Origin of the sequence: Streptomyces sp. IMTB 2501 (assembly GCF_001953885.1) — a bacterium.
GTDB lineage: Bacteria > Actinomycetota > Actinomycetes > Streptomycetales > Streptomycetaceae > Streptomyces.
Genome location: NZ_MQUS01000028.1, coordinates 56907 through 114577 on the forward strand (window position 1 = coordinate 56907; position 57671 = coordinate 114577).

Sequence of the window (57671 nt, forward strand, 5' to 3'; positions counted from 1 at the left end):
CAGGCCCGACTGGCCGCCCATCCGCTGGAAGATCTCCCGCGCCTTGGCATTGTCGCCGACGAGCCTGGCCGCGCCGTCCGTCATCCCGCCGTAGACGACTCCGGCGAGGAAGAAGCCGATCGACCAGCCGAGCACGCTGCCGCGCTGCAGCCGCCAGGCCAGCGCACCCGCCGTGCCGAGGCGCCCGGCCGCAGGTCCCGGCCGGGTCGGCAGGAAGCTCATACCGATGTCCCGTCGGCCGGCCAACTCGTAGGCCACGGCGGCCTGGACGAGAACAGCCGCCGCGAACAGCAGCAGGACCCACCAGCGTTCGGCGGCGAAGGCGCGCAGGTTCTCCAGCCAGCCCAGCGGGGACAGCCAGGTCAGGACCGACGAGCCGTCGTTCGTCGCCGAGTCGCCCGCCGTGCGCAGGACGAAGGCCGTGCCGAGGCCCGCCGCCGTGAGCCCCCGGGCCAGTCGGGCGCTCTCCGTCAGCTGGGCGACGATCGCCGCCAGCGTGGCGAAGACCATGCCCGCGCCCGCCACTCCGAGCCCGAAGGCCAGTGCGCCGGCCGCGCCCTGCCCCGCCAGTCCGGCGATTGTCACGACGCCCAGGGCCGCGTTCGCGACCGCCGCCGTCAGCAGGGAGGCCGTCAGCGGGGCCCGGCGTCCCACCATCCCGGAGGAGATCAGTTCCTGTCGGCCGCTCTCCTCCTCGTCCCGGGTGTGCCGGACGACGACGAGCAGGCTGGTCACCGCGGCGAGCGCGGCCGCGTACACCCCGACCCGCCACGCGGTCAGTGCGCCGAGGGAGTCGTCGAAGACCGGGCCGACCATGGCGCGCAGCGAGGTGTTGGTGGCCATCTGGTGCAGCAGATCGGCGCGTTGGGCAGGGGTGCCGTAGAGGGTCTTCAGGGTGTTCGGCATGGAGAGGACCATCAGCGCGTTCACCGCGACCCACACCGGGATCAGCAGCCGGTCGCGGCGCAGTGCGAACCTCAGCAGCGTTCCCGTGCCCGCCAGTTGGGAGGTCATACGGCCACCTCGTCCGCGTAGTGCCGTAGGAACAGCTCCTCCAGTGTCGGCGGTGTCGAGGTCAGCGAGCGAACCCCGGAGGCACTCAACGAGCGCAGTACTGCGTCCAGTTGGTCTGTGTCCACCTGCAGCCGGACCCGGTGGCCCTGCACATCGAGGTCGTGCACGCCCGGCAGGTGGGCCAATCCGTTGGGCGGGCCGACGAGTTCGGCGCTCACGCTCGTCCGCGTCAGATGCCGCAGGTCGGCCAGCGATCCGCTCTCCACCGTCCGCCCCTTGCGGATGATGCTGACCCGGTCGCAGAGCTCCTCGACCTCGCTCAGGATGTGCGAGGAGAGCAGGATCGTACGGCCCCGGTCCCGTTCCTCCTCCACGCAGGTCTGGAAGACCTCCTCCATCAGCGGGTCCAGGCCCGAGGTCGGCTCGTCCAGGATCAGCAGGTCCACGCCCGAGGCGAAGGCGGCGACCAGCGCGACCTTCTGCCGGTTGCCCTTGGAGTAGGTGCGGCCCTTCTTGGTCGGGTCCAGCTCGAACCGCTCGATCAGCTCGGCCCGGCGCCGGGCGTCGAGCCCTCCGCGCAGCCGGCCGTAGAGGTCGATGACCTCGCCGCCGGACAGGTTGCGCCACAGGGTCACGTCGCCGGGCACATAGGCGATCCTGCGATGCGCCTCCACCGCGTCCCGCCACGGGTCCTGGCCCAGCACCTGCGCGGCACCCGAGTCGGCGCGCAGCAGTCCGAGCAGCACCCTGATCGTGGTCGACTTGCCGGCGCCGTTGGGGCCGAGGAAGCCGTGCACCTCACCCGCCTCGACGTCCAGGTCGAGGCCGTCCAGCGCATGCGTACGGCCGAAGGACTTGTGGAGCCCGGCGACCGTGATTGCCTTCGTCATGGCTCCGAACGTACGCTTCTTTCAGAAATTTGTGAAGTTAAGGAAGCGCATGAATCTCGGATAGGGTGAACGGCATGACGGAGTCGAGGACAGGCAGGGACCCGGAGTCGGTCTCACGGTTCGTGGAGCACTTCGCGGCTCAGCTCGTCGAGGCGGGGATGGCGCGCATGCCCTCCCGGGTCTTCGCCGCCCTCCTCGCCTCCGACACCGGCGCCCTGACCTCGGCCGAGCTGAGCGAACAACTGCAGATCAGTCCCGCGGCCGTCTCCGGCGCCGTGCGCTACCTCGCGCAGGTCCACATGGTGTCGCGGGAGCGGGAGCCCGGTTCGCGCCGCGAGCGGTACCGCGTACACAGCGACCAGTGGTACGAGGCCCTCACCAACCGCGAGGCCATCATCAAGCGCTGGGAGGAGGCCTTGCGGGAGGGTGTGGCCGGCCTGGGCGCCGGCACACCGGCCGGGCGCAGACTGGCCGAGACCCTGGACTTCTTCGAGTTCATCGAGAAGGACGTGGCCGAGATGATGGAACGCTGGCGCACCTATCGGGAGCAGAAGTACAACCGGCCCTAGGGCCCGTCCGGCGATCCTGTCGCAGCCGCGGGGGCCGACACGCCCGTCTGTGGCGTTGTCGTCGGTTGCCGGCTCCTCCACGCTCGGCTTCTCCCCCACTCTCGACTTCGTTCGAGCGGGAGGGACCCCCACCGCGGGGGGACCCCCATCGTGTCGACGCCCTCCTCCGCCTTGCAGCCGGACGCACCAGCCCCCCCGCTCACCAGCGCCGATGAGGCGCCGGCGATGTCCTGCGACCTGATCCGCCGGACAGGCCCTGGGGGCGCGGGGCTCTGTCCGGCATGCGGCCGCCGTCGCGCGGGAAGCCGCAGCCGACCGGCGACACATGGCGGCACCCCCGGCGGAGTGTCACCGCTCCTTCGTCTCCTCCAGTACCGTCCGCCCCAGCAGCGCATACCGCTCGGGCGCCCACCGCTTGAGATACAGGGCGTAGCCCACCCCGGTCGCCGCGACCAGCGCCACCAGCCAGGGCGTCGCCTTGAGCAGGAGCGACCCGGACTCCGGCCCCGCCGCAGCGCTCATGTTGGACACCAGCAGCACGACCACGCCCAGCATCGCGATGCCCCCGACGAGCGGAGCGGCGAACGTACGGAACCAGTGGCGGCTCTCGGGGTGGTGAGAGCGGAAGTACACGAGCACCGCGAACGAGCACACCGCCTGGACCACCAGGATCGCCATCGTGCCGAGGATGGCCAGCAGGACGTAGAGCGCGTTGTACGGGTCCTTGCCCGCGATCCAGAACGCGGCGATCAGTACGGCGCTCACGACCGTCTGCACCAGCCCGGCGATGTGCGGGGAGCCGTGCCGCGCGTGGGTGCGGCCGATCGTGTTCTTCAGCGAGGGCAGGACACCCTCCCGCCCGAGGGCGTACAGATAGCGGGCGGCGCAGTTGTGGAAGGCCATGCCGCAGGCCAGCGAGCCGGTGATCATCAGCCACTGCATGACGTCGACGGCCCAGTGGCCGACATAGCGCTCGGTGGGGTTGAAGAACATCGCGAGCGGGTTCGCGGAGGAGGCCGCCTTCACGGCCTCGGCCTCGCCGTTGCCGATGATGGCCATCCAGGAGACGAAGACGTAGAAGACGCCCACACCCAGGACACTGATCATCGTGGCCTTGGGGATGATCCGCTTCGGGTCGCGGGACTCCTCGCCGTACATCGCGGTCGACTCGAAGCCGACCCAGGACCAGAAGGCGAAGAAGAGCCCGAGGCCGGCGGACGTGCCCTTGAAGGCGTTGACCGGGTCGACCGGCGCGAAGGAGAACCCGTGCGGGCCGCCGCCGTGGAAGGCGACGGACACCGCCATGGCCGCGAGCACGGTCACCTCGGTCGCCAGCAGCAGCACCAGGAGTTTCTCGGCGACGCTGATGCCGAACCAGGTGCCGGTCGCGTTGATCGCGAGCATCAGGATCGCGAAGGCCCACCAGGGCACGTGCACGCCCGTCTGGTCCTTCAGGGTGGTCGTGGCGAAGGTGGAGAAGATGCCGATCAGCGCCGGTTCGAAGACGACGTACGCGAAGGTCGCCAGCAGCCCGGAGGCGAGTCCGGCGGTGCGGCCGAGGCCGTACGAGATGAATCCGTAGAACGCGCCCGTGGACGTGATGTGCTTCGCCATCGATGTGAAACCCACGGAAAAGATTGCCAGGACGACCATTGCCACGAGATAGCTGGCGGGCGCCCCGATCCCGTTTCCGGACGACACCATGAAGGGCACATTGCCGGTCATCGCGGTGATCGGCGCGGCGGTGGCCACCGCCATGAAGACCACGCCGAGCAGGCCCACGGCGTTGGGCTTCAGCCGATGAACCGCTTCTCCGTCCGTACTGCCCGTCGCCGGGGCGACGCCCTCGTCCACTGCCATAGGGTGGCCCCCTCCGTGTCCGGTCCATGAGTCGTGATGGGTCTCCGGTGCGTCCTGCTGGAGCAGGATGGTGGACGACACGGGGGCACGGGAAGGGGTCGGCGCGGTTAAATATTTGTCACCAGACCTTTAGAGGTGCCGTGGGGGTCAGGAAGCAGTGGGCAGAGTGAGCCCCCAGGCCCCCTCCGCCACCCGCCACGTCCGCCGTCGCACCGGCCCCGCCACCGTCGCGTCCGCCCGGTACCGGAAGTCCGCGCCGGCCACCGTCACCGTCTGCCCGGACGCCTGGTACGGAGTCGCCTCCGCCCCCACCGACAGCGGCCGTACCTCCACCCGCGCCAGCCCGCCGGTGCCCGGTGTCACCGACACCGCCTGCACCGGCTGGCCCAGGTCCACGACCGTCTCCCCGTCGACCTCGACCCGCAGCCGGGAGGGTCCCGGCGCCGGTACGGCGGGCAGCCGGGGCCGGCCCGGGGCGAGGGTGCGGACCAGCGAGCGGTACCAGGGCCGGCCCGCGGCCACGGCCACCGGTTCGGCGGCTGCCGCCCGCACCGGCTCCGGCGGAATGCCCAGCCCGCCGAGGACCACCCCGTCACAGTCGTCGACCAGCAGATCCAGGCGCCGCTCGGCCCCGTCCAGCACGGCCCGCGCCGCCGCCACCGCGCCGCCCGGCACACCCAGCGACTCGGCGAGGGCGGTGTCCCCCACCGGGACCACCGACAGCGCACATCCGGCCAGCTCCCGCGTCCGGTGCAGCAGGGTCACGGCTCGCACCAGTGCCTGGTCGTCACCGACCACCACCGGCCTCCTGGACCCCCGTCGGCCCAGTGCGCGGGCGAATTCCTCCGGCCCCTCCGGCAGGCACACCTTGGCTGCCGCACCCGCGCTGAGCACGTCTTTCGCGATCCGTACGGACTCCCCGTCCGTCTGCCGTGCCGCCGGATCGATGATCACCAGCAGCTGTTCGGACATCGCGAAAGTCGCCACCTCGGTCCTGCCTCGCTTCCTCGGGTAGCATCTTTGTGCAAGAGCCCCTTGCGCTATTGCGCCAGGGGCTTCGTCTATTCCGGGGCATCCGGTCCGACGGTTGTGCGACCAACGGCGGTCGCTGTGGCACGCGGCGGTGAACCTTACGCCCACGCCCCCGACCTTGGACATGCCCCGCCCGGAAGGGGTGTACGCGCGTGCCCGCACTTGTGCTGCTCGGTGCTCAGTGGGGTGACGAAGGCAAGGGAAAGGCGACCGACCTGCTCGGTGGCTCGGTGGACTATGTAGTGCGATACCAGGGCGGCAACAACGCCGGCCACACGGTCGTCGTCGGCGACCAGAAGTACGCACTCCACCTGCTCCCTTCCGGAATCCTCTCGCCTACTTGTGTCCCGGTCATCGGCAACGGCGTCGTCGTCGACCCGTCGGTCCTGCTCTCCGAGCTGAGCGGTCTGAACGAGCGTGGCGTCGACACGTCCAAGCTCCTGATCAGCGGTAACGCGCACATCATCACGCCGTACAACGTGACCGTCGACAAGGTGACGGAACGCTTCCTCGGGAAGAGGAAGATCGGCACGACCGGGCGCGGTATCGGTCCCACCTACGCCGACAAGATCAACCGCGTCGGTATCCGGGTCCAGGACCTGTACGACGAGTCGATCCTGACCCAGAAGGTCGAGGCGGCCCTCGACGTCAAGAACCAGATCCTCACCAAGCTGTACAACCGGCGCGCGATCGCCGTGGACCAGGTGGTCGAGGAGCTGCTGGGCTACGCCGACCAGATCGAGCCGTACGTCGCCGACACCGTGCTGGTCCTGAACCAGGCGCTGGAGGACGACAAGGTCGTCCTGTTCGAGGGCGGTCAGGGCACCCTGCTCGACATCGACCACGGCACGTACCCCTTCGTGACCTCCTCGAACCCGACCGCCGGCGGTGCCTGCACCGGTGCCGGTGTGGGCCCGACGAAGATCAGCCGGGTCATCGGCATCCTCAAGGCCTACACCACCCGCGTCGGCGCCGGCCCGTTCCCGACGGAGCTGTTCGACGAGGACGGCGAGGCGCTGCGCCGCATCGGCGGTGAGCGGGGTGTGACCACCGGCCGTGACCGGCGCTGCGGCTGGTTCGACGCGGTGATCGCCCGCTACGCGACCCGCGTGAACGGCCTGACCGACTTCTTCCTCACCAAGCTGGACGTACTGACCGGCTGGGAGGAGATCCCGGTCTGTGTGGCGTACGAGATCGACGGCAGGCGCGTCGAGGAACTGCCGTACTCCCAGACCGACTTCCACCACGCGAAGCCGGTCTACGAGACCCTGCCCGGCTGGTCCGAGGACATCACCAAGGCGAAGTCCTTCGCCGACCTGCCGAAGAACGCCCAGAACTACGTCAAGGCGCTGGAGGAGATGTCCGGCGCCCCGATCTCCGCGATCGGCGTGGGCCCGGGCCGGGACGAGACGATCGAGATCAACTCGTTCCTGTAGGCACGGTCTGTCCGGACAGCGTGCGGGAGCGCCCGCCGGTCCGCCTTCGGGCGTGATCGGCGGGCGTTTCGCCGTGGTGGGCGCCTGGTGCGCGACAATCGGAATATGAGCCTCCGCCGGCAGGTGCTGTGCCGGGGACCGTACGGCGGTGAAGGCGGCGACGCCGACGGTACGGACTGCTCCGACCCTGCGCTTTTCGAGGTCGCCCGGTATCAGCTGCCTCCGCTCCGTGTGTGCCCCGTGCATCTCGGCCCCGCCCTGCTGATGGCGAGCAGGGTGCTGTGGCCGCCGGAGATCAGGCTTATCGGCCAACTCTGATACCGGCCGTTTCCCCAGAGTTCGCACGGGACGCGCACTGACCCATACTTGACCCGGACATGACCTTTTCCTGGTTTCCGGCAATCGTGGGCGCTAGCAGCATCTACGCGGGTAGCCTCCGCACAGCACCGCCGCTGCTCGTCGCCAATCTCCAGCCGAAACAGGAGCCTCGAATGCCCCTCAGTCCCATGAACCGCCGGGAGTTCGTGAAGAAGACGGCCGTCACCGGTGCGGCCGTCGCCGCCGCGGGAACCGCCGCGGCGGCCCCCGCGCAGGCGGCCGAGCAGCAGCGGGACTGTCACCCCCGCACCTGGTCGTTCTCCATCCTCGGTACGACCGACCTGCACAGCCACGTCTTCGACTGGGACTACTACAAGGACGCCGCCTACACCGACAAGGCCGGCAACTCGGTGGGCGTGGCGCGTGTGGCCACCCTCATCAAGCAGCAGCGCGAGGCGAAGGGCGAGCACCGCGTCCTGCTCGTCGACGCCGGCGACATCATCCAGGGCACCTCGCTCGCCTACTACTTCGCGCGCATCGACCCGATCACCGGCACCGGCGGCAAGAAGGGTCCCAGGCACCCGATGGCCGTGGCCATGAACCACATGCGCTACGACGCCGCCGCCCTCGGCAACCACGAGTTCAACTACGGCATCGAGGTGCTGCGCAAGTTCGAGAGCCAGTGCCACTTCCCGCTGCTCGGCGCGAACGCCCTGGACGCGAAGACCCTGCGCCCCGCCTTCCACCCGTACACCGTCAAGCGGATCCGGGTCCCCGGCGCGCCCGACATCAAGGTCGGCATCCTCGGCCTCACCAACCCCGGTATCGCGCTGTGGGACAAGGACAACGTCAGCGGGAAGATGGTGTTCCCGGGCCTGGTGGAGCAGGCGAAGAAGTACGTCCCGCGCCTGCGTGCCCTCGGCTGCGACGTCGTCTTCCTGACCGACCACTCGGGCCTGGACGGCTCGTCCTCCTACGGCGATGAACTCCCGTACGTGGAGAACGCGTCGAACCTGGTCGCCGAGCAGGTGCCGGGCATCGACGCGATCCTGGTGGGCCACACGCACGTCGAGGTCCCGTCCTACACGGTGAAGAACGCGGAGACCGGCGAAGAGGTCCTCCTCTCCGAGCCGTACTGCTGGGGCTACCGCCTCAGCGTCTTCGACTTCGAGCTCGAACTGCACCACGGGCAGTGGAAGGTGACGAGCAAGAAGGCGCAGACCCTCAACCCCAACTCGGTGGACGAGGACCCGGAGATCAAGCAGCTCCTGCAGGCCGACCACGAGCTGGTCGTGAAGTACGTGAACACGGCGGTCGGCACCTGCACGGCGGACCTCTCGGCGGCGGAGTCCTGCTGGAAGGACGTGCCGATCATGGACTTCATCCACAAGGTGCAGATGGAGAACGTGAAGGCGGGCCTGTCCACGGCCGACGCGGCGCTCCCGCTGATCTCGATGGCGGCGCCCTTCTCCCGCACGGCGGACATCCCCCAGGGCAACGTCACCATCAAGGACATCGCCGGCCTCTACATCTACGACAACACCCTGTACGGCAAGAAGCTCACGGGCGCCCAGCTCAAGGACTACCTGGAGTACGCGGCGAAGTACTACCACCAGGTGCCGGCCGGCACGAAGGTCGACACGGCGACCCTCACCAACGCCAACAGCTTCTGGGACTACATGTACGACACGGCGGCGGGCGTCGACTTCGAGATCGACATCGCCCAGCCGGAGGGGTCGAGGATCAAGAACCTCAGCTACAACGGCAAGGCGGTCGCCGACGACCAGGTCTTCGTCGTGGCGGTGAACAACTACCGCGCGAACGGCGGCTCCGGCTACCCGCACATCGCCTCGGCGCCGAACGCCTACAGCTCGACCAACGAGATCCGCCAGCTGATGATCGACTACGTCACGGCGAAGAAGACGCTGAACCCGGCGGACTTCGCGGTCACCAACTGGAAGCTCACGCAGAACGGCACGCCGGTCTTCTGACCGTCAGGGCGTCCGGCGGGTGGCGCCGAAGTGTGTCTCGTGCGACCAGACATGGTGGCACGCCGGACACTGCAGGTGCAGCAGGCTGCCGGTGTTGGACAGCAGGTAGCGCCACCCGCGCCGGTCGTCGCAGTCGGGGCAGTCCACGCCCCAGGCGCGCCGTCCTGTGTCGGCCTGCGGATCAAGCGGCAGCATCGCCCGGTCCCGCGGGGAGCACACCGGCCGCCACCAGCTCGTCGTAGATCCGCTGCTGCTCCGCGTCCAGGCCGGAGTAGAGCAGCGCCCGAGCCTCCTCCTCGCCACGGAGTGCCGCCGCGGGGTCCCAGCCGGGGCCCAGGGCGGCCATGACGTGGGTGCGCCGGAGCATCTCGTGTGCGCTGAGGTCGACGGTGAAGTCGAAGGCGGAGTCGTCGGGGGACATGCCACCGAACGTAGGTGTGCATTTCCCCCACGACAAGAACAGGTGGGTGAAATCACACCAGTCCGGCGAGCGGCCTTCTCAGCTGAAGACGATCATCGAGCCCTGGGCCAGGGAACGGGTCGCCGCCGCGTGCAGCCCCAGCCATACGTGCCGTTCGCGGGCGAACGGGCTCGGGTCGTACGGCGCCGGGATCGCCGGTTCCTCCAGTTCCGTGGGAGCCATGGGCGGAGCCGGGGCCGCCGGGGGGTTGGCCGGGTCGATGCCGATGGTCGGGGCGACGTACTCCAGTTCGCGCAGCAGCGTCTGCGAGGAGCCCAGCGGACCGCCGCCCGCCAGCAGCTCCTCGTTGGACAGCGGCTGCGGGAAGTCGACCGGGACGTACGCGCCCGCGTGGTCGTAGTGCCAGACCAGGTGGGACTGCTGGGCCGTGGACTCGAACATCTCCAGCAACTGCTCGTAGTCACCGCCCAGTTCGTCCACCGGGGTCACCGCCAGCCCGCACACCTGGAGGAGATACGCGCGGCGCAGGAAGTGGAGGGCGTCGTAGTCGAAGCCGGCCACGGGCGCGACCTCGCCGGACAGGCCCGGCATGTACTGGTACACCGGCACCGGGGGCAGCCCGGCCGCCGTCAGCGCGTTGTTGTACTGAGCGAGTTCTTCGGCGAACGGGTTGTCCGGGGTGTGGCACAACACGTCCACGAGCGGCACCAGCCACAGGTCACAGGCCAAAGAGGGCTCCTCACACAGAGAAGGTGGTCAGGGCAGGGTAATCGGTGATGTGCAGGTCCCATACCCCCTCGCCCCGTCAGCTACCGGCCAGGTGTTCCAGCAGCGCCAGCGAGTGGGCGTTGGAGGCGGCGACGATCGAGCGGGCGGTGTCGGACTCGCGGCGGGCCAGCGCGTCGACCAGGTCCGTGTGCCCGGCCCACAGGCGCCCGCGCAGGTCGGGCAGGCGGAGCAGATGCTGCACCGCGCACACCCAGGACTGCACGCGCAGCCGGTCGAGGAAGTCGCCGAGGTAGGGATTGCCGAACAGGGCGCTCAGCTCGCGCCAGAAGCGGAGGTCGTAGCCGATGAGGATGGTGAGGTCGCCGGCCGCCGCCGCCCGCTGGGCCTCCTCGCCGCGGCGGCGCACGGTGGCCAGGGCCGCGGTCGTGCGCGGGTCCTCCGGCGGGGTGTGGAAGGCGGGGTGGCCGGTGCTGAGGGCCTGGAACATGCCGTCGGTGACCAGGCTGCGGGCCTCGATCATGTTCCGGTAGTCGGTGAGGGTGTACTCCGGCACGCGGAATCCGCGGTGCTGGTCGGCTTCCAGGATGCCCTGTGCGGACAGGTCGACCAGCGCCTCGCGCACGGGCGTGGCGGAGACGCCGTACTGCTCGGCGATCTCCTTGACCGTGAACGCCCGTCCCGGCCGCAGCCGCCCCGCCAGCACCTCGTCACGGAGCGCGTCCGCGATCTGCTGGCGCAGGGTGCTGCGCGTCACGGCACCGGTGCCGGGCATCGTCGGAGTCTCCTCGCGCGTAGATGACGTACTCGCCTACCTCTTACGAGCACGTCACCTTACGCGTTCGAGCCTGCCCGACGTCAGCCGCTGTTCGGTTACGCCCTGTACCGCACCGTGAACTGCGCCGTGAACTACGCCGTGTACTCGTCGGCCACGGTCAGTGCCGCGTCCAGGGCGGCGAAGCCCTCCTTCAGTTCGGCCTCCGTGACCGTGCACGGCGGGACGACATGCGTCCGGTTCATGTTCACGAAGGGCCACACGCCGTGCTGCTTGGCGGTGGCCGCGAACGCGGCCATGGGGGCGTTCGCCTCGCCCGTGGCGTTGTAGGGCACCAGCGGTTCGCGGGTCTCGCGGTTCCTCACCAGGTCCAGCGCCCAGAACATGCCGACACCGCGCACCTCGCCGACGCTCGGGTGCCGCTCGGCCAGCTCGGCCAGGGCCGGGCCGACGACGCTCTCGCCGAGCCGCGCGGCGTTCTCGACCACGCCCTCCTCCGCCATCACGTTGATCGTGGCGACGGCGGCGGCACAGGCCAGCGGGTGCCCGGAGTAGGTCAGACCGCCCGGGTAGGGCCGCTTGCCGAAGGTCTCGGCGATCTTCTCGGAGATCGCGACGCCGCCGAGCGGGACGTAACCCGAGTTCACGCCCTTGGCGAAGGTCAGCAGGTCGGGTACGACACCGAAGAGATCGGCGGCGAACCACTCGCCGGTGCGCCCGAAGCCGGCCATGACCTCGTCCAGGATGAAGACGATGCCGTACTTGTCGCAGATCTCCCGGACACCGGCCAGATAGCCGGGCGGCGGGACCATGATCCCGGCCGTACCGGGGACGGTCTCCAGGATGATCGCCGCGACCGTGCCCGGCCCCTCGAAGGCGATCGTCGTCTCCAGGTGCTCCAGCGCCCGCGCGGTCTCCTGCTCTTCCGTCTGCGCGTAGAAGCGGGAGCGGTAGAGGAACGGCGTCCAGAAGCGGACGACGCCGTTCGTGGCGGTGTCGCTCGCCCAGCGACGCGGGTCGCCGGTGAGGTTGATCGCCTGCTGGGTGCCGCCGTGGTACGAGCGGTAGGCCGAGAGCACCTTCGGGCGGCCCGTGTGCAGCCGGGCCATCCGCACCGCGTGCTCGACGGCGTCCGCGCCGGCGTTGGTGAAGAAGATCTTGTCCAGGTCGCCGGGGGTCCGCTCGGCGATCAGCCGGGCCGCCTCCGAGCGCGCCTCGATCGCGAAGGCGGGCGCGAAGGTCGTCATCGTGGCCGCCTGCTCCTGAATGGCCGCGACGACCTTCGGGTGCTGGTAGCCGATGTTCGTGTAGACGAGCCCGCTGGTGAAGTCCAGGTACCGCTTGCCGTCGTAGTCCCAGAAGTACGACCCCTCGGCGCCGGCGACGGCGAGCGGGTCGATCAGGTCCTGCGCGGACCAGGAGTGGAAGACGTGCGCACGGTCCGCGGCCTTCACTGCGGCGCCGGCATCGGGGTTGGGCTGAGGGGTCATGCGGCGAGCGTAAATGTCCGCGATGCGGAAGGCCTATCGGCGTCTTGTTCTGTGGACGGGGGGATTCCGCGACAGGTTGTCCACGCGTGTGTGGCTACGACAGCCTCGGCGACCGGGAGCGGGGCACACGACCGCCTGCCTCGCCCGCGCCGGGTACGAGGTCCCGAGCGGCTGAGTGGCCTGTTACTGAACCGTAGGCGCCGGGCCGCGCGACTCCCCCGAGGGGCCGGATTATTCTCGGTCCGTCGTACACGTATGCGTGGCTGCGGGGCGCGTGCGGGGTGTCCGGGGTACGGGGGGAAGGCGGGGCGGGCCATGGAGAAGCTGGGGGCGGGGGATCCGCCGCACATCGGCGGCTACCGGCTGCTGGCACGGCTGGGCGCGGGCGGCATGGGGCAGGTGTATCTGGCCCGCTCGGAGCGGGGTCGTACCGTCGCCGTGAAACTGGTCCGCGAGGAACTCGCCGCACAGGAGGAGTTCCGGGCGCGCTTCCGGCAGGAGGTGCAGGCCGCGCGGCGGGTCGGCGGGTACTGGACCGCGCCCGTGCTCGACGCCGACACCGAGGCGCCGGTGCCGTGGGTGGCCACGGGATACGTCGCCGGGCCGAGTCTGCAGCAGGTCGTCGGCCACGATCACGGGGCGCTGCCCGAGCGGTCGGTACGGATCCTCGCGGCGGGGCTCGCGCATGCGCTGAAGGACATCCATGCTGCGGGGATCGTGCACCGGGATCTGAAGCCGTCGAACGTGCTCGTGACCATCGACGGGCCGCGCGTGATCGACTTCGGGATCGCGCGGGCGCTGGAGACGACGTCGCCGGGCGGGGAGGGACTGACCCGGACCGGGTCGCTGGTCGGATCGCCGGGGTTCATGGCGCCCGAGCAGGTGCGGGGGGACCGGATCACGCCGGCCTGCGATGTGTTCTGCCTGGGGTCCATGCTCGCCTACGCGGCTACGGGGGCGATGCCCTTCGGGACCGCCGACAGCGGTGCGCACGCGTTGATGTTCCGGATCGCTCAGGAGGAGCCGGATCTGGCGGGGGTGCCGGAGGGGATCGCGGACCTGGTCCGGGATTGCCTGCGCAAGGATCCGGGGGCCCGGCCTTCGCTGGATGCGTTGCTGGAGCGGACCGGGGCGGAGGACACCGTGTCCGGGGGGCGGTCCCGGGATCCCTGGCTGCCGGGGGCGTTGGTCGCTCAACTCGGGCGGCATGCTGTGCAGTTGCTGGAGGTTGAGGATCCGGAGGGGGAGGACGCTTCCGGGGGCGGGGCGCCGTCCGGTGCCGGTGCGCCGGAGGGCACCCGGCCTCCGGCCGGGTCCGGGTTCCCGGCCGTACCAGCCGTACCGCCGTCGTCGGGTGCGGATGGTGGCGCCTCGGAGGCCGGCCGTGAGGGGGTGCCCGAGCATGCTGCCGTCTCTGATGCGCCGGTCGGGGGCGTGGAGCATCTGCCGACCGTCGTTTCGGGGCAGGCTCCGCCGGTCGCTCCCGGGTTCGGGTACGGGTACGCCCAGCAGCATCCCCAGTCGGGTGGCGGTGCCTACGGCTATCCGCAGCAGGCCGGGGGGCAGCAGCCGTACCCCTCCTATGGCGGGGCGCCGGAGGCGGAGCGGCGCAGTGGACGGTCCACCGCGCTGCTCGTCGTGGTCGCGCTGGTGGTGGCGCTGGGTGCGGGCGGCTCGGTGTACGCGTTGATGAACAACGGGGGCGGTGGCCACGCCCAGGGAGGCGGGAAGGTCGGTCCCGCGCCTACCACAACCCCTGATCCCACCGCGTCCACGCCGTCCGACTCCGCCTCGGCCTCCGCGCCCACGGACGGGGATGTCCCCGGCGGCTATCTGGGCACCTGGAAGGCGACGATCGACTCCGACGCGGGGATCAACACCCGCCAACTCACCATCCGGCAGGGCAAGGTGGGCGACAGCGTGCTGACGCTGATCGCGGACGGGCCGACGAACGACGGCGGCATGTACCACTGTGTCTTCGAGGCCAGGCTCACTCGACAGCCGGGCGCGGACGGCACGTTGGAGATCGGTCCGTCCACCGTCACCAGCGGCGAACCCGCCACCTCCTGCACCCCGGGCGAGGCCACCGAGGTCACGCTGCTGCCGAGCGGCAGTCTGAAGCGGGCGAAGGCGAGCGGCGGGGAGAGCCTGACGTACACCAGGCAGTGAGCCTAACGGGGCTCCGGCGGGCGCTGGCGGGGCATGTTCGGACGGGTGCCGTTCGCCGGGGGCAGGGGGAAACGGCCGCCGGAGCCCGCGGCTTCCTGTCGTGGCACATACGACACCGCCGCCTGGATCCCCAGCGGAGCCGCCCCGGTGCGGAACTCGACCATCCAGTCGGTGGTCTCCGTGCGCACCAGTTCCGTGATGTCCTCCGAGAAGCGCCGCAGCACCCCGAGGCACCGCTCGGACGCCTCGCTCGCCGTGCCCTCCGCCGGGCCCAGGACCTCCCGGATGCTCTCGGAGGCCCAGTCGAACTGCAAGGCCTGAAGGCGGCGCTGCACCGCCTGGGCCGTGGCCACGTCCCGCATCCAGCCCGACGTCACGCCGAAGAACCGGTCGATGCCGGCACAGGCCACCGCCAGCAGCAGCGCCAGACAGCCCCACGGCGCCACCCCGCGCGCCGCGCCCGCCAGGTCCAGCAGTGGCAGCGCGGCACCGGCCACCGCACCCGCCGCCGCGGCCGACCGCAGTGCCCGCGCGCCGCGCCGCTTCCACACCCGGTCCCGCAGATACCAGGACGCCGTGTCCAGCGCCCCGCGCTCCACCCACCGGTACAGCTCGTCGAGCCGCTCGGCGGGCTCCCCCCAGTCCCCGAGCGGAAAGGCCCGCCCGGTCAGATCGCCCGGCCGCAGCCCGGCCGCATCCTCGCCCCGCCCGTCCTGTGGCGGACCCTCGGGCTGCATCTCCGGCTGACCCACCCGGCACTCCCTACTGATCACTGATCACGACCGGTCACGCAGCGTGACACACCCTTCCGACGTGCGGCACCCTTCCTACCGCCCAATGGGTGGCGAAGAAGGAGCTTTCCCGGCTTTTCCGCCCGGAAGAGGGTCTTGATCAGGTATAGGCGTCGTGCACTTCTCACTCGAAAGAGTGGCGGGGCGACGGGGGCCTGGACCACGTAGGCTCATGCTCAAGGAGAAGAACGTAGAGGAGCTGATCGTGATCCCCGGTGGTGGCCAGCCCAACATGCAGCAGTTGCTCCAGCAGGCCCAGAAGATGCAGCAGGATCTCCAGCGGGCGCAGGAGGAACTGGCGAACACGGAGGTCGACGGGCAGGCGGGCGGCGGTCTGGTCAGGGCCACCGTGACCGGCGCCGGTGAGCTGCGGGCGCTGAAGATCGACCCGAAGGCCGTGGACCCGGAGGCTGCATCCGTCGAGGAGACGGTCGAGACCCTCGCCGACCTGATCGTGGCGGCCGTACAGGCGGCGAACGAGAACGCGCAGACGCTCCAGCAGCAGAAGCTCGGCCCGCTGGCCCAGGGCCTCGGCGGCGGCACAGGCATCCCCGGTCTGCCGTTCTGAGGCCGGGCCAACTACGGTACGAACCGAAAGGTCTCCAGGAAGGGCAGTCCGGTGTACGAAGGCGTGGTCCAGGACCTCATCGACGAGCTGGGGCGGTTGCCCGGCGTCGGTCCCAAGAGCGCGCAGCGGATCGCCTTCCACATCCTGCAGGCCGAGCCGACGGACGTGAAGCGGCTCGCGCAGGCGCTGATGGAGGTCAAGGCGAAGGTCCGCTTCTGCGCGACGTGCGGCAACGTGGCGCAGGAGGAGCTGTGCGGCATCTGCCGTGACCCGCGCCGGGACCCCTCGGTCATCTGCGTGGTGGAGGAGCCGAAGGACGTCGTCGCCATCGAGCGCACCCGCGAGTTCCGCGGGCGCTACCACGTCCTGGGCGGCGCCATCAGCCCGATCGAGGGTGTCGGTCCCGACGACCTGCGTATACGAGAACTTCTCGCGCGGTTGGCCGACGGGACGGTCACGGAACTGATCCTGGCCACGGACCCGAATCTGGAGGGCGAGGCGACGGCGACGTACCTCGCTCGCATGATCAAGCCCATGGGCCTGAAGGTCACCCGCCTGGCCAGCGGCCTCCCGGTGGGTGGCGACCTGGAATACGCGGACGAGGTCACACTCGGCCGCGCCTTCGAGGGGAGACGACTCCTAGATGTCTGACGCCACACTGCACGCGACCGCTCAGAACCCGGACGATTTCGTGGTTCAGATCGCGGACCAGGTCGAGAGCTTCCTGGTGGCCGTCGCGGAGGTATCGAGAGGCGACGAGCCGGGCTCGACCGTGCCCTTCCTCCTCCTGGAGGTCTCCCAGCTGCTGCTGGCCGGCGGCCGCCTCGGCGCGCACGAGGACATCGTCCCCGAGGAGCGCTACGAGCCCGACCTGGGCCCGGAGCCGGACGTCGACGAACTGCGGGAGAACCTGGCCCGCCTCCTTGAGCCGGTCGACGTCTACTCCGAGGTCTTCGACCCCTACGAGCCGCGCAAGGCGCCCGTCCCGGCCCGTATCTCCGACGACCTGGCCGACGTCATCACCGACCTGCGCCACGGCATGGCCCACTACCGCGCCGGCCGCACCACGGAGGCCCTGTGGTGGTGGCAGTTCTCCTACTTCTCCAACTGGGGCCCGACGGCTTCCGCCGTGCTGCGCGCCCTGCAGTCGGTCCTCATCCACGTCCGTCTCAACCAGCCCCTGGAAGAGCTCGACGGCCTCGACACCGACCAGGCCACCATGGGCGACGAGACCCTGGAGTTCGAGGCGGGCCGCGTCATGGCGGAGGAGATCGGCGGACCGCTGGGGATCCGTCCGGGGAAGTGAAGCCGGACAGGTCCAACTCGTCCACATCTACGGTGACTTCAGGCTTCGTGTCCGCGTAGTCGTCCGCGCCCATGTCGCCGTCCTCCAGCAGAAGTACGCGCACGGCTTGCACCCTAGTGTCCGGGCCACATCCCCCACAGGCCCTTCGTCATCGCCGTGGCGCCGCCCGCCAGGGCCAGGGTGAGGACCAGGTGGCGGGCGCGGCGCTCGGGGATGCGGGCGGCGATCGTGTGGCCGGTCAGGGCGCCGATCGTCATCGCCGCGCCGGTGACGGCCCATTGGGGCCCGGTCAGACGGGGCGTGCCGTTGGCGGCCAGGGAGAACGCGTTGACGGCGACGCCGTAGAACTGGGCGTTGGGGACGAACTCCCGTACCGTCCAGCCCGCGTTGAGAGCGTAGAGGGAGACGGGCGGGCCGCCCACGCCCGCCGCCGCGTTCATGAAGCCGCCCAGCGCGCCCGCCGTCACCGCTCCCGCGCCGCCCCGCAGGGCCGGGACACGGGCGCCGCGCAGCACGAGCAGCACGGCCACCGTCACCAGGGCCCCCATCACCAACAGCAGGACAGGACGCGGGAGTTGGCGGGTCATCCAGGCGCCTGCCGGGACCGTGCAGGCGGCCGCCAGACACAACGGCACCATCGCCGCCGGGCGGACGCGCCGCCAGCCGCCCGCCAGGCCCACGACGCTGATGGCGCCGGCGGCACAGTTGGCGAGCACCACCCCGTCGGCGGGCCCGAGCAGCAGCACCAGCGCCGGCACGGCGACCAGCGCGAAGCCCATGCCGGTCAGCCACTGCACGCTCGCGCCGAGCAGCACGATCGCCGCGAGCGGGATCTCCGCCATGCCGCCCCCTGTGCCGTCATGCCGCACCACCCGGCGGTGGAAACGTGGAAACAGTGGTTGAAACCTAACGCTGTTACGAGTGTGACGCGGGGCACTTTTCCGCGTGGTACGGCGGAGGCTGGGCAGATGCGGAACGCGGACGTCCGACGTCTCACCATGCGGGAGCAGGGTGGTGGAATTCGGGCGCTCGTTAGACTGAGCCGACACAAACGAACCGAGCGAGGAGCGCACGTGGGCCTTGTCGTGCAGAAGTACGGAGGCTCCTCCGTAGCCGATGCCGAAGGCATCAAGCGCGTCGCCAAGCGGATCGTGGAAGCGAAGAAGAACGGCAACCAGGTTGTCGTCGTCGTTTCCGCGATGGGCGACACGACGGACGAGCTGATCGATCTCGCCGAGCAGGTTTCTCCGATGCCTGCCGGGCGTGAATTCGACATGCTGCTGACCGCCGGAGAGCGGATCTCCATGGCCCTGCTGGCGATGGCGATCAAAAACCTGGGCCACGAGGCCCAGTCCTTCACCGGCAGCCAGGCAGGCGTCATCACCGACTCGGTCCACAACAAAGCCCGGATCATCGACGTCACGCCCGGCCGGATCCGGGACTCGCTCGACAAGGGCAACATCGCGATCGTCGCCGGTTTCCAGGGCGTCAGCGCCGACAAGAAGGACATCACCACGCTGGGCCGTGGCGGTTCCGACACGACGGCCGTGGCGCTCGCCGCCGCGCTCGACGCCGAGGTCTGCGAGATCTACACCGACGTCGACGGCGTGTTCACCGCCGACCCGCGTGTGGTGAAGAAGGCGAAGAAGATCGACTGGATCTCCTTCGAGGACATGCTGGAGCTCGCGGCCTCCGGTTCCAAGGTGCTGCTCCACCGCTGTGTGGAGTACGCCCGCCGCTACAACATCCCGATCCACGTCCGGTCCAGTTTCAGCGGGCTGCAGGGCACGTGGGTCAGCAGTGAGCCGATTGGGGACAAGAAGGTGGAGCAGGCCATCATCTCCGGTGTCGCGCACGACACCTCCGAGGCCAAGATCACGGTCGTCGGCGTGCCGGACAAGCCGGGTGAGGCTGCCGCGATCTTCCGGACGATCGCCGATGCCGCGATCAACATCGACATGGTCGTGCAGAACGTGTCCGCCGCCTCCACCGGCCTGACGGACATCTCCTTCACGCTGCCGAAGACCGAGGGCCGCAAGGCCATCGACGCGCTGGAGAGGAACCGGCTGGGCATCGGATTCGATTCCCTTCGGTACGACGACCAGATCGGCAAGATCTCGCTGGTCGGCGCGGGCATGAAGACCAACCCGGGTGTCACGGCCTCCTTCTTCGAGGCGCTGTCCGACGCGGGCGTGAACATCGAACTGATCTCGACCTCCGAGATCCGTATCTCGGTCGTCACCCGCAAGGACGACGTGCCGGAGGCCGTCCGTGCCGTGCACACCGCCTTCGGCCTGGACTCCGACACCGACGAGGCCGTCGTCTACGGCGGCACCGGCCGATGACCGTCTCCACGACGCACGGAGGCGTACGACGATGACCGGCAGGCCGACGCTCGCGGTCGTGGGAGCGACCGGAGCCGTCGGTGCGGTCATGCTCCAGATCCTGTCCCAGCACGCGGACATCTGGGGCGAGATCCGCCTGATCGCCTCCCCGCGCTCGGCCGGCCGCAAGCTGGCCGTGCGCGGGGAGGAGATCGAGGTGGTGGCCCTGAGCGAAGAGGCCTTCGACGGGGTCGACATCGCGATGTTCGACGTCCCGGACGAGGTCGCCGAGCAGTGGGCGCCGATCGCCGCCGCACGCGGAGTGGTCGTCGTGGACAACTCCGCCGCCTTCCGGCTGCACCCCGAGGTGCCGCTCGTGGTGCCCGAGGTCAACCCGCACGCCGTGCGGACCCGCCCGCGCGGGATCATCGCCAACCCCAACTGCACGACCCTGACGATGATCGTCGCCCTGGGCGCGCTGCACGCCGAGTTCGGGCTGCGCGAGCTGGTGGTGTCGTCGTACCAGGCGGTGAGCGGGGCCGGCCGGGCCGGCGTGGACACCCTGCGGGCCCAGCTGTCCCTGGTGGCCGGGACCGAGCTGGGCACCAAGCCCGGAGACGTACGGCGGGCCGTCGGCGAGGACACCGGGCCGTTCCCGGAGCCGGTCGCGCTGAACGTCGTACCGTGGGCCGGGTCGCTGCGGGAGGACGGCTGGTCCTCGGAGGAGATGAAGGTCCGCGACGAGGCCCGCAAGATCCTCGGGCTGCCGCAGCTGCCGGTCGCCGTGACCTGCGTACGCGTCCCCGTGATCACCACCCACTCCCTCACCGTCCATGCCCGCTTCCAGGGCGAGGTGACGGTCGACCGGGCCCGGGAGATCCTCGCGACCGCGCCCGGAGTGGTGCTGTGCGACGACCCGGCCGCCGGTGAGTTCCCCACCCCCGCGGACGTCGTGGGCACCGACCCGACCTGGGTGGGACGGCTCCGGCGGGCCCTGGACGACCCGACCGCGCTGGAACTCTTCGTGTGCGGGGACAACCTCCGCAAGGGGGCGGCGCTGAACACCGCGCAGATCGCGGAGCTGGTGGCGGCGGAGTTCTCCTGAGTGCCGTTTGTAGGATCTCCGTAAGAAATGTGTTGAGAAGCATGGTCCGGACCACTTGAACCAGGCCTGTACGGCAACGGAAGATCACCCCAGGAATCTCCTCCCCGCCCCGCGCAACCGCTTGCAGGGCGGGGAGCGTCTTTGCGGTCACTCCTGCGGGGCTGTGGGCGTGAGGATCCTGGCGTGGGGACGCCATGATCGGGCGTGGGGACGCCCGTTCAAACAGGACATAAGGGAAGAGCGGGACGCATGACGGCACTTGAGGCACGGCCGGATGTCGCACATGTGACACCCGGCACGTACAACCCTGGTGGGGGGAGGCGTGTCCAACTGGCGTGGCAGAGGTACTCGAACTCAGCGCGGCCCGCGGTGCGGCGGCCCTTCGGCCGCCCCGTGCGCTCCGGCCCCGCACGCCCGGCGGCATGCCGGTGATCGCGCCCATGCCCGCAGCGCGGCCCGCCCGCATACCAGGTCAGCGTGACGGCTCCGACGAGGCCGCGGCGACCGCCGCCGCCGGTACGACCGTCGACCACCTCACCGAGACCTACCGGGCGCACTACCGCTCGCTGCTGGGTCTCGCCGCGCTGCTCCTCGACGACACCGCCTCCTGCGAGGACGTCGTCCAGGAGGCCTTCATCCGCGTCCACTCCGCCCGCAAGCGCGTCCGTGACCCCGAGAAGACCCTCGCCTACCTCCGCCAGACGGTCGTCAACCTCTCCCGCTCCACGCTGCGCCGGCGCATCCTCGGCCTGAAACTGCTCTCCAAGCCGATGCCGGACATGGCGAGCGCGGAGGAGGGCGCCTACGACCAGCTGGAGCGGCGCGACCTCATCAAGGCGATGAAGGGCCTGCAGCGCCGCCAGCGCGAGGTCCTGGTGCTGCGCTACTTCGCCGACATGACCGAGGCCCAGGTCGCCGAGACCCTCGGGATCTCGCTGGGTTCGGTGAAGGCCTACGGCTCGCGGGGCATCGCCGCGTTGCGCGTGGCCATGGAGGCGCCGGCATGAGTGAGCGAGCCGAAGGGGGCGATTCCGATGAACGCCACTCCCACGAACGTCATGAGCCCTTCGCCTGGCACGAACCGACGAACCGGGACGAGCACGACAACACGCAACCGCACGCTGGGAACAGAACTGTGAACCACGGCCCCGACAAGAAGGTCCCCGAGGGGCCCGAGCCGGGTGCCGAGGGGCTTGAGCGGCGGCCTGGGGGGCGTGGCGACGGCCCGGAGGGGGGTGGCTCCGGTTCGGGTGGGGCCGACCTCGGTGGGTTCGGGGACGATGAGCTGGCCCTGCGCCGGATGCTGCACTCCGCGGTCGACGACATCGAGCCGCGTACGGGCACGCTGGACCGGCTGCGCCGGGCCGTTCCCGCGCGGCGGGCACGCAAGCGGCAGGCCGCCGTCGGCATGGCCGCCACGGCCCTGTTCATCGGCACCGCGATCCCGGCCCTCGTGCACGTCTCCCACTCCGGCGGCACCGACCCCGACACCGCCATGGCCGGCCAGTCCTCGCAGGCCCAGGGCGGCACCGGGCAGAGCCAGGACAAGGGCGGCGACACGGGCGCCGAAAAGGGCACCGGCAGTACGAGCGTCAGGCCCGGCAAGCACCCCGGCAAGCCCGGCGGGAAGGGCAGGCCCGGCGGCGGCAGCACCGGCTCCACCGGCGGCGCCAACCCGTCCTCCACCCTCTCCGCGGGCGGGGTCCCGCGGTGCACGCCGGCCCAGCTGGGCTCCGCGACCGGCACCGCCGTGGCCCCCGACTCCGCGGGCGTGGTCTACGGCACGTTCCGCGTCGTCAACGTCTCCACCGGCGCGTGTACCGTCGCCGGCGCGGGCACCGTCACGCCGACCGCGGTGGGCGCGGCCGACAAGACCAGGATCAGCGCCGCGCGGCATACGGCAGGGGACGCGGCGACCGGGCTGCCCGACCCCACGCAGGAGGTCACCGGGCTGGTCCTGCAGCCGGGCTCGGCCTACGAGGAGAAGTTCGCCTTCGTGCCCTCGGCGACCTGCCCAGCCGCCGGCGGCGGCAGCGCCACCGGCGGCTCGGCCACGGGGGGTGCGTCACCGGATCCCACGCCCAGTGCCACCGGCGGTTCGGCCGACAGCGCGGGTTCGGGGGGTACGACCACCCAGCTGATGTCCGAGGACGGCACGGCGCAGGGCAGCGTGCAGGTCACCCACACCGCGCAGGGGGGCTCACCGGCGGCGTCGGCGACTGTGCCGGGGCAGTGCGCGGGGACGGTTTATTACACCGGGGTGCTGGCGGGGTCGTAGAAGCGCCGTTGCCTCGCGGCACCTGCGCGCCGGTGAGCGACCCCGCGCCCGGTCCGCACCCACGGCGTCAGCCGCTGGTCACCGGCTGCGGTGTCTCCTCCGGAGCCAGCCCCAGCGCGGTGTCCCGCGCCGCCTCCACCTCGCGTCGCAGCAACCGGAACCACATGAACACCACGAACCCGGCGAAGACGAACCACTCCCCGGTGTAGCCGAGGTTCTGGAACGCCTTCAGATCCAGCCCGGTGCCTTCCGGCGCGCTCGCGGGCACGGCTTTCATCCCGGAGTCGGCCTTGTCGAGGGTGATCCACGCGTCGTACAGCCGGTCCGGCACCAGGTTCACCAGCGAGGCCGAGCTGATCGCCGCCGTCTGCCCGGCCGGCAGCCCGCCCTGCGCGCTGACCCCGTTGTTCCCGGGCGTCTCGGACGCCTGCAGCGCGCCGGTGACGGTGACCTCGCCGCTCGGCGGCGCGGGCGCCTTCGCCGCGTCGGCCCTGCCCGGCAGCCAGCCCCGCACCACGGGCAGCGCCTTGCCGGAGTCGGTGCGCAGCAGGGTGAGGACGTAGAAGCCGTTCTTGTCGTCCAGCTGCCGGCCGGGCACCAGCAGCTGCTTGCCGTAGTGCCCGCTCGCGGCGGCCCGGCGGCCCGAGGTGGCCTTGTCGACGGGCAGCATCGAGTCCAGCGGCCGCGCCGTCTCGTGCTGGTCCGACGCGGCCTGCTCGGTCGCGGCGCGACTGTCGTGTACCCGCCCCTCGAACCGGCTCAGCTGCCACGACCCCATGAAGACGCAGAACGGGATGGCGAGCAGCACGAAGACGTTGATGCCCCACCAGCGGGGTGTCAGCAGAAAGCGGTACACGCCTTCCACGGTACGGCGCCGCTGCCCGCGCCCCGCTCGCGGGGCACCGCTTGGCACTCAGCCCTTCGTCGCCTTCAGCGAGTAGACCAACGGGATGCGCGGGTGGCCCGCCGGGAAGCGGTGGTAGCCGCCCTGGACCACGAAGTTCTCGAAGCGCGGGAAGAGCGACACGTCGTGCTCGTGCAGGAACTCGATGCGCAGCCCGGTCGCGGCGAGCGCGGAGACGACGTCGCCGAGGGTGTGCTGCCACGACACGCTGCGGTTGTGGACGGTGGGGGCGTCCGGGTCGGCGTAGGTGCCGGGCTCGTCCCACACCTGGGCTTCGCGGCGGAAGTAGTCCTGCACGATCCGCGAACCCGTCGCGTCGTCCAGGGCCTCGGTGAGCGGGTGGAACTCGGCGAGGTAGAGGAAGCCGCCGGGCGCGACGAGTGAGGCGGCCGTTTCCGCCCAGCGGCGGATGTCGGGCAGCCAGCACAGCGCGCCGAGCCCGGTGTAGACGATGTCGTACGACGCCTCGGGCACGGCCTTCGCCGCGTCGTAGACGTCACTCGTGACGAAGGCGGCGCGCTCGGGGCCGTGGCCGAGTTGGGCCGCGAGGGCACGGGCGGCCTCGACCGCCGGGGCGGAGAAGTCCAGGCCCACGACGCGGGCGGCGCCCCGGTGGGCCCAGGAGAGGGTGTCGGTCCCGATGTGGCACTGCAGGTGCAGCAGCGTCCTGCCGGTGACGTCGCCGACCTCGGCCGTCTCGAAGTCCCGCAGGACGTCCCGGCGGGCCCGGAAGCCGTCGAGGTCGTAGAACTCACCGGCGACATGCACGGGCACGCGTTCGTCCCACATGGCCCGATTGTCCTCGCGCCAGTTCGAGGGGCCGGACACGGGCGACGTCTCTGTGCTCACGATCGGGAAGTTATCCACAGGCTGCGCACATGCGCCACCCAATTGTCGGCCGGGCCAGGCAGTATGGGCGCATGACTGGGGCGATGAGTGAGAGCAAGAGGCCGGGCGTGCAGGGCACGGCCGGTATGCCGGACTGGGAGAAGCGCTTCCGGGCGCCGCGGGTGTCGCTGCCCGACTGGGCGGAGGACGCGCCGAACCGCTCCCTGTTCGTGTCGAACGCGACGGGGACGTACGAGCTGTATGCCTGGGACCGTGCGACGGGCGAGCAGCGCCAGGCGACGGACCGGCCGAACGGCACGACGGACGGTGTGCTCTCCCCGGACGGCGCCTGGATCTGGTGGTTCGACGACAAGGACGGGGACGAGTTCGGCATCTGGCGTCGCCAGCCCTTCGGGGGCGGGGCGGCCGAGCCGGCCGTCCCGGGCCTCGATCCGTCCTACCCGGCCGGGCTCGCCCTGGCCCGCGACGGCCGCACGGCGGTCGTCGGCCGCTCCACGGACGAGGAGGGCACGACACTCCACCTCGCGCGCGAGGACGCGGACCCGGTCGAGATCTACCGGCACCGCGAGTCGGCGGGCGTCGGCGACCTCTCGCACGACGGCTCCCTGATCGCGATCGAGCACACCGAGCACGGCGACGCCATGCACGCGGCGCTGCGCGTGCTCCGCCCGGACGGCACGCGGGTCGCCGAGCTGGACGACACCAAGGGCGGCGCGGAGGAGCTGGGCCTGGAGGTGCTCGGCTTCGCCCCGGTCGACGGCGACACCCGGCTGCTCATCGGGCATCAGCGCCGGGGCCGCTGGGAGCCCCTGGTGTGGGACGTGGTCACCGGCGAGGAGACCGACCTCGCCCTGGAGCTGCCCGGTGACGTCAGCGCCGAGTGGTATCCGGACGGCTCGGCCCTGCTCATCGCCCACGGCTTCGAGGCCCGCAGCGAGCTGTTCCGTTACGACCTGGCGACCCGCGAGCTGACCCGAATCCCCACCCCGCCCGGCACGGTCTCCGGCGCCACGGCCCGCCCCGACGGCAGCGTGGAGTATCTGTGGTCGTCGGCCGCCGAGCCGCCGGTGGTGCGCTCGACGAGGGGCGGCGTCGTCCTGGACCCGCCGGGCATGGACTGCCCGCCGTCGGTGCCGGTGGAGGACGCGTGGGTGGAGGGTCCCGGCGGCCGCATCCACGCCCTGATCCAGAAGCCGGCCGGCGCGAGCGGCCCGCTGCCGACGGTCTTCGACCTGCACGGTGGCCCGACGTGGCATGACAGCGACTCCTTCGCCGCGGGCCCGGCCGCCTGGGTCGACCAGGGCTATGCGGTGATCCGCGTCAACTACCGCGGCTCCACCGGCTACGGCCGCGCCTGGACCGACGCCCTGAAGCACCGGGTCGGCCTGATCGAGCTGGAGGACGTGGCGGCGGTCCGCGACTGGGCGGTCTCCTCCGGCCTCGCCGATCCCACCCGCCTGATCCTCACCGGCGGCTCCTGGGGCGGCTATCTCACCCTGCTCGGCGTCGGCACCCAGCCCGACGCGTGGACGGTGGGCATCGCGGTCGTTCCCGTCGCGGACTACGTCACCGCGTACCACGACGAGATGGAGGCCCTGAAGGCCATGGACCGCACCCTGCTGGGCGGCACCCCGGAAGAGGTCCCCGAGCGCTTCGAGGCCTCGTCCCCGCTGACCTACGTCGATGACGTCAAGGCCCCGGTCTACATCTCTGCGGGCGTCAACGACCCCCGCTGCCCGATCCGCCAGATCGACAACTACGTCAAGCGCCTGGAAACGAGAGCGGCGACCCACGAGGTCTACCGCTACGACGCCGGCCACGGCTCCCTGGTGGTGGACGAGCGCATCAAGCAGCTGAGACTGGAAATGGACTTCGCGGCACGGCACTTGGGCGCGTAGGGAGAGTGGGAAACGGGGCGCCAGGGGGCCCCGCCCCCTGGGGGTCAGCGCAGCTCCGCGAGGCCTGTGCGGGTGGCGGCGACCACCACCCGGTCCCCCTTCTCCAGTACGTGGTCGGGGGCCGTGTCCGTGCGGCCCTCCAGGGCCAGTGCCCTCCAGGAACCGGCCCGGAAAGCGTCCCGTACCGTCCGGCCCTCCAGCTGGGGGTGCCCGGCCACGTCGACCGCGGCGAACAGCAGCACCCTCCGCTCCACCGCGATGGCGCCGAGCACCTGCCGCCCCAGCATCGCCCCGGCGAACGCGGGCGCGGCCAGATGCGTGACGCTCCGGCTCCGGGTCAGCGCATGCGGATACGCCGCGCGCAGTGTCCGGTACACGGCGGTGGCGAAGTCGTCGTCGTACAGCCGCAGCACCACCCGAAGATCGGGCCGTACCGACCGCGCGTACAGCACGGCCTCCAGATTCGTGGTGTCCGCGCTGGTCACCGCGAGCAGCGCATACGCCCGGTGGATCTTGGCGGACTCCAGCACCCCTTCCTGGGTGACATCGCCGAGCACCACCGGCACCCGCAGCCGCCGCGCGGTCGCGAGGCCGCGCGCCTCCGGGTCGGACTCGACGCACACGACGGGGATGTTCAGCTCGCGCAGCCGGGTCAGCACCCGGGTGCCGATCTTCCCGAGCCCGAGCAGCACCACATGCCCGCCGAGGCCGCGCGGGGGTTTCCGCAGGGCGGAGGCGGTGCGGAAGGTGCCCAGCGCCTCCAGCACGGCCGCCAGCAGCACCGGAAGCAGCAGCAACCCGACGAGTCCGGAGAGGAGTTGGAGAATTTGCCGGCTCAGTGGCTCCCCGATGGCGGGGTTGTCGATCGCGAACAGGTCGAGAAGGGTGTAGTAGAAGGCCCGCAACGGATGGATCCCGGGAGTGGCCACCCACAGCGCCACCGCGAGGGCGACCACGCAGGCCACCATGCCCGCCAGCGACCACCGCAGCCGCCGCGAGAACAGCGAGGCGAGCGGCGGAACTCCGCTCCGGCCGGGCACGGGCAGCTCCCCGCCGCCCGCCGACGACACCTGCTCCAGCACCACGGCCGGCCGCCCGGCGGCCTGCCGTACCTCGTCGTCGTCCGGCAGCAGCCGCGGCTCCTGCTCCCCGCCGCCTTCGGCGTCCGCACCGGTGGGGGAGAGCAGGGCGAGCGTGCTCAACCCGGTGCCGGCCGCCGGTCGTTCAACGGCCCGCAGCAGCAGCCCCTCGGTCTGGACGACCTTGCTGGTGCCGGCGACGGCGGTGGCGGCCAGCGCGGGCGCGGCGGTGTCGGCGTCGGACAGCACGGTGGTGGACGCTTCGCTGCCGCCCTCGCCGTCGCCGGCGGCCAACGCGGCGGCCTGGTCGAGGAGTTCCTCGATGTGCTGGCCCAACCGCCGGTTGTAGAGCCGGAGGACGAGCCGCAGCCGAGGGTTGAGCCGGCGGGCGGTCAGCGCGGCCCGGATGTTGGTCTCGTCGTCGTCGAAGACGAGGGCGAGCGCGGTGGCCCGCTCCACCCCGGCCTCGGCGAGCACGGCCTCGGTGATCTCGACCGCCTCCAACACCCGTGCGGCATCACCGCCGTTGCCACCGCTGCCGGTGCTCGTGACGGTCGCGGCCGAGCCGGACCCGGACCCGGATCCGTTGCCGCCGCGGCCGACCGCGGCGTTCACCACACGGTCGAGCAGCGCCGCGGAGGCCAGCCGGGCCCGGCCGACCACGGGAGGTCTCGCGGTGCGCTCGTTCGGCGGTACCACGAGGGTGACCTGCTCGCCGTAGACTCCGCGCAACTCGGCGGTCAGCCGGTGCGCGAGCCCGTCGTCACCGCACACCACCATGTGCGCCGGCGGGGCACCCGGCCCCCCTTGATACGGAACGCTCGCCACGAGGGAAAAGACTGCCCCAAGGACACGGGTGGTTCCAGTCGTGCCGTGAACACCCGTGCGCCGCCCCGCGTACTGACGGGGAGGGCGCGCACCAGGACAGCCAGCCGGAGGTAACCGCACGTGGCCATCACCGAAGACGCACCGCCCGGCGCGCAGGCCGGCCCGGCCGACGCGCCGTCCGGCGAGGAGGGCCGCCGGCTCAGCTCCCCGCTGGTGCTGACGCTGATTCTGCTGCTGGCGGTGATCGCCCAGTCCCCGATCCGCGGGCTCCTCGGCACCCCGCTGATGCAGAGCTGGATGACGGTGTTCGTCGCGGTGACCGTGCAGGCGCTGCCGTTCCTGGTGCTCGGCGTGCTGCTGTCGGCGGCGATCGCGGTGTTCGTGCCCCCGTCCTTCTTCGCCCGTGCCCTGCCGCGCCGCCCCGCCCTGGCCGTGCCGGTCGCCGGGGTCGCCGGCGCGATCCTGCCCGGGTGCGAGTGCGCGTCGGTGCCGGTGGCGGGCGCCCTGGTCCGCAGGGGAGTCACCCCGGCCGCCGCCCTCGCCTTCCTCCTCTCCGCCCCCGCGATCAACCCGATCGTGCTGACCGCCACCGCCGTCGCCTTCCCGCGCGACCCGGAGATGGTGCTGGGCAGGTTCCTGGCGAGCCTGCTGGTGGCGTGCGCGATGGGCTGGCTGTGGCAGCGGCTGGGCCGTACCGACTGGCTGCGCCCGCCGGCCCACGGCGCGCACGAGGGCGCCACGAAGGGGGAGGCGTTCTGGAACTCGGTACGGCACGACACCATGCACGCCGGCGGCTTTCTGGTGCTCGGCGCGATGGCCGCGGCCACGCTGAAGGCGGCCACCCCGGCTGACTGGCTGCGCACGGCGGCCGGAAACCCCGTCTTCTCCGTGCTCGCGCTTGCCGTCCTGGCCGTGCTGCTGTCCATCTGCTCGGAGGCGGACGCGTTCGTCGCGGCCTCCCTCACCCAGTTCTCCCTGACGGCCAAGCTGGTGTTCCTGGTGGTGGGCCCGATGATCGACCTCAAGCTGTTCGCGATGCAGGCCGGCACCTTCGGCCGTACCTTCGCCCTCCGCTTCGCGCCCGCCACCTTCGCGATGGCCGTCGCGGGCGCCGTACTGACCTCGGCGGTGCTGCTGTGAACCGCCAGGCCCAGGCCGCCGTCATGTTCCTGCTCGGCGCCGCCCTGCTGCACGCGGGCAGCACCGACCTCTATCTGCGCTACGTCAAGGCGGGCCTGCAGCCGCTGCTGCTGGCCTCGGGCGCGGTCCTGATCGCGGCGGCGCTGGCGACGGTCTGGTACGAGCGCCGCCGAAACCGGTCCCAGGGACCGCAGGGAACCGAGGACTCTCATGGATCCGAGGGACCTCATGGATCCCAGGCCCACACACACGACCATCCCGAACCGCGGATCTCCTGGCTCCTGCTGCTCCCCCTCCTCGCCCTCATCCTCATCGCCCCGCCCGCCCTCGGCTCCTACAGCGCGCTGCGCTCCGGTACGGCCCTGCAGAAGCCGTACGTCTACGGTAAGTTGCCCGCGGCCGACCCGGCCCCGCTCTCCGTGATCGACTACGCCTCCCGCGCGGCCTACGACCACGGCCGCTCCCTGCACGGCCGCCCGGTCCGCATCACCGGCTTCCTCGCCCTGGACCACACGGGCGCGCCGTACCTGGTGCGCATGGCGCTCAACTGCTGTGCCGCGGACGCCCAGCCGGTCAAGATCGGCCTGGCCGGTGACCTGCCCCCGGTCCTGCGCCCGGACGCCTGGCTGGAGGTGACCGGCACCTACACCCCGCGCCTCGCGCACGACCCGGTCAACAACGGCCCCATCCCGTATCTGCAGGTGACCTCGGCGCAACCGGTCCCGGTGCCGCACGACCCGTACGACGAGACCTGGAACAACTGAGAGGCGCGCGCCGGACGTCGGGACACGGCAGGCAGGACCCCGGCCAGATTGCCGGACCCGGCACATGAGGGCCGTATCCGGGCGGCGCGAAAATGCGTCCATGAACACCCGGGACGGGGCCGCGCGGGGCGGCCGGGCCAAGCCGCTGGCCGTCTGTGTGCTGTTGCTGGCCTTCGCGTGCGGCGCCGCCCTGGCCGTGGCCGGTACCACCGCGGCGGAGCGGGCGTGGCGCGCGGCCGTGCCCTGTGCGGCCGGGGAGCGCGGCGACGACTGTCTGCGCACCGTCCCGGCGGTGATCGAGCGGACCGAGCCGCACCAGCCCAAGAAGCTCAGCCATCTGTACTTCACCCACGGTCGGCCGCTGCGGCAGCTGACGGTGACGTACGAGGCCGCCGAGGCCTTCGAGGCCGGTGACCGGGTCGAACTGACCCTCTGGCGGGGGCAGGTGATGACGGTCTCCGGCCGGCACTACGTCTGGCACGAGCATGTGACCACCGGCGGCAGCATGGCCGTCGTCGCCGCCGGACTGGCGCTGAGCGCCGGGTATCCGGGAGCGCAGCTGCTGCTTCTGGCGCGCGGGCGCCGGCGGCCGGCGGACGAGGTCCTGCCGTCGCCGCTGCCCTTCCTGGCCCCGCTCGTGGTCACCGCCGTATGGCTGCTGCCGCTGTGCTACCGGCACCCCACGTCCCTGTTCGGCTCCACGGAGGCGATCGCCTGGTGGGCCGTCGGCGGGGTGGTCAGCCTCGGCCTGTTCGGCTGGGCCTGGCGCGCGACCCGGATCCGGATGCCCGACGAGACGCCCGTGCGGTCCGCCGCGCGGCTCCCGGAGGGGGAGGACGTGTTCCTGTCCGCGCGCTTCCTGGAGCACACCGAGTACAACCCGCACCAGTTCGGCACGCATGTCGTTCTCGGCCCCGACGGGCCCGCCGTGACGCCCCATCCCGGGCCGGGCCGGTTCGCGGCGAAGCCGATCCCCGTCGAGCGGCTCGCCCTGCGGTCGGTACGGCGGGCCCGGGGCGAGGAGGGCGACCTCGTGCCGCACAGCTGGCACATCGCCGAGCTGGACGACGCGGGCCGCCCGGTACGGTTGGCTGCCGCGCCGGACGACCTCGCATGCGTGTTGCGTGCGCTGGCCTGAACCGATCGCCCTGGGGCTCGGGGCGCGTTGTGGTCTCGCGGCTGCGGGCGCGTGGTGGGCTGGTCGCGCAGTTCCCCGCGCCCCTGGGGAACTGCGGCGAGCCCACCTGAAACCTACCCGGAACCTAGGCCTCCGCCTCCGTCAGGTCGAACCGCTCCAGATCGCGCAGCCAGGCGTGCGCGTTGCCGTCCGACGGGGCTCGCCAGTCGCCGCGGGGGGAGAGGGAACCGCCCGCCGAGACCTTGGGGCCGTTCGGCATGGCTGAGCGCTTGAACTGGGAGAAGGCGAAGAAGCGGCGGATGAAGACCTCCAGCCAGCGGCGGATCTCCGCGAGGTCGTAGGCGCCGCGATCGGCCTCGGGGAAGCCGGGGGGCCAGGCGCCGGACTCGCGGTCGTGCCAGGCGTGCCAGGCCAGGAAGGCGATCTTGGAGGGGCGGAAGCCGTGGCGCAGGACGTAGTAGAGGGTGAAGTCGTGCAGCGCGTACGGGCCGATCTTCGACTCGGTGGACTGCATCTCCTCGCCGGGCACGAGTTCGGGGCTGATCTCGGTGTCCAGGATGGCGGCCAGGATCTTGCCGGTCTCCTCGTCGAACTGCTCGCTGCTGATGACCCACCGGATGAGGTGCTGGATCAGCGTCTTCGGCACGCCGGAGTTGACGTTGTAGTGGCTCATCTGGTCGCCGACGCCGTACGTGGACCAGCCGAGCGCCAGCTCGGAGAGGTCGCCGGTGCCGAGCACGATGCCGCCGCGCTGGTTGGCCAGCCGGAAAAGATAGTCGGTGCGCAGGCCCGCCTGGACGTTCTCGAAGGTGACGTCGTACACCGGCTCGCCGGCGGCGAAGGGGTGACCGATCTCCTTCAGCATCAGCCGCGCGGTCGGCGTGATGTCCAGCTCGGCCGCGGTGACGCCGAGGGCGCGCATCAGCCGGTGTGCGTTGTCCTTGGTGTGGTCGCTGGTGGCGAAGCCGGGCAGGGTGAAGGCCAGGATGTCGCTGCGCGGGCGGCCGGCGCGGTCCATCGCGCGGGCGGCGACGATCAGCGCGTGCGTGGAGTCGAGTCCGCCGGAGACGCCGATGACGACCTTGGGGCCGCCGATCGCCGCGAGCCGCTGCTGCAGGCCGGCGACCTGGATGTTGTACGCCTCGTAGCAGTCGAGGGCGAGTCGTTCGGCGTCGGAGGGCACGAACGGGAAGCGTTCCACGCGCCGGCGCAGGCCCAGGCCGGCGGCGGCCGGCGGGGCGAGTTCGAAGGACACCGTGCGGAAGTCACCGGTACGGGCGGCGTGGGTACGGCGGTTCTCGCCGAACGTGCCCATCCGCTGCCGCTCCTGCCGCAGCAGGTCCAGGTCGATGTCGGCCACCGCGTACTGCTCGCCGAGCGGGAACCGCTCGCTCTCGTCCAGCAGCACCCCGTTCTCGTAGATCAGGGTCTGGCCGTCCCAGGACAGGTCGGTGGTCGACTCGCCGAGACCGGCCGCCGCGTAGACGTACGCGGCCAGGCAGCGCGCGGACGCCGAGCGGCACAGCAGCTTGCGGTCCTCGGCCCGGCCGACCGTGATCGGGCTGCCCGAGAGGTTGACGAGGACGGTCGCGCCGGCCAGCGCCGCCTCCGCGCTCGGCGGCACCGGGACCCACATGTCCTCGCAGACCTCGGCGTGCAGCACGAGCCCGGGGACGTCCGCCGCCGCGAAGAGCAGGTCCACGCCGAACGGTACGTCGGCGCCGGCGAGCCGGATCGTTCCGCCACGCTCGTCGTCGCCCGCGGCGATCTGCCGGCGCTCGTAGAACTCCCGGTAGTTCGGGGGGTACGACTTCGGTACGACGCCGAGGATCCGGCCGCGGTGCACGATGACCGCGCAGTTGAAGATCCGGTCGCGGTGGCGCAGCGGGGCGCCGACGACCAGCACCGGCAGCAGGTCCGCCGACTCGGCCACGATGCCGGCGAGCGCCGTTACGACGTCGTCGAGCAGCGCGTCCTGCAGCAGCAGATCGTCGATCGCGTACCCGGTCAGGCACAGCTCCGGGAACACGGCGACGGCCACACCCTCCTCGGCGCACCGGCGCGCATGGCGCAGGACCGCCTCGGCGTTGGCGTGCGGGTCGGCGATGACGGTGTGGCCCGTACACGCGGCGACGCGCGCGAAGCCGTGCTGGTAGATCGACCAGAAGCTCAACGGGACCTCTTTCCGAAGCGACTTTCCTACAAGAGGAAGCCTAAAGGCCGGGCCGCCGCCCACCGCCCACCTGCGGGTTTCAGCGCGCTGAAGCTCTCTCCGCCCGGCTGAAACCCGGTTGAGGCCGCTCTGAACCGCCCGGGCCGCACGCTCTGGGGCATGACGACGACAGAGCACGCACTCGCCATCGCGGCCACCGGGCTGCGCAAGGCCTACGGGGACAAGACCGTCCTCGACGGCATCGACATCCAGGTGCCCACCGGCACGATCTTCTCGCTGCTCGGGCCCAACGGCGCGGGCAAGACCACGGCGGTCAACATCCTGTCCACGCTGATCTCCGCCGACGCCGGCGAGGCGCGGGTCGCCGGGCACCATCTCACCGCCGAGGCCCAGGCGGTCCGGGCGGCCATCGGGGTCACCGGCCAGTTCTCCGCGGTGGACGGGCTGATCACCGGTGAGGAGAACATGCTGCTGATGGCGGACCTGCACCACCTCTCCAAGGGTGAGGGGCGGCGGGTCACCGTCGAGCTGCTGGAGCGCTTCGACCTGGTCGAGGCCGCGAAGAAGCCCGCCTCCACCTACTCCGGCGGTATGAAGCGCCGCCTCGACATCGCCATGACCCTGGTCGGCAACCCGCGGATCATCTTCCTCGACGAGCCCACCACCGGCCTCGACCCGCGTTCCCGCCACACCATGTGGCAGATCATCCGTGAGCTGGTCGCGGGCGGTACGACCGTCTTCCTCACCACCCAGTACCTGGAAGAGGCCGACCAGCTCGCCGACCGGATCGCGGTGCTCAACGGCGGCAAACTCGTCGCCGAGGGCAGCGCCGACGAGCTGAAGCGGCTCGTTCCCGGCGGTCACGTACGGCTGCGGTTCTCCGACCCGGTGGCGTACGAGCGGGCGGCGACCGCGCTCCGCGAGACCACGCGCGACGACGAGTCGCTCGCCCTGCAGATCCCCAGCGACGGCAGCCAGCGCGAGCTGCGCGCCGTCCTCGACTGGCTCGACGCCGCCGGCATCGAGGCCGACGAGCTGTCCGTGCACACCCCGGACCTGGACGACGTGTTCTTCGCCCTGACCGGAAGCCCCGTACCCGCCCAGTCCCCCGCCCCGTCCGCCGACTCCGTTGCGAAGGAGACCACTCGATGAGCACCGCCGGCCACGCGTTCCGCGACAACGTCACCATGCTGCGGCGTACCCTCCTGCACGCCCGCCGCTACCCCTCCCTCACCCTGAACGTCCTGCTCACCCCGGTCATGCTCCTGCTGCTGTTCGTCTACGTCTTCGGCAACGCGATGAGCGCCGGCCTCAACGGCGGTCACGCGGACCGTGCCGACTACATCGCCTACCTCGTCCCCGGCATCCTTCTCATGACCGTGGGCATGATCTCGCTCGGCACCGCGGTGTCCGTGTGCACCGACATGACCGAGGGCATCATCGCCCGGTTCCGCACCATGGCGATCTCCCGCGCCTCCGTCCTGATCGGCCATGTGATCGGCAGCGTGATCCAGACGATGCTGGCTCTGGTGCTGATCCTGGGCATCGCACTGGCCATCGGCTTCCGGCCCGACGCGACACCGGTGGAGTGGCTCGCGGCGGCCGGGCTGATGGCTCTGGTCAGCCTCGCGCTGACCTGGATCGCGGTCGGCATCGGCCTGGTGAGCCCCAACCCCGAGGGGGCCAGCAACCTCGGGATGCCGCTGACGATGCTGCCGCTCCTGTCCAGCGCGTTCGTGCCGGTGAACTCCATGCCGGGCGGGTTCCGCTGGTTCGCCGAGTACCAGCCTTTCTCGCCCTGCATCGAGACCCTGCGCGGACTGCTGCTCGGCAGCGGGATCGGCACGAAGAACGCGGTGCTGGCCGTCGGCTGGTGCCTGGGGCTGACGGTGCTGGGCTACCTGTGGTCCAAGGCGCGGTTCAACCGCGAGCCCAAGCGGTGAGGCGGGAGACCGGGCGGATCACCCGCCGGTCAGCTCGCGCAGCGCCTCCGCCCGCAACTCCTCCCGCCCCAGGGCGGCGTACCTCGACCTCGCGTCGGCGTACGCCGCCCTGTCGGCGTGTTCGGCCGCTTCCCGGGAGCGGGTCAGGGACAGGGTGGGGAACTCCCGTACCGCCGGCATCCGCTCCGTGAGCGCCACCAGCCGTACCGCCCCCGCCTCGCCCCGGGCCAGCCCGGCGAAGCCGAGCGCCAGCAACACCGTGCCGTACACCGGTAGTTCCACCGGAGCCCCGGCGGCCGGAGCGCCCTGCGCCACGGCCCCGGACAGCATCCCGAGCAGCCGCTCCCGCAGTTCCTCGGCGAGGTCGGCCACCGGCTCCAGCCGGCCGGCCTGCGCGTGCGCCGCCAGCGCGGCCGACCGCACCTCCAGCGACCACGGCTCCACGAACGGGTCACCGGGATACAGCAGGCTGTCCTCCCGTATCCGCGCGGCCGCCCGGCGCCACAGCCCGAGTCCGACCTCGGTCAGCCCCCGGGCCATCGCGATCTCCGCCCGGGCCGGCAGATCGGGGCTGAAGACCCGGGCGGACTCCGGCGGCTGGTCCAGCTCCGCGAGCCGCAGCCAGTACTCGGCCTCCTCGACGTCGCCGCGCTGCAGACAGGCGAGCACCAGCCCCCAGTGCACCCCGACCGAGTCCGACCAGTCGCTGAACCGGTTGAACTCGCCGAGCGCGTCCAGCGCCGCCCGCAGATGGCCGTACGCCTCCGCGCCCCGGTCGGACTGCAGGCACAGCTCGCTGATCCGCCCGTGGCTGAGCAGCAGGGTGGCCGGATTGCCGAGCGGTGCCAGCGCGTCGAGCATCCGGCGGGCGTACGCCAGCGCGCGCTCCGTCTCGTGCTGCGACTCCCACACATAGCTCGCCACGCAGGCCGCGACGCCCGCCAGCAGCGGCTCGTCGGACTCGCACAGCTCTCCCAGCCGGTCGAAGCGCGGCGGATGGATGTCCGGGACGGCGCACAGCACGACCGACAGCGCCCGCAGCAGGGTGTCCGGCGGTGCGGGCGGCAGCCGGCGCAGTGTGACCAACTGCCGTACGGCGTGCGGGCCGTGGCCCATGAAGAGGCTCGCCGTGCACACGGCCGCCGCGCTGCGGGCCGACTCCACGTCCTCGGGACTGTCGGGTCCGGGGCGGAACCGGGACAGCGGCCCGCCGGTCTCGGCGGTGAGAGCCGCGAGCCGGAGGTAGTGGGAGTCGGTGGCCCACAGGGAGGCCAGTACGGCGGTGAGGGCGGCCGTGCTCGGCCCGTCGGCGCGGACCAGGGCATGGCGCAGCGCCAGGACGAGGTTGTCCTGCTCGGCCCGGATGCGCAGCCAGGCGGGTACGGGGTCGCTGCTGAACATCACGTCGTGATGGGCGCGGCCGAAGTCCCGCGCCCAGGCGAGGAACCGGTCGGTGACCGCCTCCTCCGCGCCGGCCTCGGCACGCTTGGCGGCGCCGAACTCCCGCAGCGTCTCCAGCATGTGGAAGCGCACCCCGGACGGGCTGTCGCCCACCTTGATCAGCGACTGGCCGGCCAGCTGCTCCAGCAGCTCCAGCGTGTCCCCGGTGTCGCCGAGCACATACTCGGCCGCGTCCTCGGTGAAGCCGCCGGGGAACACGGACAGGGCGCGCAGGGCGGCCCGGCCGTCGGGTTCCAGCAGATTCCAGCTCCAGTCGACGACGGCCCGCAGTGTGCGATGCCGCTCGGGCGCGTCACGGGAACCGCCGCGCAGCAGCGCGAACCGGTCCCGCAGCCGACGGGAGATGTCGGCCACGGAGAGCACCCGGACCCGGGCCGCGGCCAGCTCCACGGCGAGCGGCAGCCCGTCCAGATGCCGGCAGATCTCGGCGACCGGGCCCGCGGGCAGCTCCACGCCGGGCCGGGCGGCCCGGGCCCGCTGTACGAAGAGTTCCACCGAGGTCGCCTGGGACAGCTCCGGCAGCGCGTACAAGGACTCCGAGGTCAGCCCCAGCGGGGCCCGGCTGGTGGCCAGTACCCGCAGCTGCCTGGACCGCGACACCAGGGCCTGGACGAGAGCGGCCGCACCCGCGATGACGTGCTCACAGTTGTCCAGCACCAGCAGGACCGGCCCGCCGCCGAGCGAGCCGACGATGCCGCTCACGGCATCCCCGGCCCCGGCGAACTGCCGGCCCTCCCCGGCACCGACCGCCGAGGCGACCTCCCCGGCCACGTCGTCGTCGGCGGTGACACCGGCCAGGGTGACGAAGTGCACCACGGGCTGCTCGGCGGCCCGGCTCACCGCGTGCGAGAGCCGGGTCTTGCCCAGCCCACCAGGGCCGACGACGGTGACCACCCGGGCCTCCCGCAGCAGCCCGGCCACGGCGGCGAGGTCGGCGTCCCGCCCCAGCAGCGGATTCGGCTCATGCGGCACCCCGTGCCGGACCGGGGCCGCGCCCGCGCTGAGCAACTCCTGGTGAACGGCCTTGAGTTCGGGGCCGGGATCGGCCCCCAGCTCATCCCTTACCCGCCGCCGATAGGTGTCGTACCGGCTGAGCGCCGCGGCCCGCCCCGCCCCGGCGGCCTCGCAGCGCAGCAGCTCCGCCAGCACCTCCTCGTCCCGCGGCAGCTCCTCGGCCAGCTCGGCCAGGGGAGCCATGGCCTCCTCCCGCCGCCCCAGCCGGGCGAGCGCGAGCGCCCGGGCCCGGACCAGTGCCCGCTGCGCCCGCACCCGCCCGGCACGCAGCGCCACGACGGGATCGTGCAGGTCCTCCCCGGCCCCGGCGCCCACACTCCCGTCCCACAACGCCAGCCCGGCCTCGGCCTCGGCCAGCGCGCCCGCATGATCCCCGGCCCGCGCCCGCTCGGCGCTCGCCGCCTCGTGCAGCAGCAGCGCGGAACTGTCCACCTGCGTCTCGTCCAGCGCCAGCCGATAGCCGGTCGGCGTACTCACGACCAGCTCGGCCCCCAGCTGAGCCCGGAGCCGCGACACAAGAATCTGCACCGCCTTGCCCGGCCGCTCCGGCAACTCCTCCGCCCACAGCCCCTCCACGAGCCGCCCCGTACTGCAGCCGCCCCGCAGATCCTCCGCGAGCAACGCCAGCAATCCGCGCAGCCGCGGCGCGGTGATCTCCCGTCCACGACAGGCGACACGGGACAGCAGGGTCAGCTCGGTGGTCACGTCCGGAAGACTAGGGCGTTTCTTCTGACGCGGGCACGTAAAGGCTCGGCTCGTCCGATGCGGGGGGAGCGGACGAGCCGGGCCGGTCGCCGGATCAGCCGGCGGGGTTCCGGCATGATCCGTCGGGGAGATGCCAGCGTGCGCGTCCTGTACGGCGAGAGCGGCTTCGTCCCGAACCAGCCGGGCCAAGGTAGGCCGAAGCAGTACCCGTGGCACCTGGTCCTCGACGCCGCGCAGAGCCTGGCCGGCATGCCGTGACCTGGCGCTCCAAAGCTTTGGGCCACCGGCCAGGAGGCGTCAGGCGCTCAGGCGGCCGTGTGACACCGGGCTGCCCGCCGCATAGTGGACGTACTCGCGGACCAGGCGGAAGCCGGCGTGCCAGGCCAGGAGGCGGCTGGGCCGGTTGAGGACCGAGCAGTTCCAGCTGGGCGTGTGACCGCGGGCCGCGATGTCCGCGCACAGGGCGGTGACACAGGCCAGGGCCAGGCGGTGGCGGCGGCGGTCGGGGACGGTGTAGACGGCCACGTCCTCGTAGCCGGTACCGCGGAAGTAGGTGCAGGCCACGGCCAGGATGCGACCGGCGCGGTCCGCGGCGGTCCACGCGTGGCCCGAGGTGGCGAGACCGAGCGGGCCGCCCCAGCTCGCCGAGAGCCAGGACGCGTCCGGGCCGAGGGCGTGCACGGCGTCGGTGTCCGCCGGTTCCAGGTGTCGTACGGTCACCCCGTGCGGGACGGCGGCGGGCTGCGGCGCGGCTTGGAGTGTCCAGACCATGCGCTCCCAGGGAGTCAGCCGGTCGAAGGCGGCGCCGAGCGCGGGCAGGAGTCGGGCCGGGGCCTCGAAGCGGTTGCCGGCCAGCGGGGCCAGCAGACCGGGTGTGAGGTCGTCCGGGCTGCCGCGCAGCACTACGTGGCCGGCACAGGACACGGCCAGCGCGCGCGGCTGGACCGGGCGGTCGGCCCACCAGCGGCCCACGCCGGTGGCCAGGGCGTGCTCGCCGATCGTGGCGGGGCCGGGCGCGCCCGTGGGGAACCAGCGCGCGAGCGCCGTTGCGTCCGGCGGCGAGATCTCGATCATCCATGCCTCCCGAATGGTGAGACGGGGTACGGGGAACGGGTCGGGCGGGCGACCGGGGGCCCTCCGCTCCCTGTCGCCCGCCCCGGCTGTGGCTCGGTCAGCGCTGGCCGGCCTTGGTGCCGTGGTTGGCCTTCTTCTTGCGGCGGTCCCTCTTCTTGCGGGCGCGCTTGGACATGTACGTCAACTCCTGGGTGCGGGAAGGTTCTTCAAGCGGTGCGGCCGACCAGCAGGTCCGCCAGCTTGTTCAGGCGCCGGACCGTACGGTCCTCGGTCGCCGCCGGGGCCGGGTCGACCCGCTCCTCGCGGTCGTAGTAGGCGCCGTTGACGATCTCGACCGCCGGGTCGCACAGCCGCACCACGTGCCCGGCACCCTCGACGGGAGAGAGGCCCTCGTGGGCGTAGAGGGGGAGCAGGGCCGTGTCGCAGATGCCCGGGTGCACGGAGACCGCGGTGACGCGCGGGTCGGCCGCGAACACCGTGAGCGCGAGCTGCGACTGGGCGTAGGCGGCGAGGCGCGAGTAGCGACGGGCGCGGTTCGGGTCGGCCCAGCTGATGGAGGCCGTGCGGTGCAGGGAGGAGGAGACGTTGACGACGCGGCCGCCCGGGTAACTGGTGAGCGCCGGCTCCAGCAGGCAGGTCAGCAGGTAGTGCGCGAGGAAGTTGACCTGGAAGGCGATCTCGTTGCCGTCGGCGGTCACGGTGTGCCGCTCGGGCGCGGCCATGCCGGCGTTGTTGACGAGGACGTCCAGGTGCGGGTGCTCGGCGACCACCGCGTCGGCGAACCGCTCGACCTCCTCCAGGTGAGTGAAGTCGGCCGAGTAGAGCGCCAGTTGGGGCTCGGGGATGCCCATCGTGGCGATCAGGCGGTCTGCTGCCGCCCGCGTCTCCTCCGCGGTACGGCCGTGCAGCAGCACCGTGGCGCCGCGCTCGGCGAGCTGCCGTGCGGTCTCGTAGCCGATGCCGGAGGTGGCGCCGGTGACCAGGACGGTACGGGAGGAAAGTGTGGAGTCGGACATGGTTCCATCCGGGGTCGTGGGCACGCCGACACGGCCCGGTGAGGGCGGTGGGCGTGCGCTGAGGAAGGTGGGTCGAGGGGCGCCGGAGCCGATCACGGCGCCCCTCGGGTCACGGAAAGCGGCGTCGGCGGGACGCGGCGTCCACGCGATACGGCGTCGGCGGGACGCGATATCGGCGTGTGGCGCGGGCGCTTCCGGTCAGCGCGGCTCACGACGCGACGGCCGAACGGGACTCGGCGGCCGGTCGAGCAGGAGCCAGGCGCTGTTCACATCGTCCATGGAAGCCGTCCCGCATTCGCCGGGCAAGACGAAATCCCGGTCTCTGACGGGGCCCTGACGTGCGCATACGGGACCTTGACGGGCGAGCCAGAGAGGAGGGCGCGGCTCAGCCAAGGCCGGGCACCTCCGAGATCAGCAGGTCGATCAGCTTGATGCCCACGAAGGGCAGGACGAGTCCGCCGAGGCCGTAGACGAGGAGGTTGCGGCGCAGCAGGTCGTGCGCCGAGGCGGGGGTGTAGCGCACGCCGCGCAGGGCCAGCGGGATCAGGGCGACGATGATCAGGGCGTTGAAGATGATCGCGGAGGTGATGGCCGAGGTCGGGCTGTGCAGGCCCATCACGTTCAACGACTCCAGGCCCGGGTACGCGCCCGCGAACATCGCCGGGATGATGGCGAAGTACTTGGCCACGTCGTTCGTGATGGAGAACGTGGTCAACGCGCCCCGGGTGATGAGGAGTTGCTTGCCGATCTCGACGATCTCGATGAGCTTGGTCGGGTTGGAGTCGAGGTCGACCATGTTGCCGGCCTCCTTGGCGGCCGACGTACCGGTGTTCATGGCCACGCCGACGTCGGCCTGGGCGAGTGCGGGCGCGTCGTTGGTGCCGTCGCCGGTCATCGCGACCAGCTTGCCGCCCTCCTGTTCCCGCTTGATCAGGGCGAGTTTGTCCTCGGGGGTGGCCTCGGCGAGGAAGTCGTCGACACCCGCCTCCTCGGCGATCGCCTTCGCGGTCAGCGGGTTGTCGCCGGTGATCATCACCGTGCGGATGCCCATGCGGCGCAGTTCGGCGAAGCGCTCGCGGATGCCGTCCTTGACGACGTCCTTCAGCTGGATCACGCCGAGGGCGCGCGGCCCGTCCCAGTCGTGCACCGCGACCAGCAGCGGGGTCCCTCCGGCGGCGGCCACGGCGTCGGCGTACCTGCGTGCCTCGGGCGGGACCTGGCCGCCGTACATCTGCACCCAGTCGATGACCTGCTGGGCGGCGCCCTTGCGGATGGCGCAGACGGCTCCGTTGTTCCAGCGCAGGTCGACGCCGCTCATGCGGGTCTGCGCGCTGAACGGCACCCAGCGGGCGTTCGCCAACTCGCCCTGGGCGGGGGCCCGCAGGCCGTACCGGTCCTTGGCGAGGACGACGACGGAGCGGCCCTCGGGCGTCTCGTCGGCCAGCGACGACAGCTGGGCCGCGTCGGCGAGCTGCCGTTCGTCGATGCCGGGCAGTGGGACGAAGGCGGCGGCCTCCCGGTTGCCGAGCGTGATGGTGCCGGTCTTGTCGAGCAGCAGGGTGTTCACATCGCCCGCCGCCTCCACCGCGCGGCCGGACATCGCGACGACGTTGCGCTGCACCAGGCGGTCCATGCCGGCGATGCCGATCGCGGAGAGCAGGGCGCCGATGGTGGTCGGGATGAGGGTGACGAGGAGGGCGACCAGCACGGCCGTGGACTGGCCGGCGCCCGCGTACTCGCCCATCGGCTGCAGAGCCACCACGACCAGGATGAAGATGATCGTGAGGGAGGCCAGCAGGATGTTCAGGGCTATCTCGTTCGGGGTCTTCTGCCGGGAGGCGCCCTCGACCAGCGCGATCATCCGGTCCAGGAAGCTGTGCCCGGGGCGGGCGCTGACCCGGACGACGATCCGGTCGGACAGCACCGTCGTACCGCCCGTGACACCGCTGCGGTCTCCGCCCGCCTCCCGGATCACGGGCGCCGACTCACCGGTGACCGCGGACTCGTCCACGGCGGCGACCCCGTCGATGACATCGCCGTCCGCGGGGATCATCTCGCCCGCCTCCACCAGGACCACGTCCAGCGGCTTCAGGTCGGTGGCGGCGACGGCCTCGGTGCGGGCGGTGGCGGGGTTCGTGCCGTAGCTCCAGTGTTCGAGCCGCAGTGCCACCGTGTCCGTACGGGCCCTGCGCAGCGACTCGGCCTGCGCCTTGCCGCGGCCCTCGGCGACCGCCTCGGCCAGGTTGGCGAAGACGACCGTCAGCCACAGCCACAGGCTGATGACGCAGGTGAAGACCGCCGGATGGAGCAGCGCGGAGAGGGTGGTGAGGACCGCGCCGACGGAGACGACGAACAGCACCGGGTTCTTCACCAGGACGCGCGGGTGCAGTTTGCGTACGGCCTCGGGGAACTCACGGACGAGCTGGACGGGTTCGAACAGCCCACCGGCGGCGCGGCGCCGGCCTGTGCCTCCCGGACCGGGCCGGGGCGCGTGTTCGGGGTGGCGGGACGGTGGGGCCTGCTGGGGGGCGGCGGGAAGCATGGACACCTTCGTGCCGTGAGGCGGGACGGGGACGGTGGGATGTGGTCGAGAGCCGCCTGCGCGCCACCGCAGAGCCGGGTGGCTCCGTTGGTCGTGCGGTGCCCTGGACCTCCTCGGCCCCGGCGGCGGCCGACAGGGAATCTAGCCCGGCCCGCCGGGCCAACCGCCCAGGTCGGCGAGGAATTTGCGGCACCCATACGGCGCGGGCGCCCTCGCCGTCAAAGTCCCGTCAAACCGGGCTGAGGAGCCATCAGGGACCCGTCAAGGAGGACCGTACGTGGCCGAAACCCGACGCAGACTGATCGGCAACGGGGGACGGGCGACCGTCCGTGGCGTGACGTTGGAGGGACCGTGACTCTCACGGCCGGAACAGCGCGGGGTCCTCGGACCGAGGGGGAGACACCGCCACGGGAGGTCGCCCCGCCCGGGGGCAGCCCCGGACCGCGGAGACGAGGGTATTCGCGGACGGCCGGACCGGGTCCGGGGCTGCGCCCGGCGCGACGGGGCATGGCCGCGCGGGCCGCTCTGCGCCGCCGCTACCGGGCCACCGTGCCCGCGCGGCTGCGCCTTCTGCGCGCGGCCACGCTCCTGCTCACCGCCTCCGTGGCCGCGCTGCTGCTCGTGGCGGGGCTCGCGCTGAACGGGACCTGGGACCGGGTGAGCGGCCGGGACGCACCGCGCACGATCAGTGCCGCCGACCTCGACCTCGCCCTCAACGACATGGACGCCCAGGCCGCCAACATCCTGTTGTCGAACGGCGATGCGGGAAAGGGCCGGCTGCAGACGCCGTACACCAAAGCCGTCGGCTTCTACGGCGACGCCCGCCGCGCGATAGGCCACGACCTGCGCACCCTCGCCGTCGCCGCGCAGGGCAGCCCGGCCGACGAGAAGACCGTGGAGTCGCTGACCGACGACTTCGCCGAGTACCAGGAGTTGATCGGCCGGGCCCTGGAGAACGACGGCCACCAGGGTGGCAAACCGGCCGCCCTGGCCGACTACCGCAGCGCAACGGACCTCCTGCGCACCCAACTCCTGCCCGCCGCGAGCACGTTGGTCTCCTCGAACGACACGGCCTTCGAGGCGGAGTACACCTCAACCCGATCCACCCTCTCCGCACAGCTCGCCGCACTCCTCGTACTCGGCGTCCTGCTGCTGGCCGTACTCGGCCTCCTGCAGTGGTACCTGGCCCGCCGCTTCCACCGCATCCTCAACCCCGGCGTACTGGCGGCCACGCTCTCCACCCTGCTCGCGGTGATCCTCGGCACCCAATTGCTGTCCGCCTCGGCCACCCACCTGCGCGTGGCCCGCCACGACGCCTTCGACTCCGTCGTCGCCCTCTCCCGCGCCCGCGCCATCGCCTACGACGCCAACGCGGACGAGAGCCGCTATCTCCTCGACCCTGAGCGCCGCGCACCGTACGAGGAATCGTTCCTGGCCAAGTCCCAGCAGCTGTACGGCCTCAAGGGCGCGACCCTGTCGACGTACAACGCGGAACTGTCCACGACGTGGCACGCATACCAGGCCGACCACCACGACCTGCGCTTCACCGGCGAGTTCCGCCGCGAGCTGGACAACATCACCTTCCCCGGCGAGCGGGCCGCGGCCGAGAAGACGGTCGAGTCGTACGCCGTCTACCAGCAGGACGACCGCAAGATCCGCGCCCTGCTGGCCGCCGGCAAGGAACGCGAGGCGGCCGAGTTCTGCATGGGCTGGGAACCGGGCACGTCCAACGCCCACTTCGAGGCTTGGATGGCCGCACTGGACAAGGTGACCGGCATCAACCAGTCCCACTACGCGTCCAACGTGTCGGCGGGCCGAGCGACGGTGAACGACTTGCTGCCGTGGGCGGGCGGTGCCCTGCTGGCGGCGATGGCCCTGACGGTTTTGGGAGTGCGCCCGAGGCTGGCGGAGTTCCGGTGAGGTAAAGCGCCTCAAAAGGGCGCGGGGCTGTTGCGGTGTGCGGCTCCGCCGCACAGGCGCGATCAACCGCAGCACACCCGTACTGAAGAACCGGCCTCACGCGTCGGACAGCCGGGCCTCCTCCAGGTCCAGTGCCCGCTGCAGTCGCCGTCGCGTCGTGTCGCTGATCGCGTGGGCGTCGTAGAGGCGCTGCAGCTCACTCGTCTCGACGGTTATCAGATCGCGGCGGAGCTGGCGGTAGACGCGGTCGGCGGACTCCCTGCCCGCGCCGTCGGTGCCGTTCTCGGCGAGGCGGTCGCGGGCGTCGTCGAGGCGGGCGGTCAGGCCCCGGCGGAGCCGGTCCAGGACGACGTCGGGGACGACCTCCAGTTCCGCCAGTTCCTCCAGGCGGGCGAGGCCGGCGTGGGCGAGGTGGGAGCGGGCCTCGGCCTCCTCGCGGGCGGTGTGCGCGGGCTCCAGGGCGATGCCGGAGGCGCGGACGACGGGGGCGAGGGTGAAGCCCTGGACGACCAGGGTGACCACTACGACCGATGTGGTCAGGACCAGGACCAGAGGGCGGTCGGTGAGGGGGCTGCCGTTCTTCGCGACCTCCGGGATGGACAGCGCGGCGGCCAGCGGCATCACACCACGCGTGCCCGCCCAGGTCAGTACCATCGGGATGCGCCAGTTCAGCCTGCCGATGCCGCCCTTGCGCTGGACCACCGCCGACAGGGGGGCCAGCCAGAGCAGTCGCACGGCGACGAGGGTGGCGGCGACGGCCAGGGCGTACAGGGGCCAGAAATGGTCGCCGTCCGCCAGAGCCCGTACCTCCCCGGGGAGTGCCAGGCCTATCAGGCTGAAGACCACGCTCTCCAGGAGGAAGACGACCGTGCCGTACACCGCGTGCAGTTGGAGTCTTATGCGGGCGTTGGTGAGGCGGTCGCCCCGGCCGCCCAGGACGACCCCTGCGACCACGCACGAGGTCACGCCTGAGGTGTGTGCGGCCTCCGCCAGGAGGTAGGCGGCGTAGGGGGTGACCAGGGCGATCACCGTTTCCAGGACGGGGTCCTCGGTGCGGCGGCGGATCAGGGTGATCACCGCTGCCACGGCCGTCCCGATCACCGTGCCGCCGCCCGCGAGCACGAAGAACTCGCCGCTCGCCGCTCCCCAGTTCGCGGCGGCCGAGGCGATGGCGATGCCCGCCGCCACCTTGACCAGGACCAGGGAGGTCGCGTCGTTGAACAGGCTCTCGGCCTGGACCAGGACCTGGACCCGTGGGGGCAGGGCGAGGCGGCGGCCGAGTGCGGTCACGGCTACGGGGTCGGTGCTGGCCAGTACCGCGCCCAGGACGAACGCCATCTGCCAGGACAGGGGGGTGACCGCGGCGGCCACCGCGGCGACCGCGGCCGCGGAGGCGAGGACCAGCCCTATGGCGAGGATCCCGACCGGTTTCCACACGGCGCGCAGCTCCCGCCAGGGCATGTCCTCGGCGCTCGCGTACAGCAGGGGCGGGAGGACGACCAGGCCGATGATCTGGGGGCTGATCTGGATCTGCGGGGTGCCCGGCAGCAGGGCCACGGCGAGACCGGCGACCACGAGCAGGGAGGGGGCGGGGATGCGCCAGCGGCGCGCGAAGGTGGCGACCACCGTGGCGAGGACCACGAGGGCGAGAACCGTACCGACGCTGCGCATGCCGTCCCCCTGGGGCTACCACGGGGAGCCACCACGGCTTCCCGGCCGACCAGACTTCCCGGCACACCTGTCCTCACCCTATCGGCCCAGGTCACGTCAAGACAGTGTCAAGGTCCCCAGGACCGACGCCAAGGAACCGCTAACAAGTGCGCCGCCCGCTGTGCGAATCGGCTTCCTTGAAAGGAGAAACCCTGCTGTGAAGGGGAGTTGGACAGGTGAGCGGAGCGCGTCGGCGGCGATGAGTGACGTACGGTCCGGACGACTGAAGGTCTACCTGGGTGCGGCCCCGGGGGTCGGCAAGACCTACCGGATGCTCGACGAGGGGAGGCGCCGTGCCGCCCGCGGGGCGGACGTGGTGGTGGGGTTCGCGGAGTGCCACGGCCGCCCGCACACGGAGGCGATGCTCGACGGCCTGGAGTCCGTCAGCCGCGCGTCCTGCTCGTACCGCGGCGGTGCCTTCGAGGAGATGGACCTGGCCGCGGTCCTGGCCCGCCGGCCGCAGGTGGCGATCGTCGACGAGATCGCGCACAGCAACGTGCCCGGCGGCGGCCGCAACGCCAAGCGCTGGCAGGACATCGAGGCCCTGCTCGACGCAGGTATCGACGTGATCACCGCGCTGAACATCCAGCACCTGGAGTCTCTCAACGACGTCGTCGAGAAGATCACGGGGGTGCCGCAGCACGAGACCGTGCCCGACGAGGTGGTACGCCGGGCCTGGCAGATCGAGCTGGTCGACATGCCCCCCGAGGGGCTGCGCCGGCGCATGGCGCACGGGAACATCTACGCCCCCGAGAAGATCGACGCCGCCCTCGCCAACTACTTCCGGCCGGGCAATCTTCAGGCCCTGCGCCAGCTGGCGCTGCTGTGGACGGCCGACCGGGTCGACGAGGCCCTGCAGCAGTACCGCTCCGAGCACGGCATTGGCCGGGTGTGGGAGACCCGGGAGCGGGTCGTCGTGGCCCTGACCGGCGGACCGGAGGGCGACACGCTGGTACGCCGGGCCGCCCGCATCGCCGACCGGTCCGCCGGTGGCGATCTGCTCGCCGTGCACGTGGCCCGCAGCGACGGCCTCGCCGCCGGCGTCTCGCACGCCTCGCTGGCCCGGCAGCGCCGGCTCGTGGAGGACCTCGGCGGCAGCTACCACTCGGTCGTCGGCGACGACGTGGCCACCGCCCTGGTGGAGTTCGCGCGCGCCGAGAACGCCACCCAGCTGGTGCTGGGGACCAGCCGGCGGGGGCGGCTGGCGCGGTTCTTGACCGGGCCCGGCACCGGCGAGACGGTCACCGAGCTGTCCGGCGACATCGACGTGCACCGGGTCACCCATGAGCGGGCCGGCCTGGGCACCCTGCTGCCGTCCCGTCGCCGTACCCTGTCGACGGCCCGGCTGATCGCCGGACCGGTGGCCGGACTGGTGCTGCCCGTGCTGCTCACCGCCGTCCTCGCCCAGCTGCGCGGCACGCTGAACCTGACCAGCGAGGCCCTGCTGTTCCTGCTGGCCGTGGTGGGCGTGGCCTGCATAGGCGGGGTCGCCTCCGCGGTGATCGCGTCGGTGACGGCGTCCCTGCTGCTCAACTACTGGTTCATCCCGCCCATCGGCGCGTTCACGCTGAACGATCCCAACGCCCTGGTGGGGCTGACGGTGTTCGCGGTCGTCGCGGCCACCGTCGCCGCGGTCGTCGACCGCTCGCTACGGCTGTCACGCCGCTCCGCGCGGGCCACGGCCGAGGCGGAGACCATGTCGTCCCTGGCCGGCAGCATCGTGCGCGGCGAGGCGACCATCCCCGCGCTGCTGCAGCGCACCCGCGAGACCTTCGGCATGGAGTCGGCGGACCTGGTGGACGAACCGCCCGACGCGACCGGGACCGATGCGGCCGGGTCTCACGTGGTCGGGTCTCATGTGGTGGGGGCCGATGCGGCTGGGTCCCATGTGGATGGGGCCCGTGCGGGTGGGTCTCGCGTGGTGGGGTCCGATGCGGCTGGGTCCGATGCGGGTGGGTCCCATGTGGGTGGGTCTGACGCGGTTGGGTCCCGTGCGGGTGGGGCTCATGTGGNNGGCTCATGTGGTAGGGGCCGATGCGGCTGGGTCCTGTGCGGGTGTGCCTCACGCGGCCGGTTCCCATGCCGCCGGAGCCACAACCGTCCCGGCCGGCCCCGGGGCCTGGCTCGTGCTGCGCGGCCGTACCCTCTCCTCCTCCGAGCGGCGCGTCCTGGCCGCGTTCGCCGCGCACGTCGGCTCGGCGGTGGAGCGGGCCCGGCTGGCCGAGGCGGCCGCCGAGGTGGAGCCCGTGAAGGCCGCCGACCGGCTGCGCACCGCCCTGCTGCGGGCCGTCGGCCACGACCTGCGCACGCCGCTGGCCGCCGGCTGGGCCGCCGTCACCTCGCTGCGCAGCCGCGACGTCGCCTTCAGCGACGAGGACCGCGAGGAGCTGCTCGCCACCGCCGACGAGTCCATGGGCAAGCTCAACCGCCTGGTGGAGAACCTCCTCGACCTCAGCCGGCTGGAGGCCGGCGCCCTCACCCTGAACCTGCGGGCGACCACCCTGGAGGAGGTGCTGCCCCTGGCGCTGGCCGACGTGCCGGACGTGCGGGTGACGGACATGGAGGGCATCCCCGCGGTGCTGGCCGATCCGCCGCTGCTGGAGCGGGTGATCGCCAACCTGGTCGGCAACGCCGCCCGGCATACCCCGCCCGGCAAGAAGGTGCTGGTCACCGCCAGTGTGCTGGCCGGGCGGGTGGAGCTGCGGGTGGTGGACCGCGGACCCGGACTCCCCGCCGACGGCCGCGATCGCCTCTTCGAGCCGTTCCAGCGGCTCGGCGACACCGACAACACCACGGGACTCGGCCTCGGCCTCGCCCTCGCGCGCGGCCTGACCGAGGCGATGGACGGCACCCTCAGCCCCGAGGACACCCCGGGCGGCGGCCTCACGATGGTGGTGTCGCTGCCGTTCGCGGTCCGGCCGGTGGGTACCGAACCGTCCGAGCAGAGCGTAGGAGGCCCCTGATGAGCGCTGTGACCGGTACCTGGAAGCTGCACCGTACGGAATCCCGCGCGCCCCGGCCCTGGCCGCTGCGCGACCGGCTGGCCCTGCCGTCCGGGCTGGTGGGCCCGTTCCTGGCGGCCCTGGCCCTCGTCCCGTTCCGTACGAGCGTGTCCCACACGAACGCCGCCCTCGTCCTCGTCGTCGTGGTCGTCGCGGTGGCCGTGCTCGGCAGCCGTACCGCGGGTGTGGTCGCGGCCCTGTCGGCGGCGGCCTGGTTCGACTTCTTCCTCACCCGGCCGTACGAGACCTTCGACATCACCGCGTCCGCCGACATCGAGACGGCGGTGCTGCTGCTGGTCGTGGGTGTGATCGTCTCCCAACTCGCGGCCCGGGCCAAGCGGCTTGAGGTCACGACGGTGACGGACGCGGCCCATCTGGCGCGCATCCACCGCACGGCCGCCCTCGCGCAGTCCGCCAACTCGGCCGACACCGTGGTCGACCACGTCCGCACCGAGCTGACGAGCCTGCTCGGCCTGCGCGCCTGCCGCTTCGAGTACGGCACGCTCATGGGCCGCCCGCCGCGTCTGGAGAAGGACGGCGGTGTGACGGCCGGCCGCCGCACCTGGAATCCCGACACCGACGGCTGGCCCGAGGGCGAGATCGAGCTGCGTACCTACGGCAACGGCCACTACCTCGGCCGCTTCATGCTCACCCCCGGCCCGGGCCCCGTGCCCCCGCTCCAGGCCCGCCTGGTGGCGGTGACCCTGGCCGACCAGACGGGCGCGGCGCTGGACACGGCGGGACCGGCACGGAGGTGAGGGCGGGCGCGGTGGTTTCCGTGACGCGATCCTGACGCGGGAGGGGCCCTGAGGCGGAACGGCTCCGCGCCATGCGCCGTTCCTCGGCGGTGTGACGTCAACTCTCCACCTCCGCGCGGAACCTCGTCCCGCAGGCTCGGACGAGCGGACCTTACGGGCCGCCGCCGTCGGTGCCGCCGGTGCCGCCAGGGACGTCTTACCCGGCGCGGGCCGGACATCCTGATGACGGGGGTGCAGCCGCATCCGGCGAACCGGAGGGACTGAGAAGTCCGGGCGCAGCCCGTCAAGATCTCATCAAGGTCGGCCGGTTGGGCGCGAAGATGCCGCAAGGATCGGTCGGACTCGGTCGAAAACAGACGGAACCTGGGGTGCACCCGCGCACAAGAAGGAGCACGTGCCCATGTCCATCCTGACCACCGAGCAGCCGGATGCCGTCCCCGCCGGCGAGGAGCCGCCTGATACCGGCGAACGTCACCGGCTGACCGCCGTCACGGGGCTCGCGGCCCTGTCGCTGGACGCGATGGCGTCGGTGGCCTACGGCCCCGAGGCGATCGTCCTCGTCCTCGCCGCCGCGGGTGCCCACGGCCTCGGCTTCACGATGCCGGTCACGCTGGCCATCGCCGCCCTGCTGGCGGTGCTGGTGGCCTCCTACCGGCAGGTGATCGCGGCCTTCCCGGACGGCGGCGGGTCGTACGCCGTGGCGAAGACCCATCTCGGCGCCCGCACGAGCCTGGTGGCCGCCGCCTCGCTGGTGCTGGACTACGTGCTCAATGTCGCGGTCGCGGTGACCGCGGGCGTGGCGGCCCTGACCTCCGCCTTCCCCTCCCTCTACGGCGACCGGCTGTGGCTGTGCCTGGCGGTGCTCGCGCTGATCACGGCCGTCAACCTGCGCGGCATCGTGGAGTCGGCGAAGGCGTTCATCGTGCCGACCGTGGTGTTCGTCGGCTCGATCTTCGTCCTCATCGCCGTCGGCCTGTTCCGCTCCCACCCGGTGAGCACCGTGACCGCCGCCGGGCACGCCTCGGTCCTCGCGGACAACGCCTCCTCCGTGGGCGCGCTCCTGCTGCTGAAAGCTTTCGCTTCCGGGTGTGCCGCGCTGACCGGCGTGGAGGCCATCGCCAACGCCGTCCCCTCCTTCCGGGTGCCGCGGGTGCGGCGGGCCCAGCGCGCCGAGGTCGCCCTCGGCGCCGTGCTCGGCCTGATGCTGATCGGCCTGTCGGTGCTGATCGGCCGCTTCCACCTCCAGCCGGTCGAGGGCGTCACGGTCCTCGCCCAGCTCGCGGACGCCGCGCTCGGCCACAACTGGGCCTTCTACGTCATCCAGTTCGCGACGATGATCCTGCTGGCGCTGTCCGCGAACACCTCCTTCGGCGGGCTGCCGGTGCTCCTGAAGCTGCTCGCCCGCGACAACTACGCGCCGCACGTCTTCGCGCTGAAGGCCGACCGTCAGGTGCACCGGCACGGCGTCCTCGCGCTCGCCGTCGTCTCGGCCGCGCTGCTGGTCTTCTCCGGCGGCGACACCAACACCCTGGTGCCGATGTTCGCGATCGGTGTCTTCGTCGGCTTCACGATCGCCCAGGTGGGCATGGTCCGGCACTGGCGGCTCGAAAAGGGCCCCGGCTGGCGGGGGAAAACGCTGCTCAACGGGTTCGGCGCGGTCCTCACCGGCATCGCCGCCGTCGTCGTCACGGCGAGCAAGTTCGAGGAGGGCGCCTGGCTGATCGTCATCGCCCTGCCGCTGCTGGTGGCCGCCTTCGAGATCGTGCACCGCGCCTACGCCCGGATCGGCGAGCGGCTCGGGCTCGGCCGTATCCCGGAGGTCCCGCACCGCGAGCGCTCGCTGGTGGTCGTCCCGGTGTCGACCCTGTCCCGGCTGACCTCCGAGGCCCTCTCCGCGGCCACCTCCCTCGGCGACGAGGTCCGCGCGGTGACCGTGTGCTACCCGGACCCCGAGGACCGGGCCCAGCTGCACGCCCTGGAGCGCGCCTGGGCGGACTGGAACCCTGGGGTGCCGCTGGTACGGCTGTCCTGCCAGCGCCGCACGCTCGGGCGCCCCATCGCCGCGTACGTCCGTGAGGTGGCCGCCGCCGAGCCCGGTACCCAGGTCACGGTGCTGATCCCGGAGGCCGAGCCGGAGCGGCTGTGGCAGCGCCTGCTGCAGAACCAGCGGGGCGCGGTCGTCGCGCACGCGGTGCGCCGGGAGACGGACGCGGTGATCTGCCGACTGCGCTTCCGGCTGTGACCGGTGGCGCGGCGGTCTTGCCGGAGGCGCACGCTGGGACGGCCCATCGCCGCCTACGTCCGTGAGGTGGCCGCCGCCGAGCCCGGTACCCAGGTCACGGTGCTGATCCCGGAGGCCGAGCCGGAGCGGCTGTGGCTGGGGGTGCCCCCGCGTGAGCGAAGCCGAGCGTGGGGGAGGCTGCTGCAGAACCAGCGGGGCGCGGTCGTCGCGCACGCCGTGCGCCGGGAGACGGACGCGGTGATCTGCCGACTGCGCTTCCGGCTGTGACCGGGGCCACCTACCGTCATGGCTCGTTACCCGTCGGTACGGGTCAAGGGTCGTAAGAGAGCCGTCAAAGGCGTAAGCGCGGCCGTATGAGAGGCGTCAACGGACGACCGGATCCCGCCAGACAGGCGATTTCCTCTAAGCGTCCGTTTCAACCGAACCTCACTCCAGGAGTTCGCGATGGCCGATCTGGCCTTCGTCGTCGCCGTGCTCGCGGGTTTCGCGCTGGTGGCCCTCGTCGCCAAGGGGGTGACGAAGCTGTGACCGCCGAGAACATTGTCGGCCTGGTCGTGGCCGTCGCCCTGCTGGGCTATCTCGTCCTCGCCCTGATCTACCCGGAGAGGTTCTGAGACAAGAAATGGGTCCCGAACTCGCAGGCGTGCTCCAGCTGCTCGCCCTCATAGGCGCGCTCGCGCTCGTCTACGTCCCCGCCGGCAACTACATGGCCAAGGTCTACGAATCGCGCAAGCACCTGCGCGTCGAGAAGTGGATCTACAAGGCCATCGGTGCCAACCCCGACTCCGAGATGACCTGGCCCGCGTACCTGCGCGGTGTCCTCGCCTTCTCGGCCGTCAGCGTCCTCTTCCTCTACCTGCTCCAGCGGCTGCAGGGCGTGCTGCCCGGGTCGATGGGCTTCTCCTCGGTCAACCCGGCGCAGTCGTTCAACACGGCCGTCTCGTTCGTGACGAACACGAACTGGCAGTCGTACTCCGGCGAGCAGACCATGGGTCACGTCGTGCAGACCGCCGGTCTGGCCGTGCAGAACTTCGTCTCCGCAGCCGTTGGTATCGCCGTCGCCGTGGCGCTGGTGCGGGGCTTCGCCCGTTCGCGCACCGGTGAGCTGGGCAACTTCTGGGCCGACCTGGTGCGCGGCACGCTGCGCATCCTGGTGCCGGGCGCGGCGATCGCCGCGGTGATCCTCGTCGCCTGCGGTGCCATCCAGAACTTCTCCGGCATCCACGAGGTCGGCCAGTTCATGGGCGGCTCACAGCAGTGGAACGGCGGTGCGGTCGCCTCGCAGGAGGCCATCAAGGAGTTCGGTACGAACGGCGGCGGCTACTTCAACGCCAACTCCGCTCACCCCTTCGAGAACCCGACGCCCTTCACCAACCTCTTCGAGATCTTCCTGATCCTGGTGATCCCGTTCTCGCTGACCCGCACCTTCGGTGTGATGGTCGGCAATGTGAAGCAGGGTTACGCGATCCTCGCCACGATGGTCACCATCTGGCTGAGCTTCACGGTCCTGATGATGTGGTCCGAGTTCGCCCACCACGGTCCGGCGCTGCAGGCCGCGGGCGGTGCGATGGAGGGCAAGGAGGTCCGCTTCGGCACCGGTGGCTCCTCGATCTTCGCGGTGGCGACCACACTGACGTCGACCGGTGCGGTGGACTCCTTCCACTCCTCCTTCACCGGCCTCGGCGGCGGCATCACCATGCTGAGCATGATGCTGGGCGAGATCGCGCCCGGCGGCACCGGCTCCGGCCTGTACGGCATGCTGATCATGGCGGTCATCGCGGTGTTCATCGCCGGTCTGATGGTCGGCCGTACCCCCGAGTACCTGGGCAAGAAGATCGGCGGCCGCGAGATGAAGCTCGCCGCCTGCTACATCCTCATCACCCCCGCCCTGGTGCTGGTCTTCACGGCGGCCTCGATGGCTCTGCCGACCCCGCCGCACTCGATGCTCAACTCCGGCGCGCACGGGTTCTCCGAGGTGCTGTACGCCTTCACCTCCGCGTCGAACAACAACGGCTCGGCCTTCGCCGGCCTGAACGCGAACACCGACTGGTTCAACACCATGACCGGGCTCGCGATGCTGCTCGGCCGCTTCCTGCCGATGGTGTTCGTCCTGGCGCTGGCCGGCTCGCTCGCCGAGCAGACGCCGGTCCCGGTCACCGCGGGCACCCTGCGCACCGAGAAGCCGCTGTTCACCGGCCTGCTGGTCGGCGCGATCCTGATCATCACCGGTCTCACGTACTTCCCGGCCCTCGCGCTGGGCCCGCTCGCGGAAGGGCTGGCGTGATGACCACCAGCACAGAGAACTCAGAGAAGTCAGAGGGCTCCATGTCCACCGCCACTCCCACCCGGGCGCCGCACAGCGACGTCCCCACCGGGCACAAGCCCGCCGAGGGCCGTGTCGGAGCGGGCCTCTTCGACCCCAAGGCGCTGGTCAAGTCACTGCCGGACGCGTTCCGCAAGCTCGACCCGCGGGTGATGATCAAGTCGCCCGTGATGTTCGTGGTGTGGATCGGCTCCGTCCTGACCACCGTCTTCTCCTTCCAGCACGCGAGCGACTGGTTCGGCTGGACCATCAGCGCCTGGCTGTGGCTGACCGTGCTCTTCGCCAACCTGGCGGAGGCCGTCGCCGAGGGCCGCGGCAAGGCGCAGGCCGACACCCTGCGCAAGGCCAAGACCGACTCGGTCGCCCGCCGGCTCCTCGCGGACGGCACGTCCGAGGAGCAGGTGCCCGGCACCGAGCTGAAGATCGGCGACCTGGTGGTCTGCGAGGCCGGTGACGTGATCCCCGGTGACGGTGACGTCGTCGAGGGTGTCGCCTCGGTGGACGAGTCGGCGATCACCGGTGAGTCCGCCCCGGTCATCCGTGAGTCCGGCGGCGACCGGTGCGCCGTCACGGGCGGTACGAAGGTCCTCTCCGACCGGATCGTCATCAAGATCACGACGAAGCCCGGCGAGACCTTCATCGACCGGATGATCAACCTGGTCGAGGGCGCCGCCCGGCAGAAGACGCCCAACGAGATCGCGCTGAACATCCTGCTCGCCTCGCTGACCATCGTCTTCCTGCTGGCGGTCGCCACCCTGCCGCCGTTCGCCACCTACGCCGGCACGCACCTGACCATGATCGTGCTGGTGGCTCTGCTGGTCTGTCTGATCCCGACCACCATCGGCGCCCTGCTCTCCGCGATCGGCATCGCGGGCATGGACCGCCTGGTCCAGCGCAACGTCCTGGCCATGTCGGGCCGCGCGGTCGAGGCCGCCGGTGACGTCTCCACGCTGCTGCTGGACAAGACCGGCACGATCACGCTCGGCAACCGGCAGGCATCCGAGTTCGTCCCGGTCAAGGGCACCACCGAGGCCGAGGTGGCCGACGCGGCCCAGCTGTCCTCGCTGGCCGACGAGACGCCCGAGGGCCGCTCCATCGTCGTCCTGGCGAAGGAGAAGTATGGGTTGCGCGAACGCCACCAGGGCGAGCTGGCTGGCGCTGAGTGGATCGAGTTCACCGCCCAGACCCGTATGTCGGGTGTGGACGTCGACGGCCGCAAGATCCGCAAGGGTGCCACGGCTTCGGTCATCGCCTGGGTGAAGGAGGAGGGCGGCACCGTCGCCGACGACGCCGACACGATCGCCAACCGGATCTCCGAGGCGGGCGGCACCCCGCTGCTGGTCGCCGTCCACGACGACAAGGGCGCCCGCGTGCTGGGCGTCATCTACCTCAAGGACGTCGTCAAGGAGGGCATGCGGGAGCGGTTCGTGGAACTGCGGCGCATGGGCATCAAGACGGTCATGATCACGGGTGACAACCCGCTGACCGCGAAGGCGATCGCCGAGGAGGCGGGCGTCGACGACTTCCTTGCCGAAGCCACTCCCGAGGACAAGATGGCCCTCATCAAGCGGGAGCAGGCGGGCGGCAAGCTGGTCGCGATGACCGGTGACGGCACCAACGACGCCCCGGCGCTCGCGCAGGCGGACGTCGGCGTGGCGATGAACACCGGTACGTCGGCCGCGAAGGAGGCCGGCAACATGGTCGACCTCGACTCGAACCCGACCAAGCTCATCGAGATCGTCGAGATCGGCAAGCAGTTGCTGATCACGCGCGGTGCGCTGACCACGTTCTCCATCGCCAACGACGTCGCGAAGTACTTCGCGATCATCCCGGCGCTGTTCGCGGCGGTCTACCCGGGCCTGGACAAGCTGAACATCATGCACCTGTCCTCGCCCAACTCCGCGATCCTTTCGGCCGTCATCTTCAACGCGCTGATCATCATCGCGCTGGTGCCGCTGTCCCTGAAGGGTGTGCGGTACCGGCCGATGAGCGCGGACAAGATGCTCCGCCGCAACCTTGGGATCTACGGCATCGGCGGCCTGATCGCGCCCTTCATCGGCATCAAGATCATCGACCTGCTCATCTCCCTCATCCCTGGAATCGGCTGATCGCGCCATGAACAACT

47 protein-coding genes and 1 pseudogene (2 of these 48 cut by a window edge) are annotated in these 57671 nt (G+C 71.5%); 27 read left to right on the forward strand and 21 right to left on the reverse strand.

Translation table 11 applies throughout. The annotated features are described in order from the left end of the window. A protein-coding gene (locus tag AV521_RS35515) for an ABC transporter permease (protein WP_076094515.1) crosses the window boundary here: on the reverse strand, positions 1-1014 show its 5' portion. The gene continues 558 nt to the left of window position 1, outside the view; the window shows 1014 of its 1572 coding nt (coding positions 1-1014); its start codon is at positions 1012-1014; its stop codon lies beyond the left edge, outside the window. After that, positions 1011-1904: an ABC transporter ATP-binding protein gene (locus AV521_RS35520; protein WP_076094517.1), complete on the reverse strand. Its 894-nt coding sequence runs from the start codon at positions 1902-1904 to the stop codon at positions 1011-1013. The genes AV521_RS35515 and AV521_RS35520 overlap by 4 nt, the downstream gene beginning before the upstream one ends. A 74-nt stretch (positions 1905-1978) precedes the next feature. Here AV521_RS35520 and AV521_RS35525 point away from each other — a divergent pair, with 74 nt between their 5' ends. Then, positions 1979-2473 (forward strand): GbsR/MarR family transcriptional regulator, encoded by a 495-nt coding sequence (locus AV521_RS35525; protein WP_076094520.1) that lies wholly within the window; start codon positions 1979-1981, stop codon positions 2471-2473. A gap of 348 nt (positions 2474-2821) precedes the next feature. Here AV521_RS35525 and AV521_RS35530 read toward each other — a convergent pair whose 3' ends face one another. Both AV521_RS35530 and AV521_RS35535 read right to left on the reverse strand, forming a co-directional pair. Beyond that, positions 2822-4333, reverse strand: a complete 1512-nt coding sequence (locus AV521_RS35530) for an APC family permease (RefSeq protein ID WP_076094522.1) — start codon at positions 4331-4333, stop codon at positions 2822-2824. A 147-nt stretch (positions 4334-4480) separates the two neighbouring features. Further along, positions 4481-5305, reverse strand: a complete 825-nt coding sequence (locus tag AV521_RS35535) for a diacylglycerol kinase (RefSeq protein WP_179023634.1) — start codon at positions 5303-5305, stop codon at positions 4481-4483. Between the two features lie 212 nt (positions 5306-5517). Here AV521_RS35535 and AV521_RS35540 point away from each other — a divergent pair, with 212 nt between their 5' ends. The 3 genes from AV521_RS35540 to AV521_RS35550 all read left to right on the forward strand — a co-directional run bounded on the left by AV521_RS35540 (position 5518) and on the right by AV521_RS35550 (position 9110). Further along, a complete protein-coding gene (locus AV521_RS35540) occupies positions 5518-6801 on the forward strand; it encodes an adenylosuccinate synthase (protein WP_076094525.1) in 1284 nt (427 codons plus the stop codon). Positions 6802-6906: 105 nt separating this feature from the next. Next, positions 6907-7119, forward strand: coding sequence for a hypothetical protein (locus AV521_RS35545; RefSeq protein ID WP_076094527.1), 213 nt, complete (start codon positions 6907-6909; stop codon positions 7117-7119). 173 nt (positions 7120-7292) lie between these two features. Next, a complete protein-coding gene (locus AV521_RS35550; RefSeq protein ID WP_076094529.1) occupies positions 7293-9110 on the forward strand; it encodes a bifunctional UDP-sugar hydrolase/5'-nucleotidase in 1818 nt (605 codons plus the stop codon). A gap of 3 nt (positions 9111-9113) precedes the next feature. Here the strand turns inward: AV521_RS35550 and AV521_RS35555 are convergent, their stop codons facing one another. From AV521_RS35555 to AV521_RS35575, 5 genes are all read right to left on the reverse strand, one after another. Continuing rightward, on the reverse strand, positions 9114-9305 hold the full coding sequence (locus AV521_RS35555) for a hypothetical protein (RefSeq protein ID WP_076094531.1): 192 nt from the start codon (positions 9303-9305) through the stop codon (positions 9114-9116). Continuing rightward, entirely contained in the window at positions 9292-9531 is a 240-nt protein-coding gene (locus AV521_RS35560) for a DUF6400 family protein (RefSeq protein WP_076094532.1), read from the reverse strand. Before AV521_RS35560 ends, AV521_RS35555 begins: the two co-directional genes overlap by 14 nt. Before the next feature lie 78 nt (positions 9532-9609). Further along, positions 9610-10260 carry a hypothetical protein gene (locus AV521_RS35565; protein ID WP_076094534.1) on the reverse strand — a complete coding sequence of 217 codons (651 nt, stop codon included), beginning with the start codon at positions 10258-10260 and terminating at the stop codon, positions 9610-9612. A gap of 76 nt (positions 10261-10336) precedes the next feature. Then, positions 10337-11032 carry a GntR family transcriptional regulator gene (locus AV521_RS35570; protein WP_076094536.1) on the reverse strand — a complete coding sequence of 232 codons (696 nt, stop codon included), beginning with the start codon at positions 11030-11032 and terminating at the stop codon, positions 10337-10339. A gap of 134 nt (positions 11033-11166) precedes the next feature. Then, positions 11167-12522, reverse strand: a complete 1356-nt coding sequence (locus AV521_RS35575) for an aspartate aminotransferase family protein (protein ID WP_076094538.1) — start codon at positions 12520-12522, stop codon at positions 11167-11169. A 315-nt stretch (positions 12523-12837) separates the two neighbouring features. On the opposite strand from AV521_RS35575, the gene AV521_RS35580 reads away from it, so the two are divergent. After that, positions 12838-14691 carry a serine/threonine-protein kinase gene (locus AV521_RS35580; RefSeq protein ID WP_076094540.1) on the forward strand — a complete coding sequence of 618 codons (1854 nt, stop codon included), beginning with the start codon at positions 12838-12840 and terminating at the stop codon, positions 14689-14691. A gap of 2 nt (positions 14692-14693) precedes the next feature. Here AV521_RS35580 and AV521_RS35585 read toward each other — a convergent pair whose 3' ends face one another. Next, positions 14694-15443 (reverse strand): SLATT domain-containing protein, encoded by a 750-nt coding sequence (locus AV521_RS35585; RefSeq protein WP_076094542.1) that lies wholly within the window; start codon positions 15441-15443, stop codon positions 14694-14696. A gap of 244 nt (positions 15444-15687) precedes the next feature. On the opposite strand from AV521_RS35585, the gene AV521_RS35590 reads away from it, so the two are divergent. Genes AV521_RS35590 through AV521_RS35600 form a run of 3 tightly spaced genes read left to right on the forward strand, consistent with a single transcriptional unit; the run spans position 15688 to position 17356 of the window. Further along, on the forward strand, positions 15688-16050 hold the full coding sequence (locus tag AV521_RS35590) for a YbaB/EbfC family nucleoid-associated protein (RefSeq protein WP_076094631.1): 363 nt from the start codon (positions 15688-15690) through the stop codon (positions 16048-16050). 51 nt (positions 16051-16101) lie between these two features. After that, on the forward strand, positions 16102-16701 hold the full coding sequence (recR, locus tag AV521_RS35595) for a recombination mediator RecR (RefSeq protein WP_076094544.1): 600 nt from the start codon (positions 16102-16104) through the stop codon (positions 16699-16701). Next, a complete protein-coding gene (locus AV521_RS35600; RefSeq protein ID WP_076094545.1) occupies positions 16694-17356 on the forward strand; it encodes a DUF5063 domain-containing protein in 663 nt (220 codons plus the stop codon). The genes recR and AV521_RS35600 overlap by 8 nt, the downstream gene beginning before the upstream one ends. A gap of 113 nt (positions 17357-17469) precedes the next feature. Here the strand turns inward: AV521_RS35600 and AV521_RS35605 are convergent, their stop codons facing one another. Continuing rightward, entirely contained in the window at positions 17470-18198 is a 729-nt protein-coding gene (locus tag AV521_RS35605) for a sulfite exporter TauE/SafE family protein (protein ID WP_076094547.1), read from the reverse strand. A 231-nt stretch (positions 18199-18429) separates the two neighbouring features. Here AV521_RS35605 and AV521_RS35610 point away from each other — a divergent pair, with 231 nt between their 5' ends. The 4 genes from AV521_RS35610 (at position 18430) to AV521_RS35625 (ending at position 23063) form a co-directional block, all read left to right on the forward strand. Then, positions 18430-19701, forward strand: a complete 1272-nt coding sequence (locus AV521_RS35610) for an aspartate kinase (RefSeq protein ID WP_076094549.1) — start codon at positions 18430-18432, stop codon at positions 19699-19701. Between the two features lie 31 nt (positions 19702-19732). Continuing rightward, the gene (locus AV521_RS35615; protein WP_076094551.1) at positions 19733-20785 is read left to right on the forward strand and encodes an aspartate-semialdehyde dehydrogenase; all 1053 of its coding nucleotides are present in this window, start codon (positions 19733-19735) and stop codon (positions 20783-20785) included. 335 nt (positions 20786-21120) lie between these two features. Next, positions 21121-21792 carry a SigE family RNA polymerase sigma factor gene (locus AV521_RS35620; RefSeq protein WP_076094553.1) on the forward strand — a complete coding sequence of 224 codons (672 nt, stop codon included), beginning with the start codon at positions 21121-21123 and terminating at the stop codon, positions 21790-21792. After that, on the forward strand, positions 21789-23063 hold the full coding sequence (locus AV521_RS35625) for a hypothetical protein (RefSeq protein WP_076094554.1): 1275 nt from the start codon (positions 21789-21791) through the stop codon (positions 23061-23063). The genes AV521_RS35620 and AV521_RS35625 overlap by 4 nt, the downstream gene beginning before the upstream one ends. Positions 23064-23130: 67 nt before the next feature. Here the strand turns inward: AV521_RS35625 and AV521_RS35630 are convergent, their stop codons facing one another. Both AV521_RS35630 and AV521_RS35635 read right to left on the reverse strand, forming a co-directional pair. Beyond that, positions 23131-23919: an SURF1 family protein gene (locus AV521_RS35630; RefSeq protein WP_179023636.1), complete on the reverse strand. Its 789-nt coding sequence runs from the start codon at positions 23917-23919 to the stop codon at positions 23131-23133. Positions 23920-23976: 57 nt separating this feature from the next. After that, on the reverse strand, positions 23977-24756 hold the full coding sequence (locus tag AV521_RS35635; RefSeq protein WP_076094558.1) for a bifunctional 2-polyprenyl-6-hydroxyphenol methylase/3-demethylubiquinol 3-O-methyltransferase UbiG: 780 nt from the start codon (positions 24754-24756) through the stop codon (positions 23977-23979). A 143-nt stretch (positions 24757-24899) separates the two neighbouring features. Here AV521_RS35635 and AV521_RS35640 point away from each other — a divergent pair, with 143 nt between their 5' ends. After that, entirely contained in the window at positions 24900-26714 is a 1815-nt protein-coding gene (locus AV521_RS35640) for a prolyl oligopeptidase family serine peptidase (RefSeq protein WP_076094560.1), read from the forward strand. A gap of 44 nt (positions 26715-26758) precedes the next feature. On the opposite strand, the gene AV521_RS35645 is transcribed toward AV521_RS35640, so the two are convergent. Next, the gene (locus AV521_RS35645) at positions 26759-28573 is read right to left on the reverse strand and encodes an NAD-binding protein (protein WP_076094562.1); all 1815 of its coding nucleotides are present in this window, start codon (positions 28571-28573) and stop codon (positions 26759-26761) included. A 168-nt stretch (positions 28574-28741) separates the two neighbouring features. Here AV521_RS35645 and AV521_RS35650 point away from each other — a divergent pair, with 168 nt between their 5' ends. The 3 genes from AV521_RS35650 (at position 28742) to AV521_RS35660 (ending at position 31663) form a co-directional block, all read left to right on the forward strand. Further along, a complete protein-coding gene (locus AV521_RS35650; RefSeq protein WP_076094564.1) occupies positions 28742-29761 on the forward strand; it encodes a permease in 1020 nt (339 codons plus the stop codon). Then, a complete protein-coding gene (locus AV521_RS35655; protein ID WP_076094566.1) occupies positions 29758-30525 on the forward strand; it encodes a TIGR03943 family protein in 768 nt (255 codons plus the stop codon). The genes AV521_RS35650 and AV521_RS35655 overlap by 4 nt, the downstream gene beginning before the upstream one ends. A gap of 100 nt (positions 30526-30625) precedes the next feature. Further along, a complete protein-coding gene (locus tag AV521_RS35660) occupies positions 30626-31663 on the forward strand; it encodes a hypothetical protein (RefSeq protein ID WP_076094568.1) in 1038 nt (345 codons plus the stop codon). 124 nt (positions 31664-31787) lie between these two features. Here the strand turns inward: AV521_RS35660 and AV521_RS35665 are convergent, their stop codons facing one another. After that, positions 31788-33836, reverse strand: coding sequence for an NAD(+) synthase (locus tag AV521_RS35665; RefSeq protein WP_076094570.1), 2049 nt, complete (start codon positions 33834-33836; stop codon positions 31788-31790). 159 nt (positions 33837-33995) lie between these two features. Here AV521_RS35665 and AV521_RS35670 point away from each other — a divergent pair, with 159 nt between their 5' ends. Both AV521_RS35670 and AV521_RS35675 read left to right on the forward strand, forming a co-directional pair. Next, complete coding sequence (locus AV521_RS35670; protein ID WP_076094572.1) at positions 33996-34988, forward strand: ATP-binding cassette domain-containing protein; 993 nt, start codon at positions 33996-33998, stop codon at positions 34986-34988. Next, positions 34985-35779 (forward strand): ABC transporter permease, encoded by a 795-nt coding sequence (locus AV521_RS35675; protein ID WP_076094574.1) that lies wholly within the window; start codon positions 34985-34987, stop codon positions 35777-35779. The genes AV521_RS35670 and AV521_RS35675 overlap by 4 nt, the downstream gene beginning before the upstream one ends. Positions 35780-35797: 18 nt before the next feature. On the opposite strand, the gene AV521_RS35680 is transcribed toward AV521_RS35675, so the two are convergent. From AV521_RS35680 to kdpB (AV521_RS35700), 5 genes are all read right to left on the reverse strand, one after another. Further along, positions 35798-38959, reverse strand: a complete 3162-nt coding sequence (locus AV521_RS35680) for a BTAD domain-containing putative transcriptional regulator (RefSeq protein WP_076094576.1) — start codon at positions 38957-38959, stop codon at positions 35798-35800. A gap of 297 nt (positions 38960-39256) precedes the next feature. Beyond that, positions 39257-40033: a GNAT family N-acetyltransferase gene (locus AV521_RS35690; protein WP_076094578.1), complete on the reverse strand. Its 777-nt coding sequence runs from the start codon at positions 40031-40033 to the stop codon at positions 39257-39259. A 97-nt stretch (positions 40034-40130) separates the two neighbouring features. Next, the gene (locus tag AV521_RS52915; protein ID WP_371917093.1) at positions 40131-40208 is read right to left on the reverse strand and encodes a 50S ribosomal protein bL37; all 78 of its coding nucleotides are present in this window, start codon (positions 40206-40208) and stop codon (positions 40131-40133) included. 31 nt (positions 40209-40239) lie between these two features. Further along, positions 40240-41049: an SDR family NAD(P)-dependent oxidoreductase gene (locus tag AV521_RS35695; RefSeq protein WP_076094580.1), complete on the reverse strand. Its 810-nt coding sequence runs from the start codon at positions 41047-41049 to the stop codon at positions 40240-40242. 385 nt (positions 41050-41434) lie between these two features. After that, entirely contained in the window at positions 41435-43591 is a 2157-nt protein-coding gene (kdpB, locus tag AV521_RS35700) for a potassium-transporting ATPase subunit KdpB (protein ID WP_076094582.1), read from the reverse strand. Between the two features lie 507 nt (positions 43592-44098). Here kdpB (AV521_RS35700) and AV521_RS49630 point away from each other — a divergent pair. Continuing rightward, entirely contained in the window at positions 44099-45511 is a 1413-nt protein-coding gene (locus AV521_RS49630; protein ID WP_076094584.1) for a hypothetical protein, read from the forward strand. 96 nt (positions 45512-45607) lie between these two features. Here the strand turns inward: AV521_RS49630 and AV521_RS35710 are convergent, their stop codons facing one another. Further along, positions 45608-47182 carry a Na+/H+ antiporter gene (locus tag AV521_RS35710; RefSeq protein WP_076094586.1) on the reverse strand — a complete coding sequence of 525 codons (1575 nt, stop codon included), beginning with the start codon at positions 47180-47182 and terminating at the stop codon, positions 45608-45610. A gap of 238 nt (positions 47183-47420) precedes the next feature. Between AV521_RS35710 and AV521_RS52920 the strand changes: the two are divergent. From AV521_RS52920 to AV521_RS35755, 8 genes and pseudogenes are all read left to right on the forward strand, one after another. Then, positions 47421-50184, forward strand: a pseudogene (locus AV521_RS52920) (ATP-binding protein). Then, positions 50184-50981 carry a DUF4118 domain-containing protein gene (locus AV521_RS50155; RefSeq protein ID WP_218639395.1) on the forward strand — a complete coding sequence of 266 codons (798 nt, stop codon included), beginning with the start codon at positions 50184-50186 and terminating at the stop codon, positions 50979-50981. The pseudogene AV521_RS52920 and the gene AV521_RS50155 overlap by 1 nt, the downstream one beginning before the upstream one ends. Positions 50982-51381: 400 nt before the next feature. After that, positions 51382-53223 (forward strand): APC family permease, encoded by a 1842-nt coding sequence (locus tag AV521_RS35730; RefSeq protein ID WP_076094588.1) that lies wholly within the window; start codon positions 51382-51384, stop codon positions 53221-53223. Between the two features lie 3 nt (positions 53224-53226). Beyond that, positions 53227-53490 carry a hypothetical protein gene (locus tag AV521_RS49635; protein ID WP_371917092.1) on the forward strand — a complete coding sequence of 88 codons (264 nt, stop codon included), beginning with the start codon at positions 53227-53229 and terminating at the stop codon, positions 53488-53490. 257 nt (positions 53491-53747) lie between these two features. After that, positions 53748-53837, forward strand: coding sequence for a K(+)-transporting ATPase subunit F (kdpF, locus tag AV521_RS35740; protein ID WP_018533641.1), 90 nt, complete (start codon positions 53748-53750; stop codon positions 53835-53837). Positions 53838-53845: 8 nt separating this feature from the next. Further along, positions 53846-55507: a potassium-transporting ATPase subunit KdpA gene (gene kdpA / locus AV521_RS35745; RefSeq protein WP_076094590.1), complete on the forward strand. Its 1662-nt coding sequence runs from the start codon at positions 53846-53848 to the stop codon at positions 55505-55507. A gap of 41 nt (positions 55508-55548) precedes the next feature. Beyond that, positions 55549-57654, forward strand: a complete 2106-nt coding sequence (gene kdpB, locus AV521_RS35750) for a potassium-transporting ATPase subunit KdpB (RefSeq protein WP_076094633.1) — start codon at positions 55549-55551, stop codon at positions 57652-57654. Between the two features lie 7 nt (positions 57655-57661). After that, positions 57662-57671, forward strand: partial view of a potassium-transporting ATPase subunit C gene (locus AV521_RS35755; protein ID WP_076094592.1) — the start only. The gene runs 698 nt beyond the window's last position; only the first 10 of its 708 coding nucleotides appear in the window; it begins with the start codon at positions 57662-57664; its stop codon lies beyond the right edge, outside the window.

Excerpts from the sequence above, each read along its gene's own strand:
- AV521_RS35520 (WP_076094517.1), bottom strand. The coding sequence starts at position 1,904 with ATGACGAAGGCAATCACGGTCGCCGGGCTCCACAAGTCCTTCGGCCGT.
- AV521_RS35525 (WP_076094520.1), top strand. The coding sequence starts at position 1,979 with ATGACGGAGTCGAGGACAGGCAGGGACCCGGAGTCGGTCTCACGGTTC.
- AV521_RS35530 (WP_076094522.1), bottom strand. The coding sequence starts at position 4,333 with ATGGCAGTGGACGAGGGCGTCGCCCCGGCGACGGGCAGTACGGACGGA.
- AV521_RS35535 (WP_179023634.1), bottom strand. The coding sequence starts at position 5,305 with ATGTCCGAACAGCTGCTGGTGATCATCGATCCGGCGGCACGGCAGACG.
- AV521_RS35545 (WP_076094527.1), top strand. The coding sequence starts at position 6,907 with ATGAGCCTCCGCCGGCAGGTGCTGTGCCGGGGACCGTACGGCGGTGAA.
- AV521_RS35550 (WP_076094529.1), top strand. The coding sequence starts at position 7,293 with ATGCCCCTCAGTCCCATGAACCGCCGGGAGTTCGTGAAGAAGACGGCC.
- AV521_RS35555 (WP_076094531.1), bottom strand. The coding sequence starts at position 9,305 with ATGCTGCCGCTTGATCCGCAGGCCGACACAGGACGGCGCGCCTGGGGC.
- AV521_RS35560 (WP_076094532.1), bottom strand. The coding sequence starts at position 9,531 with ATGTCCCCCGACGACTCCGCCTTCGACTTCACCGTCGACCTCAGCGCA.
- AV521_RS35570 (WP_076094536.1), bottom strand. The coding sequence starts at position 11,032 with ATGCCCGGCACCGGTGCCGTGACGCGCAGCACCCTGCGCCAGCAGATC.
- AV521_RS35575 (WP_076094538.1), bottom strand. The coding sequence starts at position 12,522 with ATGACCCCTCAGCCCAACCCCGATGCCGGCGCCGCAGTGAAGGCCGCG.
- AV521_RS35580 (WP_076094540.1), top strand. The coding sequence starts at position 12,838 with ATGGAGAAGCTGGGGGCGGGGGATCCGCCGCACATCGGCGGCTACCGG.
- AV521_RS35600 (WP_076094545.1), top strand. The coding sequence starts at position 16,694 with ATGTCTGACGCCACACTGCACGCGACCGCTCAGAACCCGGACGATTTC.
- AV521_RS35605 (WP_076094547.1), bottom strand. The coding sequence starts at position 18,198 with ATGGCGGAGATCCCGCTCGCGGCGATCGTGCTGCTCGGCGCGAGCGTG.
- AV521_RS35615 (WP_076094551.1), top strand. The coding sequence starts at position 19,733 with ATGACCGGCAGGCCGACGCTCGCGGTCGTGGGAGCGACCGGAGCCGTC.
- AV521_RS35625 (WP_076094554.1), top strand. The coding sequence starts at position 21,789 with ATGAGTGAGCGAGCCGAAGGGGGCGATTCCGATGAACGCCACTCCCAC.
- AV521_RS35635 (WP_076094558.1), bottom strand. The coding sequence starts at position 24,756 with ATGTGGGACGAACGCGTGCCCGTGCATGTCGCCGGTGAGTTCTACGAC.
- AV521_RS35640 (WP_076094560.1), top strand. The coding sequence starts at position 24,900 with ATGAGTGAGAGCAAGAGGCCGGGCGTGCAGGGCACGGCCGGTATGCCG.
- AV521_RS35645 (WP_076094562.1), bottom strand. The coding sequence starts at position 28,573 with ATGGTGGTGTGCGGTGACGACGGGCTCGCGCACCGGCTGACCGCCGAG.
- AV521_RS35660 (WP_076094568.1), top strand. The coding sequence starts at position 30,626 with ATGAACACCCGGGACGGGGCCGCGCGGGGCGGCCGGGCCAAGCCGCTG.
- AV521_RS35670 (WP_076094572.1), top strand. The coding sequence starts at position 33,996 with ATGACGACGACAGAGCACGCACTCGCCATCGCGGCCACCGGGCTGCGC.
- AV521_RS35675 (WP_076094574.1), top strand. The coding sequence starts at position 34,985 with ATGAGCACCGCCGGCCACGCGTTCCGCGACAACGTCACCATGCTGCGG.
- AV521_RS35690 (WP_076094578.1), bottom strand. The coding sequence starts at position 40,033 with ATGATCGAGATCTCGCCGCCGGACGCAACGGCGCTCGCGCGCTGGTTC.
- AV521_RS52915 (WP_371917093.1), bottom strand. The coding sequence starts at position 40,208 with ATGTCCAAGCGCGCCCGCAAGAAGAGGGACCGCCGCAAGAAGAAGGCC.
- AV521_RS35695 (WP_076094580.1), bottom strand. The coding sequence starts at position 41,049 with ATGTCCGACTCCACACTTTCCTCCCGTACCGTCCTGGTCACCGGCGCC.
- kdpB (WP_076094582.1), bottom strand. The coding sequence starts at position 43,591 with ATGCTTCCCGCCGCCCCCCAGCAGGCCCCACCGTCCCGCCACCCCGAA.
- AV521_RS49630 (WP_076094584.1), top strand. The coding sequence starts at position 44,099 with ATGGCCGCGCGGGCCGCTCTGCGCCGCCGCTACCGGGCCACCGTGCCC.
- AV521_RS35710 (WP_076094586.1), bottom strand. The coding sequence starts at position 47,182 with ATGCGCAGCGTCGGTACGGTTCTCGCCCTCGTGGTCCTCGCCACGGTG.
- AV521_RS50155 (WP_218639395.1), top strand. The coding sequence starts at position 50,184 with ATGAGCGCTGTGACCGGTACCTGGAAGCTGCACCGTACGGAATCCCGC.
- AV521_RS35730 (WP_076094588.1), top strand. The coding sequence starts at position 51,382 with ATGTCCATCCTGACCACCGAGCAGCCGGATGCCGTCCCCGCCGGCGAG.
- kdpA (WP_076094590.1), top strand. The coding sequence starts at position 53,846 with ATGGGTCCCGAACTCGCAGGCGTGCTCCAGCTGCTCGCCCTCATAGGC.
- kdpB (WP_076094633.1), top strand. The coding sequence starts at position 55,549 with ATGTCCACCGCCACTCCCACCCGGGCGCCGCACAGCGACGTCCCCACC.